The organism is Kitasatospora sp. NPDC089913 (genome assembly GCF_044748625.1).
Classification (GTDB): Bacteria; Actinomycetota; Actinomycetes; order Streptomycetales; family Streptomycetaceae; genus Kitasatospora.
On sequence record NZ_JBIVGI010000017.1, the window covers coordinates 55,290 to 112,960 of the forward strand.

41 protein-coding genes (1 of these 41 only partly in view) are annotated in these 57,671 nt (G+C 74.7%); 15 read left to right on the forward strand and 26 right to left on the reverse strand.

Annotated features, from left to right (window positions below; translation table 11 throughout):
- Window positions 1-230: 230 nt before the first annotated feature.
- From ACIPYS_RS24790 to ACIPYS_RS24800, 3 genes are all read right to left on the reverse strand, one after another.
- Window positions 231-788: a YciI family protein gene (locus ACIPYS_RS24790; protein ID WP_093863570.1), complete on the reverse strand. Its 558-nt coding sequence runs from the start codon at window positions 786-788 to the stop codon at window positions 231-233.
- Between the two features lie 145 nt (window positions 789-933).
- Window positions 934-1,524 carry a 2'-5' RNA ligase family protein gene (locus tag ACIPYS_RS24795; RefSeq protein ID WP_400749635.1) on the reverse strand — a complete coding sequence of 197 codons (591 nt, stop codon included), beginning with the start codon at window positions 1,522-1,524 and terminating at the stop codon, window positions 934-936.
- A complete protein-coding gene (locus tag ACIPYS_RS24800; protein WP_093863572.1) occupies window positions 1,511-2,095 on the reverse strand; it encodes a GNAT family N-acetyltransferase in 585 nt (194 codons plus the stop codon). Before ACIPYS_RS24800 ends, ACIPYS_RS24795 begins: the two co-directional genes overlap by 14 nt.
- Before the next feature lie 336 nt (window positions 2,096-2,431).
- Here ACIPYS_RS24800 and ACIPYS_RS24805 point away from each other — a divergent pair, with 336 nt between their 5' ends.
- Complete coding sequence (locus ACIPYS_RS24805) at window positions 2,432-3,265, forward strand: polysaccharide deacetylase family protein (protein WP_400749639.1); 834 nt, start codon at window positions 2,432-2,434, stop codon at window positions 3,263-3,265.
- Window positions 3,266-3,464: 199 nt separating this feature from the next.
- On the opposite strand, the gene ACIPYS_RS24810 is transcribed toward ACIPYS_RS24805, so the two are convergent.
- On the reverse strand, window positions 3,465-3,902 hold the full coding sequence (locus tag ACIPYS_RS24810; RefSeq protein WP_400749641.1) for a YchJ family protein: 438 nt from the start codon (window positions 3,900-3,902) through the stop codon (window positions 3,465-3,467).
- Window positions 3,903-4,127: 225 nt separating this feature from the next.
- On the opposite strand from ACIPYS_RS24810, the gene ACIPYS_RS24815 reads away from it, so the two are divergent.
- The 3 genes from ACIPYS_RS24815 to ACIPYS_RS24825 all read left to right on the forward strand — a co-directional run bounded on the left by ACIPYS_RS24815 (window position 4,128) and on the right by ACIPYS_RS24825 (window position 16,631).
- The gene (locus tag ACIPYS_RS24815; protein ID WP_400749644.1) at window positions 4,128-4,967 is read left to right on the forward strand and encodes a DUF4328 domain-containing protein; all 840 of its coding nucleotides are present in this window, start codon (window positions 4,128-4,130) and stop codon (window positions 4,965-4,967) included.
- 839 nt (window positions 4,968-5,806) lie between these two features.
- Window positions 5,807-10,873, forward strand: coding sequence for an amino acid adenylation domain-containing protein (locus ACIPYS_RS24820; RefSeq protein ID WP_400749647.1), 5,067 nt, complete (start codon window positions 5,807-5,809; stop codon window positions 10,871-10,873).
- A gap of 103 nt (window positions 10,874-10,976) precedes the next feature.
- Entirely contained in the window at window positions 10,977-16,631 is a 5,655-nt protein-coding gene (locus tag ACIPYS_RS24825; RefSeq protein ID WP_400749650.1) for an amino acid adenylation domain-containing protein, read from the forward strand.
- A gap of 115 nt (window positions 16,632-16,746) precedes the next feature.
- Here ACIPYS_RS24825 and ACIPYS_RS24830 read toward each other — a convergent pair whose 3' ends face one another.
- Window positions 16,747-17,403, reverse strand: a complete 657-nt coding sequence (locus ACIPYS_RS24830; RefSeq protein ID WP_400749653.1) for an NADPH-dependent F420 reductase — start codon at window positions 17,401-17,403, stop codon at window positions 16,747-16,749.
- Between the two features lie 161 nt (window positions 17,404-17,564).
- Between ACIPYS_RS24830 and ACIPYS_RS24835 the strand changes: the two genes are divergently transcribed.
- Window positions 17,565-19,178 (forward strand): PQQ-binding-like beta-propeller repeat protein, encoded by a 1,614-nt coding sequence (locus ACIPYS_RS24835; protein WP_400749655.1) that lies wholly within the window; start codon window positions 17,565-17,567, stop codon window positions 19,176-19,178.
- 107 nt (window positions 19,179-19,285) lie between these two features.
- Here ACIPYS_RS24835 and ACIPYS_RS24840 read toward each other — a convergent pair whose 3' ends face one another.
- The 9 genes from ACIPYS_RS24840 to ACIPYS_RS24880 form a co-directional block, all read right to left on the reverse strand.
- Window positions 19,286-20,650 (reverse strand): aldehyde dehydrogenase family protein, encoded by a 1,365-nt coding sequence (locus ACIPYS_RS24840; protein ID WP_400749658.1) that lies wholly within the window; start codon window positions 20,648-20,650, stop codon window positions 19,286-19,288.
- A 135-nt stretch (window positions 20,651-20,785) separates the two neighbouring features.
- Window positions 20,786-22,522, reverse strand: a complete 1,737-nt coding sequence (locus ACIPYS_RS24845; RefSeq protein WP_093863580.1) for an asparagine synthetase B — start codon at window positions 22,520-22,522, stop codon at window positions 20,786-20,788.
- A gap of 126 nt (window positions 22,523-22,648) precedes the next feature.
- The gene (locus tag ACIPYS_RS24850) at window positions 22,649-23,224 is read right to left on the reverse strand and encodes a hypothetical protein (RefSeq protein WP_093863581.1); all 576 of its coding nucleotides are present in this window, start codon (window positions 23,222-23,224) and stop codon (window positions 22,649-22,651) included.
- A gap of 87 nt (window positions 23,225-23,311) precedes the next feature.
- Complete coding sequence (locus ACIPYS_RS24855; protein WP_400749663.1) at window positions 23,312-24,184, reverse strand: hypothetical protein; 873 nt, start codon at window positions 24,182-24,184, stop codon at window positions 23,312-23,314.
- Window positions 24,185-24,212: 28 nt separating this feature from the next.
- On the reverse strand, window positions 24,213-25,394 hold the full coding sequence (locus ACIPYS_RS24860) for a hypothetical protein (RefSeq protein WP_400749666.1): 1,182 nt from the start codon (window positions 25,392-25,394) through the stop codon (window positions 24,213-24,215).
- Window positions 25,391-26,539: a hypothetical protein gene (locus tag ACIPYS_RS24865; RefSeq protein WP_400749669.1), complete on the reverse strand. Its 1,149-nt coding sequence runs from the start codon at window positions 26,537-26,539 to the stop codon at window positions 25,391-25,393. The genes ACIPYS_RS24860 and ACIPYS_RS24865 overlap by 4 nt, the downstream gene beginning before the upstream one ends.
- Window positions 26,536-27,207: a cupin domain-containing protein gene (locus tag ACIPYS_RS24870; protein WP_400749672.1), complete on the reverse strand. Its 672-nt coding sequence runs from the start codon at window positions 27,205-27,207 to the stop codon at window positions 26,536-26,538. Before ACIPYS_RS24870 ends, ACIPYS_RS24865 begins: the two co-directional genes overlap by 4 nt.
- A 137-nt stretch (window positions 27,208-27,344) precedes the next feature.
- Window positions 27,345-28,439: a polyprenyl synthetase family protein gene (locus ACIPYS_RS24875; RefSeq protein ID WP_400749675.1), complete on the reverse strand. Its 1,095-nt coding sequence runs from the start codon at window positions 28,437-28,439 to the stop codon at window positions 27,345-27,347.
- Window positions 28,436-28,873: a hypothetical protein gene (locus ACIPYS_RS24880; RefSeq protein WP_400749678.1), complete on the reverse strand. Its 438-nt coding sequence runs from the start codon at window positions 28,871-28,873 to the stop codon at window positions 28,436-28,438. Before ACIPYS_RS24880 ends, ACIPYS_RS24875 begins: the two co-directional genes overlap by 4 nt.
- 383 nt (window positions 28,874-29,256) lie before the next feature.
- Between ACIPYS_RS24880 and ACIPYS_RS24885 the strand changes: the two genes are divergently transcribed.
- A complete protein-coding gene (locus tag ACIPYS_RS24885; protein WP_400749681.1) occupies window positions 29,257-29,700 on the forward strand; it encodes a hypothetical protein in 444 nt (147 codons plus the stop codon).
- Window positions 29,701-29,900: 200 nt separating this feature from the next.
- Here ACIPYS_RS24885 and ACIPYS_RS24890 read toward each other — a convergent pair whose 3' ends face one another.
- Window positions 29,901-31,487: a ubiquinol-cytochrome c reductase cytochrome b subunit gene (locus tag ACIPYS_RS24890; protein ID WP_093865371.1), complete on the reverse strand. Its 1,587-nt coding sequence runs from the start codon at window positions 31,485-31,487 to the stop codon at window positions 29,901-29,903.
- A gap of 478 nt (window positions 31,488-31,965) precedes the next feature.
- Here ACIPYS_RS24890 and ACIPYS_RS24895 point away from each other — a divergent pair, with 478 nt between their 5' ends.
- A complete protein-coding gene (locus ACIPYS_RS24895; RefSeq protein ID WP_093863588.1) occupies window positions 31,966-32,322 on the forward strand; it encodes a hypothetical protein in 357 nt (118 codons plus the stop codon).
- A 145-nt stretch (window positions 32,323-32,467) separates the two neighbouring features.
- On the opposite strand, the gene ACIPYS_RS24900 is transcribed toward ACIPYS_RS24895, so the two are convergent.
- Window positions 32,468-36,472: an amino acid adenylation domain-containing protein gene (locus ACIPYS_RS24900; RefSeq protein ID WP_400749686.1), complete on the reverse strand. Its 4,005-nt coding sequence runs from the start codon at window positions 36,470-36,472 to the stop codon at window positions 32,468-32,470.
- A 223-nt stretch (window positions 36,473-36,695) separates the two neighbouring features.
- Entirely contained in the window at window positions 36,696-41,540 is a 4,845-nt protein-coding gene (fxsT, locus tag ACIPYS_RS24905; RefSeq protein WP_400749689.1) for an FxSxx-COOH system tetratricopeptide repeat protein, read from the reverse strand.
- A gap of 186 nt (window positions 41,541-41,726) precedes the next feature.
- Here fxsT and ACIPYS_RS24910 point away from each other — a divergent pair, with 186 nt between their 5' ends.
- Window positions 41,727-41,987, forward strand: a complete 261-nt coding sequence (locus tag ACIPYS_RS24910) for a dTMP kinase (RefSeq protein ID WP_400749692.1) — start codon at window positions 41,727-41,729, stop codon at window positions 41,985-41,987.
- 42 nt (window positions 41,988-42,029) lie between these two features.
- On the opposite strand, the gene ACIPYS_RS24915 is transcribed toward ACIPYS_RS24910, so the two are convergent.
- Window positions 42,030-42,941, reverse strand: coding sequence for a LysR family transcriptional regulator (locus tag ACIPYS_RS24915; protein ID WP_093863591.1), 912 nt, complete (start codon window positions 42,939-42,941; stop codon window positions 42,030-42,032).
- A 64-nt stretch (window positions 42,942-43,005) separates the two neighbouring features.
- Between ACIPYS_RS24915 and ACIPYS_RS24920 the strand changes: the two genes are divergently transcribed.
- Window positions 43,006-43,806: an NAD(P)-dependent oxidoreductase gene (locus ACIPYS_RS24920; protein ID WP_400749696.1), complete on the forward strand. Its 801-nt coding sequence runs from the start codon at window positions 43,006-43,008 to the stop codon at window positions 43,804-43,806.
- A 116-nt stretch (window positions 43,807-43,922) separates the two neighbouring features.
- Here ACIPYS_RS24920 and ACIPYS_RS24925 read toward each other — a convergent pair whose 3' ends face one another.
- Entirely contained in the window at window positions 43,923-44,819 is an 897-nt protein-coding gene (locus ACIPYS_RS24925) for an MBL fold metallo-hydrolase (RefSeq protein WP_093863593.1), read from the reverse strand.
- A gap of 142 nt (window positions 44,820-44,961) precedes the next feature.
- Here ACIPYS_RS24925 and ACIPYS_RS24930 point away from each other — a divergent pair, with 142 nt between their 5' ends.
- The 6 genes from ACIPYS_RS24930 to ACIPYS_RS24955 all read left to right on the forward strand — a co-directional run bounded on the left by ACIPYS_RS24930 (window position 44,962) and on the right by ACIPYS_RS24955 (window position 51,473).
- Window positions 44,962-45,966, forward strand: coding sequence for a cupin domain-containing protein (locus ACIPYS_RS24930; protein WP_400749699.1), 1,005 nt, complete (start codon window positions 44,962-44,964; stop codon window positions 45,964-45,966).
- Window positions 45,967-46,310: 344 nt separating this feature from the next.
- The gene (locus ACIPYS_RS24935) at window positions 46,311-47,405 is read left to right on the forward strand and encodes a sugar ABC transporter substrate-binding protein (protein ID WP_093863595.1); all 1,095 of its coding nucleotides are present in this window, start codon (window positions 46,311-46,313) and stop codon (window positions 47,403-47,405) included.
- Between the two features lie 224 nt (window positions 47,406-47,629).
- Complete coding sequence (locus ACIPYS_RS24940) at window positions 47,630-48,418, forward strand: ATP-binding cassette domain-containing protein (RefSeq protein ID WP_078896788.1); 789 nt, start codon at window positions 47,630-47,632, stop codon at window positions 48,416-48,418.
- Complete coding sequence (locus tag ACIPYS_RS24945) at window positions 48,415-49,680, forward strand: sugar ABC transporter permease (RefSeq protein WP_400749704.1); 1,266 nt, start codon at window positions 48,415-48,417, stop codon at window positions 49,678-49,680. Before ACIPYS_RS24940 ends, ACIPYS_RS24945 begins: the two co-directional genes overlap by 4 nt.
- 234 nt (window positions 49,681-49,914) lie before the next feature.
- A complete protein-coding gene (locus ACIPYS_RS24950) occupies window positions 49,915-50,151 on the forward strand; it encodes a hypothetical protein (protein WP_093863597.1) in 237 nt (78 codons plus the stop codon).
- A 191-nt stretch (window positions 50,152-50,342) separates the two neighbouring features.
- On the forward strand, window positions 50,343-51,473 hold the full coding sequence (locus tag ACIPYS_RS24955) for a hypothetical protein (protein ID WP_400749708.1): 1,131 nt from the start codon (window positions 50,343-50,345) through the stop codon (window positions 51,471-51,473).
- A gap of 170 nt (window positions 51,474-51,643) precedes the next feature.
- Here ACIPYS_RS24955 and murQ read toward each other — a convergent pair whose 3' ends face one another.
- From murQ to ACIPYS_RS24990, 7 genes are all read right to left on the reverse strand, one after another.
- Entirely contained in the window at window positions 51,644-52,558 is a 915-nt protein-coding gene (gene murQ / locus ACIPYS_RS24960) for an N-acetylmuramic acid 6-phosphate etherase (protein ID WP_400749711.1), read from the reverse strand.
- Window positions 52,559-52,811: 253 nt separating this feature from the next.
- Window positions 52,812-53,129 carry a hypothetical protein gene (locus tag ACIPYS_RS24965; RefSeq protein WP_093863601.1) on the reverse strand — a complete coding sequence of 106 codons (318 nt, stop codon included), beginning with the start codon at window positions 53,127-53,129 and terminating at the stop codon, window positions 52,812-52,814.
- Entirely contained in the window at window positions 53,129-53,581 is a 453-nt protein-coding gene (locus ACIPYS_RS24970; protein WP_093863602.1) for a hypothetical protein, read from the reverse strand. Before ACIPYS_RS24970 ends, ACIPYS_RS24965 begins: the two co-directional genes overlap by 1 nt.
- Window positions 53,568-54,467: a hypothetical protein gene (locus ACIPYS_RS24975; protein ID WP_400749715.1), complete on the reverse strand. Its 900-nt coding sequence runs from the start codon at window positions 54,465-54,467 to the stop codon at window positions 53,568-53,570. The genes ACIPYS_RS24970 and ACIPYS_RS24975 overlap by 14 nt, the downstream gene beginning before the upstream one ends.
- Window positions 54,468-54,746: 279 nt before the next feature.
- Entirely contained in the window at window positions 54,747-55,436 is a 690-nt protein-coding gene (locus ACIPYS_RS24980; protein WP_400749718.1) for a DUF6445 family protein, read from the reverse strand.
- A 126-nt stretch (window positions 55,437-55,562) separates the two neighbouring features.
- Complete coding sequence (locus ACIPYS_RS24985) at window positions 55,563-57,155, reverse strand: PHB depolymerase family esterase (RefSeq protein ID WP_400749721.1); 1,593 nt, start codon at window positions 57,153-57,155, stop codon at window positions 55,563-55,565.
- Between the two features lie 148 nt (window positions 57,156-57,303).
- Window positions 57,304-57,671: the final stretch of a YdcF family protein gene (locus ACIPYS_RS24990; protein WP_093863605.1), read on the reverse strand. The gene runs 646 nt beyond the window's last position; the window shows 368 of its 1,014 coding nt (coding positions 647-1,014); its start codon lies off the right edge, out of view; its stop codon occupies window positions 57,304-57,306.

Sequence of the window (57,671 nt, forward strand, 5' to 3'; positions counted from 1 at the left end):
CTCCCAGGTTGTGCCCCTCCGCCGGGGGGTGATCGCGGCGCCGCCCCCCCCGCCGGGGCGGGCCCCGGGCGCCGACCCGGCCCCCGGCCCCGGGGGCCCCTGGGCCGCAGGAGCCGTCGCGGTCGCCGCAGTGGTGCGTTCACCGGGAGGGTTGTTGGCCGCCGAAGGTCACGTTCGCGGTGGTCGTGCGGCATGTCGGTACGGGAGCGATCAACAGCGCTTCTCGGGCTTCAGGACGGCCGCCCGCCGAACTGCCAGTCGTGCACCTCGACGGCGGCGTACCGGTCCGGAGGCAGGACGGCGCGCGCTGTCTGCGGGTCCGGCGCGCGGAGCAACGCCGCGGTGCCCAGCCAGGTCGCGCCGCTGTCGGAGAGCAGCGGCCCGTAGGCGATCAGCTCGTCAGGGTCGGGCGGTGCCACGAGGTCGGTGTCGTGTCCGGTGCCGAGGCCGAGCACCAGATACCGGTTCCCGCCGGTCCGGCCACCGGGGAAGTCCCACATGGTGCGCCCCAGGACGTTGCGCCATCGCCGTACCAGCACGTCCCGGTACATGCCGGCCTGGTAGCCGGGTTCGTCGAAGGCGAACGCGCGGGCGGCGGCAGGATCCGGCAGGTCGACGATATGGACGCTGCCGGTGGCGGTCGCAGTGTCGCCGTCGCCGGAGAGGGTCGGGCCGCGGGCGATCATCTCTGTCGCGTACCGGTCCATGTAGGACCAGTGCTCCTCCCGCAGTTCCTCGCGCAGGCCCTCGGAGCCGGGCCGATCGCGGTGGTGGACGAAGAACTCCATGTCCGCAGGATCTCCTCGACGGGGTGGCCCGGTCGAGCGGTTTACCGATGCCGGGACCGCTGGGCGGACGACGGGCGCTGGGCCGCCCGCGGTCCGGAGGACGGTGCTGGGATCGCGGCGGTCGCGGACGCGGCCGCGGAGCGCGTCAGTCCGGGGTGCCGTCGTGGGCGCGGCCAGGGGTGTTGGCGACCGCGCCGTCAACCGCGCCGTCGACCGCGCCCAGGGGGCGGGTCAGCTGGGTCCCGGAGTCGAAGCTGCGGGCGGCCGTGAAGGTTCCGGTGAGGTCCGGGTGGCGGCCGAGGGCGGCGTGGGCGAGGGAGACGTCCTCCGGGGTGAGGCGGCGGGTGAGGCCGAGGTGCGGGGACCACCGGCCGGGGACGTAGTGGGCGGACGGTTCCTCGGCGCCGTCCAGGACCTCCCAGACACGTCGGTGGAGCTGCACCAGTTCGAGCGTGGGGACGATCGACCAGCTGAGCACCCGGCGCCGGCTGCGGGCCGCGAAGGACAGCAGGCCGGTCAGTCGGACGGTCAACGGCAGTGCCTCGGCGAGGAGTTCGTCGAGCCGATCGGCGGCACCGGCGGGCATCCGGGCGCAGGCGGCCAGGGTGAGATGAGGCCGGTGCCCCTGGTGCTGGTTGTGGGCGAGACTGTCCACCCCCGCGTCCGCGAGCCGCTGCCACACGGTGCGCACGGCGTGGTCGAACGGCGGGTCGCAGAGCAGCTCAACCGTCTGCACGGGCCCCGCCCGGTCGGTGCGCCGGCGCGAGGTCCTTGCCGTACCAGATCTCGGCGTACGGGCTGTTGCCGTAGGCGGGTATCTCGCGGTAGCCGTGCCGGGTGTAGAGCGCGCGGGCCTCCACCAGGTCGAGCCGGGTGTCCAGGACGATCCGGTGGGCTCCGAGGGACCGTGCCGCCTCCTCGACGGCGCCGAGCAGCCGGGCGCCGCCCCCGGTGCCGCGCCGGGACGGTCGGACGTACACCCGGGTCAGCTCGACGGTCGTGGCGTCGAGCACCCGCAGACCGGCGCAGGAATCGGCCTCGCCCGCGTACCGGCCGAGCAGGAAGAGCCCGGTGGGCGGGGCGAGGTGGTCGCTGGGGGTGTCGGCGAGGCCGGTCTCGATCTCCTCGGCCGTGCCGTCCCGGTCGAAGTGGAGCCGGTAGTAGCGGTTGGCGACGTCGACGAAGTACTCGCGCAGCAGCACCAGGGACTCGGCGGATCCGGGATCGGCGGGTGCGACCGCCCAGGAGTCCCCGGTGCCGTGTTCGGTGCTCGTCGTGCTCGTCGTGCTCGTCGTGCTCGTCGTCATGGGCGCATTATCGGGCGCCGTGCGCGCCGGGCGCCAACCCTTTTCGATCACCGACGGGACCGTAGCCGCAGGTCGGGAGCGTGGTCCGGGGTGGGCCGGGTGGGTGACGGGTGGATTGGGTGCCCGGCGTGGCGGGGGAGCAGTGAAATCATGGACAGACCATCAGATAATCGCATTAATCGGGGGTTGACGGAGCCTCGGCGCGGACGGGGGCGGCACGGACTGGTCGCGGCGGTGTGCCTGGTGGCCGCGGTCGCGGGGTGCGGAGGTTCGGCCGGGGGTGGCGCGGTGCCGTCGACCGCACGGGCCGGTGCGAGTGCGGCAACCGACCGGGGCGTGCCCCGGCCCCCGGCCGTACCGGCGGCAGCGGCCGCCCCGGTGGTGCCGGCGGTCCTCCCAGGACCGGCCAGGGCGGAGGAGGAGACCAGCGGCGCGGCGGTGGCCCGTCGGGCCGAGGCCGCCCGGGCGGCGCTGGAGACCGCCCGCCGCTGGGGCCTGGCCCGGCTTCCCCTGCCGGCCCCGCAGCCCCCGGCGGGCCGGCCCGAGCTGCGCGCCGCGCAGGGCGTCAAACTCGCGGACGGGCTGCCGCCGGTGGTCTACCGGGTGCCCACCGACCGGCCGATCGTCTTCCTGACGGTGGACGACGGCGCCGAGAAGGATCCGGAGTTCAGCCGGATGGCGGCCGAGCTCGGCATCCCGCTGTCCACCTTCGTGGCCGACTACCTGGCCCGCTCCGACTACGGCTACTTCCGCCGGCTGTCGGAGCAGGGCGACGCGGTGAACAACCACACCATCAACCACCGCAACCTCAAGGTCCTCGACTACGCGACCCAGCGCGACGAGATCTGCCGCCAGCAGGACCAGCTGGAGGGGCAGATCGGCAGCCGCCCCCGGCTCTTCCGGCCGCCCTACGGCGAGTACAACGAGGACACCCTGCGGGCCGCCGGTTCCTGCGGCATCGAGGCGGTGCCGCTGTGGAACGAGGAGGCGTTCCCGGACCGGATGGAGTACCGCTACGAGGACCAGCGGCTCCACCCGGGCGACATCATCCTGACCCACTTCCGCGGCACCGACCTGTGGCCGGGCACCATGCCCGACCTGCTGCGCAAGGTGGTCGACGAGGTCACCGCACAGGGTTTCGCGCTGGCCCGGCTGGACGACTACCTCTAGCCCGGACGCCGGGCGGGCCGTCCGGGACGAAGACCGGCCGCCCGCCCGCGCCCTTCCGCGCATGCCTGACCGCCCGCCGCCCCCCGACCGGCCCGCCCGCGCCCGACTGCCCGCCCCCCGACCGGCCCGCCCGCGCCCGACTGCCCGCCCCCCGACCGGCCCGCCCGCGCCCGACCGCCCGTGAGAGTCCGGTCGGCGCTCAGTCGAGCGAGAGCGCGTCCAGGTACACCCAGGCACCCTCGTGCCGCACGAACCGGCTGTGCTCGGTGAGGACGCCCTCCTCCCGCCCCTCCGTGTAGTGGGCCCGGAAGGCCACCGTGCCCTCGGCGTGGAACGCCCCGCCCTCGCCCGTGGACAGCACCTCCAGCCGCACCCAGCGCAGCCCGGGGTCGAAGTCCACGCTCTCCGGCCGGGTGTCCGGGTGCCAGGTGCGCAGCAGATAGGCCTCGTCGCGGGCGGCGAAGGCGCTGTAGCGCGAGCGCATCAGCGCCTCGGCGGTGGTGGCGGCGAGCTGCCCCCAGTGCAGTCGGCCGCAGCACTCGGCGTAGCTGCCGGGCAGGCCGCAGGGGCAGGGGGAGGAGGGGAGCAGGCGCGGCGCGGGCGTGCTGGCGCGGGGCGCGGAACGACGTCGGGACATGCGCTCCATTCTGGCCCCTCCGCGTGATGCCTGCGGCCCGGACCCGAAGACTGGGCGCGGAACCGGGCAAAGGCCGCGATATCACCTCTGACCTGCGTCGATGCCGGAATTGAAGTGGCGGAGCGGCCCGCGCGGACCTTAGAGTCGGCCCGCTCGCGGGCGGTCCGCGGCGGTGACGGGGCGGGCGGAGACCGGCCCTGGTGCGTCCTTGGTGCTGTGTGGGGAGTGGTTCCGGTGCTGTGCGTGGTCTGCGGGGCTCGGCCGGTGATGGGGGACGGCGGGCGGTGCTACGCCTGCGCGGAGGCCGCGTCGCACTGGCCGCGGGACTTCCGGTCGCCCAAGGTCGCGGCGGTGGTGGCCGTCGTGCTGCTGGTACTGAGCGGTCTGCTGGCGGCGGGCGTGCTGGTCGCCGATGTCCTCGGCGTGCGGGCGGTCGGCCTGGTACTGGCGGACGCCGACGACGTCGAGGGGTACGACCTGCTGGACTCCCTGGCCGCGTTGGAGACCGCGACGAACGGTGCGTCGCTGTTCCTGCTGCTGGTGACGGCGGTGTCCTTCGTCGTCTGGTTCCGCCGGATCCGGGCGAACGCGGACCTGTTCGTGCCGAACGGGCACCGGCTCGGGTCGGGCTGGGCGATCGGGGCGTGGTTCACGCCCCTGGTCGGGCTCTGGTTCCCGTGGCAGCTGGTGGTGGACTGCTGGCTGGCCAGCGGCCCGGTCGACCCGGAGGGGCGGCGGCGGACCGTGTCGCACTGGCTGGTGTCGGCGTGGTGGACGACCTGGACCGGCTCGCTGCTGGCCCCGCGGATCGCCCGCGCCCTGGTCCGGACGGGGCCGGGGGTCGACGAGGAGGACCTGCGGCTGGAAGCCGTGCGGACGGCGCTGCAGGTCGAGGTCGTCGGGAACGCGCTGCGGGTGGCGGCGGCGGTGCTGGCGGTCCTGGTGGTCTGGCGGCTGACGGAGATGCAGATCGCGCGGGCGGCCGTGGCGCGGCGCCCGGGGGCCCGGCCGGTGCCGCCCCAGGAGCCCTTCGGGACGCGGCCCGTGTCGGCTGCCGTGAGCTGACCGCGCTTCCTCTCCTCGTACGCCGGGCCGGGAGGTGTCCACCGACACCTCCCGGCCCGGCGTTCGTGCGTCCCGGCACGTCCCGCTGCGCCCGGCGCCGCTCCGGCGGCGAGTCCCAAGGCTCGCCGGCGCCGCTCCGGCACCGTTCCAGCGGCGAGTCCGGAGCTGTACCCGGCGTCGGGTCCAGCGGGCCGTGACCGCGACCACGACCGCGACCACGACCGCGACCGCGACCGCGACCACGACCGCGACCGGGACCGGAGCCGGGACCGCGACGTGACCGCCGTCCCGGGCGTCCGGGACGCCGGGCGGCGGAGTGTGGGTGGGAGCCCGGTGTGCGCCGGGCGGCCGAGCCGTCGGCGGAAATCTCCGGAGCCCCCGTGAATGCACACTGTTTGCACACAGATCCGCGACCGGTGCCCCCGCGTCCGCCGCCTCGGCCGGTCGCTGTCCGAACGGGTCGGGCGAGTGCGCGGCCGAAGGGTTCGGGGGCCGTACTCTCGGCCAGATCTTGACTGCCCACGGACAAGAATGAGTCCGGAAATCTGCTTGCGGTGCCAGCGGGGCGCAAGTGTGCCCCAACTGACGAACCGTCGGCGAAACGCTATCGGTACGGACCGGCGCTGCCAAGGGGGCTGTCAATCCGTGTGATATCGCCGACGAACCGTCAGATCCCGGCCCCGCTGACCAGCCCGGGAGAGGTGATCTTTCCGGCATATCGAACGAGTGACGGAAATGTGCTGGTGATTCGTAGATCTTTACCCCACCATCTCCGAGGGCACACCGCCCATTTCTCGCCGACCACAAGTCGATGCAGCAGCACCCTCGGGAGAGAAGCGATGAGTTCGACGGGACTTACCCCACTGGATCCGGCGGCACCACTGGCCGAACTGGTGGCCGCGCAGGTCAGACGAACCCCGGACGCCACGGCCGTGATCGACGGCACACGCCGGCTGACCTACCGTGAACTGGACGCCGCGGCAGCCGCGGTGGCGGGCCGACTGGCCGCCGTCGGTGTCCGGGCCGAGACCCTGGTCGGCGTATGCCTGCCGCGCACGGCCGACCTCGTGGTCGGCCTGCTGGCGGTGCTGCGGGCCGGCGGGGCCTACGTGCCGCTCGACCCGGCCTACCCGCGCGACCGCCTCGAACTGGTCGTCGGTGACGCACAGGCCCCCGTCGTGCTCACCGACCGCGCCCACGAGCACCTGCTGAACGGGGCCGGCGCCACCCTCCTGCACGTCGACGGGGACGGCCCGGCCGCCCCGCTCGACCCGGCCGCCGCGCGCCCCACCACCGGCGACGCGACCACCGACGCACTGGCCTACGTCCTCTACACCTCCGGCTCCACCGGCCGCCCCAAGGGCGTCTCGGTCACCCAGCGCGGCGTCAACGCCATGCTCCGCTGGGCCGCCGACACCTACACCGCCGCCGACCTCGCCGGAGTGCTGTTCGGCACCTCCGTGTGCTTCGACATCTCGGTGTACGAGCTGTTCCTCCCGCTCTCCGTCGGCGGCACGATCGTGGTCGCCGAGAACGTCCTCGCCCTCCCGGAGCTGCCCGCCCGGGACGAGGTCACCCTGGTCAACACCGTGCCCAGCGCGATGGCCGCGCTGCTGCGCGGCGACGGCACCGGCGCCGCCGACGGACTGCCGGCCGGCGTGCGCGTGGTCAACCTGGCCGGCGAGGCCCTGCCCCGCCACCTCGCGGACCGGGTCCACGCCCAGCCCGGCGTCGAGCGCCTCTACAACCTGTACGGGCCGACCGAGGACACCGTCTACTCCACCTGGTCGCTGGTCGCCCGCGGCGGAACCGGCGAACCGGTCATCGGCCGTCCGCTCGCCGGCACCCTCGACCACGTGCTCGACGAGCACCGGATACCCGTGCCGGACGGCGGCATCGGCGAGCTGTACCTCTCCGGTGAGGGCCTGGCCCGCGGCTACCACGGACGCCCCGACCTCACCGAGGAGCGTTTCGTCCACGTCGACGGCCTGCGCTGCTACCGCACCGGGGACCTGGTCCGCCGACTGCCCGACGGCGACCTGGAGTACCACGGGCGGGTCGACCACCAGGTGAAGGTCCGCGGCTTCCGGGTCGAACTCGGCGAGATCGAGGCGGTGCTCGCCACCCACCCCGCGGTCGAGGCCGCCGCCGCCGTCGTCCAGCGCGACGAGGCCGGCGACTACCTGGCCGCCTTCGTCCAGCCCGCCCCCGGCGTCGCCGGACCGACGCCCGCCGAACTGCGCGCCCACTGCGCCGCCGCCCTGCCCGGCTACATGGTGCCGCTGGCCGTCGCCGTACTGGCGGAACTGCCGCTCACCCCCAACGGCAAGACCGACCGCAAGGCGCTGCCCCCGGCCGCCCGCAGCCGGGGCGGGCACGAGCTGTTCGTCGCCCCCCGCACCCCCGCCGAGATCCGGATCGCCGAACTCTGGCAGGGCCTGCTCGGCGTCCCCGAGGTCGGCGTGCACGACGTCTTCCTCGACCTCGGCGGCCACTCCCTGCTCGCGGTCGGCCTGCTGGCCCGGGTCGAGCGCGAGTTCGGCACCCGGGTGCCGCTCGCCGAGTTCTTCGCCGCCCCGACCGTCGCCGCGCTGGCCGTCCGGGCCGCCAACGGCGGCGGCGGACGCGCCTCGGTGGCACCGCCGGAGCGGGAGGCCCACCTGCCCGCCCGCGCCACCGAGTTCCAGCGCGAACTGTGGCTGCACGAGGCCGTCCAGACCGGCAGCCCGCTCTACAACGTGCCGGTGCGGATCCGCGCCGAGGGCAACCTCGACCGCGAGGCCCTCGGCCGCGCGCTCACCGAGGTCGTCCGCCGCCACGAGTCGCTGCGCACCGCCCTGTACGGCGACCCGAACCCGACCGAGAACGACGACGCCGTCGCCGACGTGCGCCCGCCGTACCCGGTCGAGGTGCCGCTGCTCGACCTGGTCGGCCCGCACGGTCAGGTGGCCGACGAGGAGGCGGTCGACGACGCGCTGCGCGCCGAGGCCGCCCGTCCGCTCGACCTCGCCGGCGGCCGGCTGCTGCGCGCCCTCGCCGTACGGACCGGCGCGGACCGCCACGAGCTGCTGATCACCGTGCACCACGCCGCGGCCGACGGCTGGGCCGCCGGGCTGCTGCTCGCCGAGGTCGCCCGCGCCCTGCGGGACGGCGAACTGCCCGAGCCCGCGCTGCAGCTGTCCGACGTCGCCCGCTGGGAGCTGCGCGACGTCGAGGCCGGCCGCGAGGGCGCCGAGCGCTGGGCCGAGCACCTGCGCGGCGTCGAGGGCGACCAGCACCTGCCCGGCGACCGCCCGCGCCCCAACCCGCAGGACATCGCCGGCCGCCGCCTCGCCCGCCGCCTCGACGAGGGATTCGTCGAGGGCCTCGAGAAGTGGGCCGCGGGGGAGGGCGCCAGCCTCTACACCGTGGTGCTCGCCGCGCTCGGCGGAGTGCTGCACCGCTACACCGGCCGCACCGACGTCGCCGTGATCAGCCCCTTCGCCGTCCGCCCGGTGCCCGAGCTGGAGACCGTGATCGGCTCGCTGATCAACACCGTCCCGCTGCGCTTCGACGTGGCCGGCGCCGACACCTTCCGCGAGCTGGTCGCCCGGGTCCGCCCGGTCGTCCTGGAGGCCGCCGAGCACAGCGGTCACCCGTTCGTCGACCACGCCCGGCGCTACGGCGGTTCGCCCGGCCTCACCGCCTCGCCGATCTCCCAGGTGCTGCTGGCCGTCCAGAACCACCCGGTGGCCGGCGTCGAACTGCCCGGACTGAAGCTCACCTTCGTCGCCGAGGTGTGCAACGGCACCGCGAAGACCGACCTCTCGCTGTTCCTGGAGTTCCCGGCCGACGGCCCGCTGCTGTCCGCCGAGTACCGCACCTCCCGCTACGAGGAGCGGTCCGTGCGCGCCGCGCTCGACCACCTGGTCGCGCTGCTCTCCGCCGCCGTCGCCGAACCCGACCGCCCGCTCGGCGAGCTGGCCATGCTCTCCGCCGCCGAACTCGCGGCCGACGAGCCGGTCGACCGCACCGGGGCGCCGTTCCCCGACGCCCCGCTGCACCGGCTGGTCGCCGACCGGGCCGCGCTCGCCCCGGACGCGCCCGCCGTGTCCGCCGCCGACGGCACCCTCGACTACGCCGGACTCCTCGACACCGCCGACCGGCTGGCCCACCTGCTGGCCGCCCGCGGTGCGGGACCCGGCCACCTCGTCGCCGTTGCGGTGCGACGGGGCCGGCTGCTGCCCGCCGCCCTGCTCGGCGTGCTGCGCAGCGGCGCCGCCTACCTGCCGCTCGACATCGACCAGCCGCTCGCCCGCAACCGGGGTGTGCTCGACGACGCCGGTGTCACCCTGGTGGTCGCCGAGACCGCCACCGCCGGCCACGAACTGCTGCACGGCCGGGAGACCGTCCTGGTGGACGGCCCCGCGCACGCCGCCGCCCCGGCCCGGGCGCCGGAGGTCACGGTCGGCCCGGAGGACCCGGCCTACCTGCTGTACACCTCCGGCTCCACCGGCCGCCCCAAGGGCGTCGCCGTGCCGCACCGGGCGATCGTCAACTTCCTCACCTCGATGGGCCGCGAACCCGGCCTCACCGGGCGGGACGTGATGGCCGCCGTCACCACCGTGACCTTCGACATCGCGGGCCTGGAGCTGTGGCTGCCGCTGGTCACCGGTGCCCGGGTGGAGATCGCCGACCGGGCCACCGCCACCGACGGGGCCGCGCTCGGCGCCTGGGTGGAGAAGCAGGGCGTGACCCATCTCCAGGCCACCCCCGCGACCTGGCGGATGCTGCTGGAGGCCGACTGGGCCGGCCGCCCGGGACTGACCGCGCTGTGCGGGGGCGAGGCGCTCACCGCGGACCTCGCCCGCGCCCTGCTCGGCCGGGTCGACTCGCTGTGGAACCTCTACGGCCCGACCGAGACCACCGTCTGGTCCACCGTCCAGCGGGTGACCCCCGAACTCGTCGCCCACGGCGGGGTGGTGGCCCTCGGCGACCCGATCGCCAACACCCGGCTGCACCTGCTCGACCGCTCCGGCCAGCCGGTCCCGGTCAACGGCATCGGCGAACTGTGCATCGCCGGCGCGGGTGTCGCGCTCGGCTACCACGGCCGGCCCGAGCTGACCGCGGAGCGGTTCACGGCCGAACCGGGCCGTACCGACGGCGCGTTGATGTACCGCACCGGCGACCTCGCCAGTCGCCGCGCCGACGGCCGGCTGGAGTACCACGGCCGTGCCGACGCCCAGGTCAAGCTGCGGGGCTTCCGGATCGAGCTGGGCGAGATCGAGGCCGCGCTCACCGCCCTGCCGGGCGTCGTCGCGGGCGCGGCCCGGCTCGTCGGCACCCCGGCCGGACCGGTCCTGGCCGGTTACGCCGTCGCCCCGGGCCTGACCGAGGACGCGTTGCGCGGCGCGCTGACCGAGCGGCTGCCCGACTACATGGTGCCCGCCGGGCTGGTCCTGCTCGACGCGCTGCCGCTGACCCCCAGCGGCAAGGTCGACCGGGCCGCGCTGCCGGTGCCGGAGCTCGGTGGGGCCGGCGCCCCGCCCGAGGGCGACTGCGAGGAGCTGCTCGCGGACCTGTGGACCGAGGTCCTCAAGGTCGAGCGGGTCTCCCGGCACGACGACTTCTTCGCCCTCGGCGGGCACTCGCTGCTCGCCACCCGGCTGCTGGCGCGGATCCGGGACACCTTCGAGACCGAACTGCCCCTGCGCGTCGTCTTCGAGGACCGCACCCTGGCCGCCCTGGCCCGCCGGGTCGAGGAGCGGCTGCTGGAGGAGATCGACGACCTCGACGACCTCGGTGACCTGGACGCCCTCGACGGCCTCGGTGACCTGGACGCCCTCGACGGCCTCGGTGACCTGGACGCCCTCGACGGCCTCGGTGACCTGGACGGCCTCGACGAGACCGCCGGGAGCGCCCTGTGAACCGCCCCACCCATCCCGGAGCCGCCGGCGACACCGGCAGGACCGGGACCTTGGAAGCATGCCCGGCCGCCGGCGACACCGGCGCCCTGACGGGGGAGACCGCATGACCGACCACAGCACCACCGGGCCGACCCCGGCCCGGGAACGAGCCCAGGAACAAGCGCAGGAACGCGCTCAGGAACAAGCCCGGGAACGGGCTCAGGAACAGGGTCGGGTTCAGGCCCAGCAGCCGGACCAGGCCGCCCGCCGGCAGGAGCTGCTGCGCCGCCGCCTCGCCAAGGCCAAGGCCGCCAAGGCGGCGGCCGCGGCCGGCGGCGCCGAGCACCGCACCATCACGCCGCGCCCCGAGGGCACGGCGCCCCCGCTGTCCTCGGCCCAGCGCCGGATGTGGTTCCTCGCCCAGTACGAACCGGACAGCGCCGCCTACCACATCCCGCTCGCCCTGCACCTCGACGGCGAACCCGACGAGGCCGCCCTCGCCGCCGCGCTCACCGACGTCCTCACCCGGCACGAGGTGCTCCGCACCGTCTACCCGACCGTCGACGGCGAGGTGAGCCCCGAGCCGAGATCCGCCGACTCCTTCGTCCTCACCGTCGCCGAGGTCCCCGCCGACCGGGTCGACGACCGGCTGGCGGCCGAGGCCCACCGCCCCTTCGACCTGGCCACCGACCTGCCGCTGCGGGCCGCCCTGCTCCGCACCGACGAGGGCGCCGTCCTCAGCCTGGTGCTGCACCACATCGCGGCCGACGGCTGGTCGATCGGCGTCCTGTTCGGCGACCTCGCCACCGCCTACGGCGCCCGTCGCGCCGGGCGGGCCCCGGCCTTCGAGCCGCTTCCCGTCCAGTACGCGGACGTCGCGCACTGGCAGCGGACCGAGCTCGCCGCCGAACTCGACCGGCAGCAGGCCTGGTGGCAGGAGCGCCTGCGCGGCGCCGCCGCCACCGTCACCCTGCCCGCAGACCGGCCCCGGCCGGCCGTCGCCGGCACCGAGGGCGCGCGCTTCACCGAGGCGCTCGGCGAGGAGCGCACCCGCCGGGTCCGCGTCCTCGCCGAACGGACCGGCAGCACCGTCTACATGGTGCTGCTGGCCGCCCTGCAGACCGTGCTCGGCCGGTACACCGGCAGCGAGGACGTCACCGTAGGCACCCCCATCGCCGGGCGCACCCGGAGCGAGACCGAGCCGCTGGTCGGCTGCTTCGTCAACACCCTGGCGATGCGTACCGACCTCTCCGGCGACCCGACGGTCCGCGGACTCCTGGAACGGGTGAAGGACGCCACCCTCGGCGCCTACGGCCACCAGGACCTGCCGTTCGAGCGGCTGATCGACGCGCTCGGGCTGGAGCGGGAACTCGCCCACACCCCGCTGTTCCAGGTCCTGCTGAACGTCCACAACCAGGCCGAGGCCCGCCCCGAGCTGCCCGGCCACACCGTGCGCTGGCGGCCGATCGGCACCGACACCGCCAAGTTCGACCTCTCGGTGGCCGTCGTCGACACCGGCGGCGAACTCGCCGCCGACCTGATCTGGCGCACCGAGCTGTACGACGAGGCCACCGTCCGCCGCTTCCTCGGCCACCTCACCACGACCCTCGACGCGATGGCCGCCGACCCCGACCGCCCGCTCGCCGACCTGCCCCTGCTCACCCCGTCCGAGCAGCGGCAGCTCGCCGAGTGGCACGACGAGGCCCCGCGCGGCTGGGACCTCGGCGGCACCCTGCACGGCCTGGTCGAGGAGCAGGCCCGCCGCACCCCCGACGCGCCCGCAGTGCGCGGCGCCGACGGTGTCCTCGACTACGCCGAACTCGACCGGCGCGCCAACGCGCTGGCCCACCGGCTGCGCGCCGAGGGCGTCGGCCCGGACCGCCCGGTCGGCCTGCTGGTCGAGCGCTCCGCCGCCCTGATCGTCGGCATGCTCGGCATCCTCAAGGCCGGCGGCGCCTACCTGCCGCTCGACCCCGTCTACCCGGACGGGCGGATCAACGCCCTGCTCGACGCGGCCGGCGTCGCGGCCGTCGTCACCACCGAGGACCAGCGCGGACGCCTCACCGGCGGCCACCCCGTGGTCGTCCCGGACGGCACCGGACGGCCCGACGCGCCCGAGGTGGACGTCCGCCCCGAGAACCTCTGCTACCTGCTCTTCACCTCCGGCTCCACCGGGACGCCGAAGGGCGTCGCGGTCGAGCACCGCAACTACCGCAACTACCTGCACGGCCTGCACGAGCGGATCGGCGGCGACCGGACGGGCTGGAACTGGGCCCTGGTCTCCACCTTCGCCGCCGACCTCGGCACCACCAACGTGTTCGGCGCGCTCACCGGCGGCGGCTGCCTGCACCTGCTGACCCGCGACCAGGCCACCGACCCGGAGGCCTTCGCCGCCTACACGGCCGAGCACCGGATCGACGCCGTCAAGCTCGTCCCCAGCCACCTGGAGGGCCTGGCCGCGCACGGCGCCGGCCTCGACGCGATCCTCCCGGCCCGGCTGCTGATCTGCGCCGGCGAGGCGCTGCGGCCCGACCTGGTGGCCCGGATCCGCGCCGCCCGGCCGGACCTGACGCTGCACAACCACTACGGGCCCACCGAGACCACCGTCTCGATGCTCGGCGCGCCCGTGCCCGCCGACCTCGGCGACGCGGTCACGGCACCGCTCGGCCGCCCCTTCGGCAATGTCACCGCCCACCTGCTGGACGCCCGCCGCCGCCCCGTCCCGGTCGGCGTCCCCGGTGAGCTGTACGTCTCCGGCGGCGGCGTCGCCCGCGGCTACCTCGGCCGCGACGACCTCACCGCCGAACGCTTCCTGGAGGTCGACGGACGCCGCTGCTACCGCACCGGTGACCTGGTCCGCCGCCGCCCGGACGGCGCGATCGAGTTCCTCGGCCGGATCGACCACCAGGTCAAGATCCGCGGCTTCCGGGTCGAGATCGGCGAGGTCGAGGCGGAGCTGACGGCCCGCCCCGAGGTCCGCGAGGCCGTGGTGGTCGCCCGTGGCGAGGGCGCCACCGGCTCCCTGGTCGGCTACCTGGTGCCCGCCGACCCGGCCGCCGCGCCCGACCCGGGCGAGCTGCGCGCCGCACTGCGCACCCGGCTGCCCGACTACATGGTCCCGGCCGCCCTGGTCGTCCTGGACGCCCTGCCGCTGAACGCCAACGGCAAGGTCGACCGGGCCGCCCTGCCCGAGCCGGCCGCCGTCCAGCCCGCCGCCGGCGGCGGCGAGCTCACCACCGCGACCGAGCACGACGTGGCCGCCGCCTACCGGAAGGTCCTGGCGACCGAGGAGATCGGCGCCGCCGACGACTTCTTCGCGCTCGGCGGCGACTCCTTCTCCGCCGTGCACGCCGTCCGGCTGATCGGCAACGGCCTGTCGGTCATCGACCTGTTCCAGCACCCCACCGTCCGCGAACTCGCCGCGCTGATCGACGCCCGGGCCGGCGGCACCGCCGACGAGGGACCGCGCACCCTGCTGCACAAGCTCACCCGGGGCAACGCGCCGGCCCGGATGAACGTCGTCTGCGTGCCCTACGGCGGCGGCAGCCCGATCACCTTCCAGCCGCTCGCCGACGCGCTGCCGGCCGACCACCGGCTCTACGCCGTCGAGCTGCCCGGCCACGATCCGAGCCGCCCCGACGACGAACTCGCCGAACTCGCCACCCTGGCCGACACCCTGACCGCCCAGGTGCTGGAGCGCATCGACGGCCCGGTGCTGCTCTACGGCCACTGCCTCGGCGGGGCGCTCGCCACCGCGCTCGGCTCCCGGCTGGAGGCGGCCGGCGTCGACCTGCGCGGACTCGCCCTCGGCGGCACCTTCCCCGCCGCCCGGCTGCCCGGCCGCTTCGCCGAGTGGATGGCCCGGCGGATGCCCGGCGACCGGGCGCTGTCCAACCGCGGCTACCTCGACTACCTGCGCGCGATGGGCGGCTTCACCGACGTCTACGACCAGGCCGAACAGGACTTCCTGGTCCGGGCGCTGCGCCACGACGTCCGGCAGGCCGAGGAGTTCTACACCCGCGCCTACGGGGACGAGCGGCCGGAGCGGATCGACGCCCCGATCCTCTGCGTGGTCGGCGAGAAGGACCGCGCCACCCTGCTCTACCAGGAGCGGTACACCGAGTGGGAGCACTTCGGCGACACCGTCGACCTCGCGGTCGTCCCGCGCGCCGGGCACTACTTCCTCAAGCACCAGGCCGGTGAACTCGCCCGGGTGCTGGCCGGGTTCGCCGCCACCGGCGAGGTGGCCGACCAGGTCGCCGAGAAGCGCCCGGCCGCCAGGGCCGAACTGGGCACCTTCGCCAAGGTCGCGATCGGCCAGTTCGTGTCGATGATCGGTACCAGCCTCTCCACCTTCGCCCTCGGCGTCTGGGTCTACCAGCAGACCGGCTCCGCCTTCGACTTCGCGATGATCTCGTTCATCGCGGTGCTGCCGGCCGTCCTGCTGCTGCCGATCGCCGGCGCCGTCGCCGACCGGGTCGACCGGCGCAGGATCATGATCGTCACGGACACCGTGGCCGCCGCCGGCATGCTCGGCCTCGGCGTACTGCTCTGGACCGACCTCCTGGAGGTCTGGCACATCTACATCGTGGCCTGCCTGGGTTCCGCCTGCGGCGCCTTCCAACGGCCCGCCTACCTCGCCGCGATCACCCAACTGGTGCCCAAGCGCTACCTCGGCCAGGCCAACGGCCTCGCCCAACTCGGCACTGGCGCAGGCGACATGATGGCCATCCTGGCCGGCGGCGTGCTGGTCTCCCTGGTCGGTCTGCACGGCGTCGTGCTGTTCGACATGGCGACCTTCCTCACCGGGGTCAGCTGCCTGCTGCTGGTCCGCTTCCCGAACGCGATGTTCGACAAGCAGGAGGAGCCGCTCTGGCGGGAGGTCGTCACCGGCTGGCGGTACATCGCTCGCAGGCACAGCCTGGTCGCCATGGTGGTCTTCTTCGTGGTGTTCAACTACCTGTTCGCCGTCGCCACCGTGCTGGTCACCCCGATGGTGCTGGCCAACGGCACGCCCTTCCAGCTCAGCGTCGTCACCGCCCTCGGCGGACTCGGCGCGATGGTCGGCGCCCTGGTGATGGGCCTCTGGGGCGGCACCCGCCGCCGCTCCGTCGGCATGATCGGCTTCACCTCGGTGGTCGGCCTCGCCGCCGTCGTCACCGGCAGCCGCCCCGAGACCGCCCTCACCGCCTGCGGACTCTTCCTGCTCTGGGGATCGATGATGATCCTCAACTCGCACTGGATGTCGCTGATCCAGACCAAGGTCGGGATGGAGCTCCAGGGCCGGGTCCTGGCCACCAACCAGATGCTCGCCATGTCGATGATGCCGCTCGGCTTCCTCACCGCGGGCCCGCTCTCCGACCACGTCTTCGAGCCGCTGATGCGCCCCGGCGGCGCACTCGCCGACTCCGTCGGCCTGGTCATCGGCACCGGACCGGGCCGCGGCGCCGGACTGCTGCTCGTCGTGGTCGGCCTGCTGCTCACGGTCTGGGGCCTGCTCGGCCTCGCCTACCGGCCGCTGCGCCTGCTGGAGGACCTCCTCCCGGACGCGCTGCCGGACGCCGAGATCGGCGACAAGGACGCCATCCAGGCCGAGGCCGACCGGCAGCTCGCCCTCGCCGAGGCCGCCGGCGCCGCCGCCCGGCGCCGCGGAGCCCGGGTCCGGGGCGCCGGGCGGCCGCCGTCCGGCACCGTCCGGGTGTCCGGCCCGGCCGGTACCCCGGAGCCGGTCGAGGACGACCCGGCCGACCGGGTGCACGCCGCCACCGGCCGCCGGTAGCCGTCAGCCGCCCGCCGGTGGCCGTCCGCCACCGGCAGCCGCGCACGACGACGCGCCCCCGTCCCCCTCGGCAGGGGGGCGGGGGCGCGTCCGTGCCGGCCGCTCGGGCCGGGGGCTACTTCGCGCGCTTGAAGGAGTAGTTGAACTCCGCCGTGCCGAAGGCCCGCATCAGCCGGATCCAGAACGGCATCATCATCTCCATCGCCCGGGCGCCCGTGATGTCGCCCAGGTCGATCACCGACCCCGCCGGCCAGCCGAAGCTGCCCAGCAGCGCCACCGTGCGCGCCTTGGCCCCCTCGTCGTCACCCGCGACGAAGACGTTGTGCTCGCCCTCGAGCCGCGACGGCTCCACCATCACCGGTGCGGTCACCGTGTTGAGCGTCTTCACCACCAGGGCCTGCGGGAACTCCCGCTGGATCCGCTCACCGACACTGTCGGTGTTCACCGGGTCCAGCGTCAGCTCGCCCTCGGCCGAGAAGACCAGCGGGTTGGAGAGGTCGATCAGGAGCTTGCCCGCCAGCCGCTCCGCGCCCGCCGCCCGCAGCGCGTCGAGGGCCACCGTCCCCGGGGTGGCGTTCAGGACGACCTCGCCGAACTCTGCCGCCTCCGCGAAGGTGCCGTGGTGCCCGGTCGGCCCCGCCTGCTCGGCCCAGGCCACCGCCGCCTCGTTGTCCTTGCTGCGCGACCCCAGGGTCACGTCGTGTCCGAGCGCCACCAGCTTGTCCGCGATCGTCCGCGCGACGTCACCCGTGCCGATGATTCCGTACCGCACCGCTGTTCTCCCCGTTCGTCGTCCGACGCGCCGGGACTTCGACGCGCCGGGACGACGATAGATCAACTGCGGTCCGGTGTCCGGCGAACGCCGCGAACGGGCGCCCGCCGACTGGACCACTTCGGCTGGTGGGCCCGTCCGGTCCGCCGAACCATGGCGCCATGAACCGCACCGCCCCCGGCCCCCGCCCGGCCCGCCGGCTGCCGCGCGCCGCCGCCCTCCTCACCGGCCTCGCCCTGCTCGCCCCGCTCGCCGTCGGCACCGCCCGCGCCGACGTCACCACCATCTCCTTCGGCAACGACCGCACCGCCTGGGACCGCGCCGAACCGCTGCTCGACCCCACCGAGGTCGACCGGTCCGACTTCGGCGTCCGCTTCTCCACCCAGCTCGACGGCCAGGTCTTCGCCCAGCCCCTGGTGATCGGCGACACCGTCGTCGTCGCCACCGAGACCAACCACGTCTACGGCGTCGACGCCAGGAGCGGGAAGATCGTCTGGCACCGGGAGACCGGCCCGGCCTGGGCCTCCGCAGCCATCGGCTGCTCCGACCCCGGCCCCAACGTCGGCACCACCTCCACCCCGGTCCACGACCCCGCCACCGGCACCGTCTACCTCACCAGCAAGGTCGACGACGGCCCCGACGACCACCACCCGCACCACTACGTGCACGCGCTCGACGCCCGCACCGGCGCCGAGCGCAGCGGCTGGCCCGTCACCGTCCAGGGCGAACCGGTGAACGCGCCCGGCAAGCCGTTCAACGCCTACCGCTCGCTCCAGCGCCCAGGACTGCTGCTGCTCGACGGCCGGCTCTACTTCGGCTTCGGATCGCTCTGCGGTATCGGCGACTACATCGGCACGGTGGCCGGCCTCGACACCCGCACCCGCCGGCTCACCCTCTTCTCCACCGTCGCCGGCTCCGACACCCAGCGCGCCTCGGTCTGGATGTCCGGCAGCGGCCTCGTCTCCGACGGCCCCGGCCGGTTCTTCCTCACCACCGCCAACGGCCAGGGCGCCGGTGCGTCGCCCGCCCCCGGCCCCGGCAACCGCCCGCCCGGCGGCCTCGGCGAGTCCGTGGTCCGCTTCGCCGTCGACGCGGACGGCGGCTTCGCCCCCGCGGACTTCTTCAGCCCGACCAACAACGCCACCCTCGACAAGAAGGACACCGACCTCGGCTCCGGCGGCCCGGTCGCCCTGCCGTCCGGCTTCGGCACCGCCGCCCACCCCCACCTCCTGGTCCAGGTCGGCAAGGACGGCCGGATCTTCCTGCTCGACCGCGACGACCTCGGCGGCACCGGCCAGGGCCCGAACGGCACCGACAAGGTCGTCGGCCTCACCGGACCCTTCGGCGGCGTGTGGGGCCACCCCGCGGTCTGGGGCGGCGACGGCGGCTACGTCTACACCGTGGAGAACTACGGCAAGCTGCGCGCCCTCAAGTACGGGGTGAGCGCCGCCGGGACCCCGCAGCTGAGCAGCGCCGGCACCAGCGCCGAGGACTTCCTCAAGATGTCCGGCTCACCCGTCGTCACCTCCGACGGCACCCGCACCGGTTCCGCCCTGGTCTGGGTCATCTGGTCCGGCACCGGGAAGTACGGCGAGGGCGGCGAACTGCGGGCGTACGACCCGGTGCCGGTCGGCGGCACGCTCAAGCTGCGCCGCTCCGTCCCGATCGGCACGGTGAGCAAGTTCTCGGTGCCCGCCACCGACAAGGGGCGCATCTACATCGGCACCAAGGACCACCGCCTGGTCGCCCTCGGGCGCCCCGGCGCCTTCGCCTGAGCCCGCTCGGCCGCCGGTTCCGGCGGGCCGCCCGTCCGCGGGCGGCCCGCCGCACCCCACCGACGGCCCAGGCACCATGCCGAGGGCTCAGGAACTCTGCCGGGGGCTCAGGCACCCTCGCGGAGACGGGCGGTCACCGTCTTGGGGCGCTGGTACTCGTGCAGGGCGAGGGTGGACAGGTCGACGCCCTGGCCGGAGGTGCCGCGGCCGCTGTGCGGGAGCTCGGCGCTCTGGGCGAGGTGGCAGTTGATCCAGGTCTCGCCCGCGTCCAGCCGGGCGGTCAGGTCGAGGGCGGTCGACAGATCGGCGGTCCAGACACTGGCGGCGAGGGCCTGCGGCACCCCGTTGGCGAGCGCGAGCGCGGCCTCGACGGTGGGCGCGTGCTGGACGGTCAGCAGCGGCCCGAACACCTCCTCCAGCACCGCCGGGTCGTCGTCCGGCAGGTCGGCGAGCAGCCGGGCGGGACGCCACAGGCCGTCACCGCGGCCGGGCGCGGGCAGCGAGCGCCCGGCCGCGGAGGCGGCGAGCAGCTTGTCGTACCGGGCGGCCTGGTCGGGGTTGTTGAGCGGGCCGAAGTCCCGGCCCGCCTCACGGGTGCCGAGGGCGGCGGCGAGGGCGGCGACGGTCCGCTCGTAGTTCTCGGTGAGGGTGATCACCCGGGCGGGCGCGGCGCAGCTCTGGCCGGCGTTGTAGGTGCACGCGGCGGCGAGCGCGGACCAGGTGTGGGCGGGCGCGTCGGGCAGGACGAGGACCGGGCTGTTGCCGCCGAGCTCCAGGCTGACCCGGCGGTGGCCGGCCCGGGCGGCGATGTCGGCGCCGGCGGCCGCGCTGCCGGTGAAGGCGATCAGGTCCACGGCGGCGGCGACCAGCAGCCGGCCGCTCTCGCGGTCGCCGGCCAGGGCGGTCAGCACGTCCTCGCCGAGCGCCTCGGCGGCGTGGGCGGCGAGCAGCGCCGCCGAGTCGGGGGTGGTCTCGGCGGGCTTGAGCACCACGGTGTTCCCGGCGGCGAGGGCCGGGGCGCAGCGCCAGGCGGCCATCAGCAGCGGGTAGTTCCACGGGACGACGGCCGCGACCACGCCGACCGGCTCCCAGCGCACCCAGCTCTCGTGCCCCGGCAGGTAGCGGCCGGCGGCGGGGGCGGTGCCGGTGCGGGCGGCCCCCGCGTAGAAGCGGAACAGGTCGGCGACCTCGCGGACCTCGGCGGCGGCCTCGGCCTCGGGCTTGCCGGTGCCGGCCTGCTCCAGCACCGTGTACTCGGTGAGGTGCCGCTCGATCAGGTCGGCCAGCGCGTCGAGGCGGCGTTCGCGCTCGCGCGGGGTGAGCGCGCGCCAGCGCGGTCCGGCGGCGCGGGCCCGGGCCACGGTCTCGGTGACCTGCGCGGAGCGTGCCGGGACGAGGGTGCCCCGGGTGTGGCCGGTGCGCGGGTCGATCAGGTGGAGTTCGGGGACGGCGGGAACGGTGGACGGTGCCATGACGGGGCCTCCGGGCCGGGTCGGCGGGAACGGTGGAGCGGGAACGGTGGAGCGGGAAGGGCGGAGCGGGAACGGTGGGGTCGGAAGGGTCGGGCGGGAACGGTGGACGGCTCGGCCAGGGAGGACGACCGGGGGTCAGAGGTCGTAGGCGCGCAGCCAGAGTTCGAGGGTGAGCACCAGCCAGAGCTTCCCGCCCTGGCGCGGCAGCAGGGTGCCCTCCCGGCGCATCCAGGTGCGCACGGTGTCCGGTCGCACCAGGCCGCGTTCGCGCGCGGTGCGCCCGAGCAGCAGCTCGGCGGACAGGTCGCGCAGCGGCCCGTGCAGCCACTGCTGGACCGGGACCCGCATGCCGCTCTTCGGCCGGTCCACGACCGCGCCCGGCAGCAGGTCGCGGACGGCCTCCTTGAGGATCCACTTCTCCACCGTGCCGCGCAGCTTGAGGGTCGGCGGGGTGGCGAAGGCGTGGTCGACGACGTGCCGGTCGAACAGCGGTGAACGGCCCTGCACCCCGCGCGAGGCGGTGAGCCGCTCGACCTTGGTGAGGATGTGGTGGGCGCCCTTGGTCCGCAGGTTGCAGTGCAGCAGCTGGTTGAGCAGCGAGTGCATCGGTCCGGGGGAGAGGTACGGGGCGACGAAGCGGCGCGGCTGCGGTTCGTCGGCCAGCGCGCGCAGGGTCTCGCCGGTGAGCAGCAGCGGCAGGTCCTCGTAGCACTTGCGGTAGGAGCGCAGGTAGGCCTCGGCCCGCACCTCGGGCGCGGGGTCGTCGCGGTGCATCTCGTGGACCAGCATCGGCAGGTTCTTCGGGCCGCCGTAGACCGGGTCGCCGCCCTCGCCGTTGAGCGAGACGGTGATCCCGTCGGCGGCGACGGCCTCGGCGAGCATCAGGTTGGGCACGGTCAGCGGGTCGCCGACCGGGCTGTCGAGCAGGGCGACGGTGTCGGCGAGCCGGGCGGCGACCTCCTCGCCGGAGACGGTGAGGATCCGGTGCCGGGTGCCGCAGTGGTCGGCGACGAGTCCGGAGTACCCCAGCTCGTTGGGCAGCCGGTCGCCGAAGCTGATCGAGTAGGTGTGCACCGGGTGGTCGTGCAGCCGGGCGGCGAGCGCGGTGACCAGCGAGCTGTCGACGCCGCCGGACAGCAGCACGCCGACCGGGCCGCCGGTCGGCAGCCGTCGCGCGGTGGCCCCTTCGAGCAGGGCGCGCAGCTCCCGGGCGTACTCCTCGGCGGGCGGGGCCTCGCCCTCGGGCAGGCGCTCGGCGGGTTCCCAGAACGGCTCCTGGTGGGTTCCGCCGTCGGCGGTGAGCCGCAGCACCCGGCCGGGCAGGGCCTCGCGCACGCCGCGCAGCAGGGTCTCCTCGCCGGGCAGGTAGGCGAACGTGAGGAAGGAGCGGACGGCGGCCAGATCGAGACCGGTGCCGAGCGCGGGCCAGTGGCGCAGGGCGCGGAGCGAGGTGGACGCGGCCCAGCACCCGTCGGCGCGGGCGTGGAACAGGGTGCGGGTGCCCGCGTGGTCGCGGATCAGGACCAGGTCGGCGCCGTCGACGACGGCGAGCGCGAACATCCCGTCGGCCTGCCGCAGGCCGTCGGTGCCGAGCCGGAGCCACAGCCGGAGCAGCAGTTCGCCGTCGGGCAGGTCCGCGGGGACGGGGGAGCCGGCCGCAGCGAGGGCGGCGAGCAGGACGGGCCGGTTGTGCAGGGTCACCTCGCCGACGGCGGTGCGGCCGTCGACGGTGAACGGGCCGGTGGCGAAGCCGGGTTCGGCGGGGAGGAGGGCGGCCTGGGCGCCGTTCGGCGCGGTGCCGCCGGTGAGTGCGGCGAGGTGGGCGCGGGCCCGGTCGGCGTCGGGGCCGGCGAGGGCGCAGCAGCGGGGCATGGTGGAGCGGTGCCTTTCGTCGGACGGCGGCCCGCGGGTGGTGCGCGGGCGGTCGGCGGGGTGGCCGGGCGGCCGGCGGCTTCCGGCCGTCGAGGGGTCGGGCGACCGGCGGCCGGGGGTGGCGGTTCAGCCGAAGTCGTCGCCGTCCCAGCCGTCGTCGGAGTCGCCCCAGTCGCCGAAGTCCTCGGGGGAGCCGTGGTCCCCGTCGTGGCCCCCGGATCCGTCGCCGCCCGCTGATATGTCGACACTCCCGCCGCTGCCGCCGTCACCGCCGGGTGAGGAGGCGGCCTGCTGGCGGGCCTGCTGGCGCAGTTCCTCCTCCTCGGCCTCGGACAGCGCCATGGGCGGCAGCTGGGCGGCGGTGATCGCGGCGACGCCCGCCACCCCGAGGGCGCCGACCACCACCCCGAGCCGTCCGCCGAAGGAGCTGCGGTTGAGGGTGACCAGCCGTCCGTTGCCCCACACGGTGCGGCCGTAGCCGAGGTCGCGACCGTACTCGGCGGTGCCGTCGGCGTAGCGCCGTTTGACCAGGTCTCGGCCGAGCGGCTCGTCGGTGCCGGAGCGGCCGATGCTGTCGTGCCAGTGGATCTGCCGGTCGGTGCCGCGCCGGCGCCACTCGCTGCGGCCGTCCTCGTACCGGCGGTGGACCTGGCCGTCCGCCAGCAGTTCGTCGCGGTAGCCCAGATGGCGTGCGTTGCTCATGGGTGCGGGGTCCTCACAGACTCGGGCAGGTCGGACGGTGGGTACGGGTGGGGCGGTGCCCGCGGGGCGGGCCGGGGTGGCGCGGGTTCAGGCCGGCCAGCTGAGGAATCCGCTGCCGCGCACGGCGCGGACCCGCCGGTGCAGCGGGGCGCGGCGCGGTCCGGCCGTTCCGCCGCCGCGCAGCCGGCGGATCACGGTGTGCAGCAGCCGGGCCGGCGCGACGGCGGCCAGTTCGATGGTCCGGCCGCTGCCGAGCCAGGCCCGTTCCTCGGGGCGCAGCCCGGCGGGCAGGGCACCCCGGTGGCCGTGCGGGCCGCGCCCGGAGGTCAGGTGCAGGGTGCCGGCGTGCCGGGGCACCAGGCCCATCGAGCGCACCCGCACGCCCGTCGGCCCGGCCTCCGTCGCCTCGGCCGCCGACGGTCCGGCCGCCGATCCGTACGCGGCCTTCACCTGCTCGAAGCAGGCGAGCCCGGACGGGCTGGCGTCGTGCAGCACGTGCACCACCGCACCACCGGCCCGCTCCAGCGCGCCCACCAGCCGGTCGTCCAGCGGCAGTTCGTCGGCCGGGAGGATCGGGCAGGCGGTCTCCAGGTGCAGGTCGTTGGCGATCAGCATCGCGGTGATCTCCCGGCTCTGGCAGACCAGCAGCCGGGGCAGCCCGTAGTCGTAGAGGTCCGGCTCCTCGGCGGCGGCCGCGCGGGGGCCGGCCGGCCGGGGCGCGGCGGGCGGCAGCAGGCCGGGCAGCTCGTCCCGGCGCGCGGCCAGCGCGGCGGCGAACCGGGCGTACCGCACGGGCGGCGCCAGGGTGTACGGGATCCGGCGCGGCCCGGCGTGCAGCGGCTGCAGTACCCGGCACAGCTCGTAGTAGAGCTGCCGCTCGGTGTACCGCAGCCCGCCGGGCGCCCCGGCCCGGCCGGCGGCGACGGTCAGCGCGCCGTCCAGGAGCGGACGCAGCGTCATGGGTTCCTGCCTTTCGTCGTCCCCGCGCTCACGCGGGGCCCTTGCCGAGGTCCGGGCGGCCGTCCGGTCCGGGGCCGCCGGCGCTCCCGGGCGGGCCGTCCGGCTCGGGTTCGGGCCAGCTCATGAAGCCGACCGCGAGCGCCCGGCGACGGGTCTCCAGCGGGTTCTCCGGCCGTCCCGCCGCCGGGGAGCGAACCGGTCCCGTCCGCGGGGCGGCCGGGTCCCTGGGCGCGGGCGGCGCGGTGATCCGTTCGGCGGCCCGGTCGGCGACGGCCAGCAGCCGCTTCGGGGCCAGTGCGGCGAGCGGGGTCCACCAGCCCTCGGCGAACCACGCCCGCTGGCTGCCGGTCAGCTCCGGCACCGCCCGCTCCAGCCGGACGTACAGCTCCTCCGAGCGGTAGAGGTCGCGCAGCAGCATGTACTTGGTCTGGTCGACCAGCACGGTGCGCACCGACAGTCCGGCGTCCAGCACCCGTGTCCCCGGGCGGGCGGCGCGGGCGTCGGCGGCCAGCAGGTGGCCCTGGGGCGAGGCGTCGTGCAGCACCACCAGCGGGAGTCCGGCCGGGACCTCGCGCAGGTCCCGCACGACCAGCGCGCGGTGCCGTTCGGGGTAGCGGTTGGCGTGCAGGAAGGCGGTGACCGTGCGGTCCGGGCAGAGCAGGACGAAGGCCGGCCGGGCGGGCGGCGGCCCGGGCGGGACCAGCCCGTCGTCCACCAGCCCGGGCGGCAGGGCGCCGTAGACGGTCCGCCACCGGTCCAGCACGGTGGTGCGGAACTCGTCCACGGTCCAGCGGGAGTGGACCGATTCGTCCGGTGCGGGCACGTCCGACAGCATCCACTGGCGGATGCCGGAGCCGATCAGCAGGAGGGCCGGGACCAGGATCCACGGGCCGAACGGGGTGAGGATCGTGGTGAGGGCGATCAGGGTCAGGATCACCCCGGGGACGACCAGCCCGGTCCCGACGGCCTTGTCGCCCCGGAACTTCTGCGGCGGGCGCCCCCGGTGCTGGAGGGAGTGGTTCAGCTGCCCGGCGGTGACGGTCAGCCGGCCCCCGTCGGAGAGTTTCGCGACGGCCTTGCGGATCCGCACGTCGTGCAGCCCGGTGCCGTCCGTCTTGGGGTCGAGTGCGAACTCCTTGCGGCAGTAAGTGCAGCGGCGACCGGTCCGCTGGCGCTGGAGCAGGTCCTTCGAGCAGTGCGGGCAGATCATCGCGGTACCTCCGGCACCGGCCAGCTGAGGAATCCGACACTTCCGTGCAGCGCCCGCTCGGCGGCCCGTTCGGCCATCGTCAGCAGCCGCTTGGGCGGCACCGCCACCAGGGGGCTCCACAACCCGGCGGCGAGCCAGAGGCGTTCCCCCTCGGACAGTCCGGGCAGCCGGGCGAGCAGCTCCGCCAGGGCCGCGCGCTCCCGGTGCCGGTACAGCTGGACGGCCCGGTCCCCGGCCGCCACCGCGGTGCGGGCCGACAGCCCGGCGTCCACCACCGGGACGCCCGGCCTGGCGGTCCTGGCCTCCCGCACCAGCAGCAGGCCCTCCGGGGAGGCGTCGTGCAGCACCACCACGGGCAGGTCCTCCGGAAGCTCCGCCGTCGTGGCGACGAGGACCGCCCGGTAGCGCACGGCGAAGGTGTTGGCGTACAGGAAGGCGGTGACCGTCCGGTCCGGGCAGAGGACCGCGAGCGTCGGCGTCCCGGCCGAGACCGAGGGCCGGACGGCCGCGTCCGCGACCACCCCGTCCGGGAGGCCGCCGTAGACCTCGGCCCAGGGGCTCAGGACCTTGCTCCGGAACTCCGCCTCGGTCCAGTCGGGGCGGTCGGTCAGCGGCGCCGTCCAGGCGTCCTCCTGCCGCCGCAGCAGCTCGCGCCGCAACTGCCACTGTCGCTCGGCCAGTTCCCAGTCGGCCCGGATCCGCTTGCGGCGCAGCAGCCGGACCCCGTCCTTCGCCATCGCCCCGAGCAGGGCCAGCCCGAAGAAGCCGGCCACGGCGGCCAGGATGATCGCGGCCGGCAGCCGGGTGACCAGTAACCAGGCGACGGTGAGCAGCCCGGTGCCCATGCCGAGACAGAAGGCCAGCACGCCGGCGCCCTCGAACCGGGGCTCGGCCGGCCGCCCCGGCGGGTCCTTGCGGGGCAGGGGCGACGGCCGCCCGCGCTCGTGGTGCGCCCAGCGGAGCTGCTCGACCGTCAGGACGACCCGGCCGTCGTCGCCCAGCCGCTCGACGGTGCGCCGCAGCCGCAGGTCGTGCAGCCCCCGGGTGTACTTCGGCTCCAGCGCGAACCGCCGCTGACAGCGCCAGCAGGTGCGGCCGGCGCGGATCCTGCCGGGCAGATCGGTCTCGCAGCGCGGGCACTTCATCGGGAGGACTCCTCCAGCGAGGCCGCCAGCCGCCGCAGCCCGGCGGCCAGCCGCTCCCGCCGGCCGACCGTGCCGATCCGCTGCCCGCGCTCCACCGCCCGCAGCGCCTCGGCGAGTTCGGTCTCCGACCGGCGCTCGGCCTCGGCCGCGGTGATCGCGTAGTCCTCGTGGTCGATGCCGTACCCGGTGTTGGCGGCCAGGATGTTGAGCGGTTCGCGGCCCCGGTTGGCGAAGGAGTGCGGCATCAGCTCGGGTATCCGGATCAGCAGCCCCGGTGTCAGCGGCACCTCCACCACCCGGCGCCGCTCGGCGTCGTACAGGCCGCAGGCGGCGTGGCCGAGGCTGAGCACCAGGTGCTCGCCGCCGTGCGCGTGCGGGGTGAACGCGCTGCGCGGGGCGACGATGCCGAGTTTGTAGGTGGCGTTCGAGGGCCGTTCCGGCGAGGTCTTGGCGTCACCCACCAGGTAGTGGGCGAACTGGCCCTCGTCGATGAACCGCAGCAGTTCCTCGCCGGCCGGCCCGTGCGCGGCCTCCGGTCCCAACTCCCGTGCGCCGTCCCGGTCCGCGAGCAGCACCCGGCCGTCCGGCCGCAGCCGGTAGAGCTCCGCCCCGGCCGGCAGCCGCCCGGCGAGCTTCTCGAGTTCCCGCAGCCCCGATCGTACGGACATCGGCCACCCACCCCCACCTCGACCCTTGCCACGTCACCCCCGGTGACGCGGGGCGTCGCGCGGTCGGTTCCCGCCGTCCGGGACCGACGTTCCGGATCTTACGCACCCGGGGTGACAACGCCCAGGGGCGAGCGGGATCAGCGGCCGCGGGCCACCACGAACGCGGGCAGCGCCAGCAGGAACCCGCGGGCCTCGGCGGCCTCCTCGCCGTCCCCGTCGGCGGCCTGCGCCGCGGGGGCCGCGCCGAGCACGGACTCGATCTCCCGGGCGGCCGCCGCGACCAGTCCGGCCGCCGCCTCCTGGGCGTGCGCCACGCAGTCGTAGGCCGTCATCCGGTCCAGCAGCCAGGCCACGTCCTCGGCCGCCCCGGGACCGCGCTGCGACCGGGTGAGGCTCAGATGCCGTACCACGCGGGCGCGTTCGGCCGGGGTCGCGCGCTCCAGCAGCTGGATCAGCATCAGGGTCCGCTTGCCCTCCCAGAGGTCGCCGGCGATCTCCTTGCCGTACTCCTCGGCCGCGCCGACCAGGTTGAGCACGTCGTCCTGGATCTGGAAGGCGGCGCCCAGGTACCAGCCGAAGCGGTCCAGCCGGTCGGCGTCCGTACCGGCCCCCTCGGCGACCAGCAGGCCGGAGCGGCACGGGTAGAGGAAGGTGTACCAGGAGGTCTTCTTCAGGCACATCCGGTAGTAGTCGGCGCTGGTCAGCCCGCAGGCGTTGTCCCGGATCCAGGCGATCTCCACGGCCTGCCCCTCCAGGGACTGGCGGCACATCAGCTCGGTCTCCTCGAACAGCCGCCAGGCCAGTTCCCCGCCGAGCGCCCTGCGGTTGGCCATCACCCGCCGCAGGCCGAGCAGGTTGGTCGCGTTGCCGACGTTCAGCGCGACCTCCACGCCGTACCGGGCGGGGAGTGTGGGCTTCCCCCGGCGCAGCTCGCTGCCGTCCTGGATGTCGTCGTGGACGAGGAAGGCGTTGTGGAACAGCTCCACGGTGACGGCCGGGTTGAGGGCCCGCTCGGGGCGGCCGCCGAACGCGGCGCAGGTGGCCAGGCAGAGCGCGGCCCGCAGGCCCTTGCAGGGGCGGGTCGGGTAGTCGGCGGCCAGGTCGTAGAGGTAGGGCGGGCTCTGCTCGGGGATGTGGCGCAGGAGTTCGGCGAGGGTGCGCTCGCGGTACCGGGCCAGGACGCGCTCGACCAGCGGCGCGCCGACGGCGGGGCGTCCGGCCGCGGTGGTCACCCGCCGGGCCGCTCGTCCGGTTCCGCGCCGCCGGTTCCGCCGTCGGCGGCCCGCGGCCCGTCCTGCGGCCCGAAGGCGTTCCGCAGGCCCTGATCGGCGAGGCCGGGGGCGAGCGAGCTGAGGCGGAGCAGCAGGTCGAGCACGTCGTGGGCGTTGGCGGCGAGCCGCTGGGCCTGCTCGGACACCTCGCCGGTGGTGCCGGCGAGGACGCGCTCGCTGACCGCGTCGATCAGCTGGTGGGTGTTCTCCGAGACCCGGCCCACCAGGCGGTCGAACTCCTCCTGGTCGACGCGGTGCTCGTCGGTCAGCCGGTCGGTCGCCGCCTTGGCGTCGGCGATCCCGGCGGACAGCTCCCGTTCCAGGACGGCCGCGGCCTCCATCACCGCGCGCGAGCCCTGCTCGCCCAAATCGCTGAACCGACCGGCATCGGGCATCGCTGACCTCCTGGTTCGCCCCCCGGCCGGGGCCGGGGCGGTCCGGGTCGGCGCGCGGCGGGGCGCCGTACCGATCGCCGATGGTACACGGTTGTGTGCGGAGCGTGTCCACGGCGGCACGATGGCGGAACCGGGCGCACGCACGGGCCGTGGTGCGCCGGAGTCGCCCCGGCGTGCGGCGGTGTGCGCGCGCCGGGTGCGGCCGGGGCGGCCCGGCGAGTCGGGGCTTCCCGCCCGTCCGGTCACTGATAGTGATTGCCTGGTCGCGGAGTGATCCACCGGGGGGTGCACGGAGTGATCCACCGTGGGGTGCGGAGAGATCCGCCGGGGGCGGAGGACGGCAGCACCTGACAGTACGGGACGGCACAGGAGAAGGAGCGGTCATGGGTGGCAGACAGCGTCCGCCGAAGGCGCGGGGCGCCCGGCCGGAGGCGAAGCGGCGGACCGGGCGCCCGGCCGCCCCGGGCGAGGGTCGGCCGGGCGCGGGCCGGCCGGCGGTGGACCCCGGACTGGAGATCGCCCGGCTGGAGGGCTACCTCGCCTGGGAGGCGGAGGTCGCGGCGGCCCGGCGCGACGCCCGGGCCTTCGCCGACCGCTTCCCCTGGCTCGGGCCGGACGACCGGGAGGCCCTGGAGCAGGCGTACACCGACGACCGCCTCCGGTACGCGGAGGAGGTGGTCGACCGGGCGGTGGGCCGCTGCCGCGCGCTGGCCGCCCGCTACCGCGCCGAGTGCCGGCGGATCTGCGCCCGCTGGGCGGCAGTCTGCCTCTCGGTGGCGTTCGCCGCGGCCCTGCTCGCCGTCGTCCCGGTCGCCCTGCACGGCTGACCGGCCGCCGGGAGGGGATCGTCGGGCCGGGATCGCCGGCCCGTCTCGCGGAGCGCCGGTGTCGGAGCGCCGGTGCTCGGAGCGCCGGTGCCGGACCGTGGCAGGGGCTCACCCGCCGCCGGCGCGACCGGGCCCGCCGAACACCGGGGGGTGTGCGGCGGGCCCGGTCGTGCGGTCCGCGGACGGCGGTGCGGACGGGATCAGTGGTGGCCGTGGCCGCTGCTGATCTCCTGGTGCTCCTCGGCGGTCGGCTTGGCGATCTGGCTGCCCTCGCCGTAGAAGCCGCGGGCCAGCTTGGCCCGGGTGCGGGCCAGCAGCCCGGCCTTGCGGGCCACGCCGTTCTCGTCCACCTCGGCCGGCAGCTCGAACGGCTGCGGCTGGTCGTGCGCGGTGAGCGTGTGCAGCCGCTCCGGCGGGAGCGCCGCGTGCACCTCGATGAACTCGCCGTGCTGCAGCCGCTTGATGACGCCGGTCTCCCGCCCGTGCAGCACCTTCTCCTTGTCCCGGCGCTGGAGGCCCAGGCACCAGCGCTTGGTGATCACGAAGACGATGACCGGGGCGACGAAGAAGCCGATCCGGGTCGCGTTGGTGATCGAGTTGATGGAGAGGTGGAAGTGGGTGGCGATCAGGTCGTTGCCGCCGGCGGCCAGCAGGACCAGGTAGAGGCTGATCCAGGCGGCGCCGAACGCGGTGCGCACCGGCGCGTTGCGGGGCCGGTCGGCGATGTGGTGCTCGCCCCGGTCCCCGGTGATCCAGGCCTCCAGGAACGGGTAGGACCAGATCGCCACCAGCACCAGCGGGAAGATCATCAGCGGGACGAACACCCCCATGTTGAGGGTGTGGCCCCACAGGCCGATCTCCCAGCCCGGCATGATCCGGATCAGGCCCTCGGAGAAGCCCATGTACCAGTCCGGCTGGGCGTCCGTGGACACCTGGTCCGGGCGGTACGGGCCGTACATCCAGATCGGGTTCACGGTGGCGATCGCGGCCATCGCGGACACCACGCCGAACACCAGGAAGAAGAAGCCGCCCGCCTTGGCCATGTAGACCGGCATCAGCGGCATGCCGACCACGTTGTCGTTGGTCCGGCCGGGCCCGGCGAACTGGGTGTGCTTGTGGTAGAAGACCAGGATCAGGTGGGCCACCAGCAGCCCGAGCATGATGCCCGGGATCAGCAGCACGTGCACCGTGAACAGCCGCGGCACGATCTCGTGGCCGGGGAACTGGCCCCCGAAGATGAAGAACATCAGGTACGTGCCGACGATCGGCACCGCGAGGATCGCGCCCTCCATGAACCGGATGCCGGTGCCCGAGAGCAGGTCGTCGGGCAGCGAGTAGCCCATGAAGCCGTCGAACATGCCGAGGATCAGCAGGCCCGCGCCGAACATCCAGTTGATCTCGCGCGGCTTGCGGAACGCTCCGGTGAAGAAGACCCGCATCATGTGCACGAACATCGCGGCCACGAAGACGATCGCGGCCCAGTGGTGGATCTGGCGGATCAGCAGGCCGCCCCGGATGTCGAAGCTGATCCGCATCGTCGAGGCGAAGGCCTCCGACATCGGGACACCCTGGAGCGGCACGTAGTTGCCCGCGTAGGTCACCTCGCCCATGGACGGGATGAAGAAGAGCGTCAGCCAGACCCCGGTCAGGATGATGATGACGAAGGTGTAGAGGCAGATCTCGCCCAGCATGAAGGACCAGTGGTCCGGGAAGATCTTGCGCAGATTGGACTTGGACAGGCCGTAGATTCCGAGCCGTCCGTCGGCCCAGTCGACGAGCGCCTCCACCTTGTTGGCGGGCGCCGCGCGGGTGCTGGTGACCGGCCCCGGGGTCGACTGCTGGTCGGCTCTCACGACGGGCTCCCCGGTGTCCGCCGCGGCATGTCCTGGACGCCCGGCCGCGTCACGGCCGGCCGGTGGAGTGATGTGATCATCGGACCTCTCGATACGGGGGTGCCGGACAGTCCGGCGCGCGGATCCGGCGACCCGCCGCCCCCGTTGCTCAAAGTGATGGAGCGCTTACTCTGTCATGCTGTCGGGAGCGCGCCGACTGTGCACGTCCATCGGCCCGTCCGGCCGCTCGTGTCGGCCCGTCCGGGGGGTTCCCGGGGTGCTGGGCGGGCGGTGGCGGGGCCGTGACGGGACGTCCGGAGTCCGCCTCCGCTCCGGCTCGGATGCTGCGCTCGGGTGCTGTTGACGACGCGCCGGGACGTTCTGGCGCGCGCCGTGCCCGGGGAGGGTGCGGGAGCGGGCCTACGCTGCGCCAATGGTGGATCACCGGGAACTCTTCGAGGACGTGACAGCCGACCTGGCCCGGGCCGGCTTCGACATCGACCGCGGGCCCTCCGGGCTGCGGATCGGCCATGGCCCGCAGGGGGTGCTGATCGACTGGCCGCCCGCCGAGCAGGCGGCGGCCGACCAGCCGCCGCCCGCCGAGGGCATCCGGGCCGCGGTGACCGGCGCGGTCGCCGCCGTACTGCGCGAGTCCGGCTACCGGGTCGCGCCGGCCGGGCCGGACGGACTGCTCGTCACCGCCCCGCGTCCGGTCCGGGTCGCCGCGACCGACGCCCCGGGCGAGGGCGGCCGAGAGCCGGCCGGGGTCCCCGAGCAGTGGTGGGGGTGACGGCGGACCGCCCGGGGTCCGCCCGGCGCGCGGCCGGCGGGTCGCGCCCGCCGGTGAGGGGGAGGGCGGGGCGCACCCGCCGGTGACGGCGCGCAGGCGCCCGGGGACCGGTTCCGACGGTCCCCGGGCGCCTGCGGCCGCGGGGTCAGGACGTGCTCCCGTCCCCGCCCCCGCTCGTGGCGGCGGCGATCGCGGCCGCCAGCTCGTCGACGCCCTCCTCCCGCAGCACGCCGTAGTGGTCCCCGGTCAGCCGGACCGTGGTCGGGCCGGTGGCCGACCAGCCGGAGCTGCCCTCGATGAACGAGTAGTCGTCGCCGGTGGCCTTGAGGACGGTCACCGGGGCCGACAGCCGCCGCTCGGCCAGCTCGCCGAAGGTGTACTCGAACTCGTAGGTCTCCCCGACGATCCGGGCCACCCGACGGATCAGCTCCTCGTCGAGCTCCGGCAGCGTCCGGTGGACGAAGGCGGCGAAGCCGTCCTCGTCCCGCACCTCGGCGAGGCACTCGGCCAGCCGGGGACCGCCGACGGAACCCGTGAACACCGAGTGGAGGATGGTCAGGTACGCCGGGTTGCGGTAGGAGGACTCGCGTCCGTACCGCTCCCCGTCCGCCCGGCGCAGCTCGGGGTTGCCGGGGCAGATCAGCACGAGCGCGGCCACCCGCTCCCCGGCCCGCTCCAGCTGCCAGGCCGCCTCGAAGGCCACCCGGGCGCCGAAGGAGTACCCCCACAGGGTGTACGGCCCCTCCGGACGGACCGCCCGGATCTGCGCCAGGTCGGCCGCCGCCGTGTCCCGGACGGTCGGGTACGGCGTCTCCCCGGGGTTGATGCCGTACGCCTGGACGCCGTAGAACGGCCGGCCCGAACGCCCGGCGAGCGGACGCAGGTTCATCGGGTAGCCGCCCAGTCCGGGCCAGCAGAACACCGGGTCGCCGGTACCGCCCCGGTGCAGCGGCACCAGCCGGGAGGCGGCGTCCCCGCGCTCCGGGGCGCGGTCCGTCGCGGCGTGCTCGCCTCCCGCGCCGCCCGCCACGGCCGTGCCGGTCCCGGCCTTGTCGATCCCGGCGGTGTCGATCCTGGCCGCCAGATCGGCGAGCCGGGGGCACTCGAACAGCACCTGGAGCGGAAGCCGGACGCCGAACTCCCGGTTCACCCGGTTGACCAGCGCCACCGCGATCAGCGAGTTGCCGCCCGCCGCGAAGAACTCGTCCGCCGCGGAGACGGTCCCGTACTTCAGCGCGGCGGCCCAGATCCTGGTCAGCCGGCGCTCGGTCGGCGTCGCCGGCGCCACGAACGGCGCGCCGGTGGCGGCGTCCCTGACCTGCTCGGCGGCGGCCAGTGCCTTGGCGTCCACCTTGCCGTTGGCGGTCAGCGGCAGCTCGTCCAGCACCAGCACCCGGTTGGGGACCATGTAGTCCGGCAGCAGGGCGACAAGCTCGTCCCTGATCAGCTCCGCCGGGCCGCGCATGTGCACGGCGTCCTCCCGCATGCCCTCGCTGCGGATCTGCTCCTCGCTCACCCGGCCGCCGAGGAAGAAGTACGACGGGCCGCCGGCGATGCCGCACCCGGCCAGCACCGCGTCGATCCGGCGGGCGGCGGGCAGCGGGTGACCGCTCTTCGAGCTGTAGCCCGAGGACATGAACCCGAAGCCGAGAGCGTTGCGCTGCAGCCGGTGCAGCCGGATGCCCAGACCGATGTACTCCAGCCACGGTTCGGCGGCCCGGCTCACCGCGGTGATGCCGAAGCCCGCCCGCCGGTGGACCTGCTGGTTGATCGCGATGACGTGCCGGGACTCCACCACCTCGTCGGAGATCCTGGTGAGTTCGCCGCCCTCGTACCGGTACAGACCGGCCGGCAGGCCGTCGACCCCGCCCGGATGGGCCTGGACGAACAGCTCGGTGTCCTCCGGGCGCGGCCGCCCGTCCTCCGGGACGATCGCGAAGCTGCCCAGGTAGTGGTCCTCCTCGGCGACGTCCAGCCGCCGCTGGACGGCGGGCTCGTGGCCCAGCGGACGCACCGCCAGCCCGTACTCCGGCAGCACCTCCTCCAGCACGCCCAGCATGTGGCCGGTCTCGAACTCCAGCACCTCCTGGATGTTGTCGCGGTACACCGGCTCGATGGCGCCGCGCCGGCCGAGGAAGTGCAGCGCGAGCGGCGCACCCCCGGCCGCCCGGTCGCCGACCCGGACCAGGGTGTGGTCGACCGGGTGGTAGTAGTGCACGCCCGCCGCGAGGCCGTGCGAGCCGTCCGTCTCCAGGTACAGCTGGGTGGCGTACAGCGCGCCGGGGGAGGCGTAGGCGTACTTCGGCAGCAGCCGCTCGGGGCTGTGGAACTGGCCGAACCACCGCAGTACCGGGCCGAGTTCGGCGATGGTGACGGCGGTCGGGGCCCGGTCCGGCGGGGTGGTCCGGCGCGGCGGGGCGAGCAGCGCCAGCAGGTCGTCCCGGGTGACCGGGCCGCCCTCGAAGAAGCGGTAGGTCTTGCGGGCGAAGGTCTCCCGCCGCTGCCGGTCGCTCTCCCGGCGCCCCGGGAGGGCGACCACCGGCCGGCCGGCCAGCTCGGCCGGGCCGCGCAGCCCCGGATTGGACAGCTGGGCCCGGACCTGGAGCTTGCTCGCCTTGGACCGGTGGTGGCCGCCGTGCTTGCCCTGGTCCATCAGGGCGGCCTCCTTGGGGTTCAGCTCCACGCAGGCCACCAGGTTGCGGTGGCCCGTCCGCGGGTCGTCGGTGACCACCGCGGCGGCCCGGCGCACCCAGGGGTGCTCCTCGACGGCGAGCGCGATCTCGTCCAGCTCGACCCGGTAGCCGCGCAGTTTGACCTGGTTGTCCACCCGGCCGGCGCACTGCAGGGTGCCGTCCGGGTTCCACTCGGCGAGGTCGCCGGTGCGGTAGAGGCGCTCGCCCGGCAGGTACGGGGAGGCGACGAAGCGCTCCGCCGTGAGGTCCGGCCGGTTGAGGTAGCCCCGGGCCAGCTGGACGCCGCCGATGTACAGCTCACCGGTCGCGCCGACCTCCACCGGCGCCAGCCCCTCGTCCAGGACGAAGCAGCGGGTGCGGTCCACCGGTACGCCGATCGGCACCGAACCGGCGCCGTCGCCGAGGGTCTCCGGGTCGATCCGGTGGGCGGTGGCGTTGATGGTGCACTCGGTCGGGCCGTACAGATTGACCAGCTCCGCGCCCGGCAGCGCCGCCGTCAGCGCCCGGGCCAGCCGGACCGAGAGCGCCTCGCCGCCGGAGTACAGCCCGCGCAGCCCGGTGCAGCCGGCCAGCCGCTCGGTGTCGAGCAGGGCCTGGAGCAGGGTCGGCACGCACTGGAGGGTGGTCACGCCGTGCGCGAGGACGGTGTCGATCAGGGCCTCCGGGTCCCGGTAGACGCCGGGCGCGCCCATCACCACCCGCGCGCCGGCGGCGGGCGCGAGGATCTCCCACTGCGCCGCGTCGAAGCTCATCGGCGTCTTCTGCAGCACGGTGGTGTCCGGGCCCAGATGACCGGCGTCGGCCAGCCAGCGCAGCTGCGACACGATGCTGTGGTGCTCGATCATCACGCCCTTGGGGCGGCCGGTGCTGCCGGAGGTGTGGATGACGTAGGCCAGCGATTCGGGGGCTGGACCGGCCGGGGCGTGGGCCTGGTGCGGGATGGGGTGGGCGCCCGCGGTCGCCGACGGCGGCGCGTCCGGGGCCGGCAGGTCGGCGGCGGTGACGATCCGGGTGCCGGCCGGGACCAGCTCGGCCAGCCGGGACCGCAGGTGCTCCTGGGCGACGACCACCCTGGTCCCGCTGGACTCGATCATCCAACGGAGCCGCTCCTCCGGGTACTCGGGGGAGAGCGGCAGGTACGCGGCGCCGGCGTGCAGAATGCCCCAGGCGCCGGTCATCAGCGCCAGGGAGGGTTCGGTGTACAGGCCGACGCAGTCGTCGGTGGCCACGCCCAGCCGGTGCAGGTGCGCGGCGAGCGCGTCGGCGGCGTCGGCGAGCTCGCGGAAGCTCAGCCGGGCGCCGGTGGTGCCGGGGCCGGTGCCGGGGCCGCTCTCGGCCGGGGCGGTGACCGCCGTGGCGTCGGGGCGGGCGGCGGCCTGGGCGCGGAGCAGGTCCGGCAGGCAGACGGAGCGGCGGGCGTCGAGGAGGGTGGCGAACAGGACGGACTGTGCGGTCATGACGGGGTTCCCTGGGCTCGGGCCGATGGGGCCGCCCGGTGCGCGGACCGGGCGTGACTCCCAAGGTCCGCCGCCCGCTGTCCCGGACACCCGGGGCGGTGGCCGTCTCCCGGCCCCGCTTCGGGCCCGGGGCGGTCCCCCTTCCGGGCCGGTGCGGTCCCGCCCGCGTCCCGCCCGCGTCCCGGGCGCGGTCCCGGACGCCCGGGGCGCGGTCCCGGTCCGGTCAGAACGGCTGGGGTTCGAGGTCCCGGTCGATCTGCAGCCATTCGAGAACGGACCGCAGGTGCGGGTGCTCCTCTCCCAGGAGGCGGGTGATCGCGGCCAGTGCCTCCGACCGCAGCTCGACGGCCTCCTGCCGGCGGCCCTGGCGGCGCAGGGTGACGGCCAGGTTCGCCCGGCAGACCGCGGTGTCGGGATGCTCCTGGCCGTACCGCTCGGACAGTCCCCGGAGAGCGGCTCGGCCCAGCTCCTCGGCCTGCTCCTGGTCCCCGGCCGCGGAAAGGGAATTGGCCAGGGTGAGCATGGCGTTCAGCGTGGACGGGTGATCCGGCCCGACCGTGGAGGTCAGTCCGCGGACCGCCTCCTGCCCGAGCGGGACGGCCGCTCCGAGGTCGCCGCAGCGGCGCCGGTACAGCCCGAGGTTGGCGGCACAGGCGAGGGTGAAGGGGTGCAGCGGGCCGAACCGCCCTCGGTGGCCTTCGTAGGCGCCGCTCGCGAGGTCCCGAGCCGCCTCGTGGTCGCCGCAGGCGCCGAGGATCGCGGCCAGGTCGAGCGCGGAGGCCAGTGCGGCGGGTGTGTCCGGGCCGTGCGGTTGCAGGTGGCGGTGGTAGGTGTCCTCGGCGAGCTGCCGGGCCTCCTCGGTCCGGCCGAGCAGGCGCAGGCCGACGGCGAGCGAGTCGGCGGTGCTCAGGCATTCCGGCGCGTCCTGACCGAGGACCTCGTGGAGCTGGGTGAGAGCCTCCCGGAGGACCTCCGACGAGGAACGGTAGTCGCCGAGTTCACGCAGCCCCCGGGCCCAGTTGGCCTTGCTGACGAGGGTGGCCGGGTGCAGCGGGCCGAGGACGGTCGTCCGTCGCTCGAAGGTCTCCCGGTCGAGGTCGCGGGCGGTCGTCAGGTCGCCGGTCAAGCGGTGGTCGAGTGCCAGGTCGTTGGCCGTGGACAGGGTGAGCGGGTTGTCGTCCCCGAACAGCTCGCGGAACTGTTCGAGGGTGCCGAGGTCGAGGGCCAGCGCGGCGTCGAAACGACCGGTGGCCCGCCGGTCGGCGGCGAGCGAGCCGGCGGTCATCAGGGTGTAGGCGTGGTGTTCGCCGAAGGCGGCCCGTTGGCGTTCCAGCACGCCTTCGTCCAGGGCGAGGGCCTCGGTGTAGTCGCCCCGGGAGCGCAGCACGGCGGCCAGGTGGTAGCGGAGCACCAGCGTCTGCCGGTCGTCCTCGCCCAGTTTGGTGCTCCAGTGCGCGTCCAGTGTCCGGCCGAGCTGGAGCGCCGCGTCCAGGTCCCCGCGGGTCCGGAGGTAGCGGACCCGGTCGATGAGGAGCAGCCGGGTGTCGGGGTCGTCGCAGTCCTGGGCCTCCGAGGGCATCAGGTGGGGCCAGATCCGGTCGTAGGCGGGCCAGTTGGCCGGGTCGTCGGTCTCGCCGACCACCGGTCGCGCCCCCGCGAGGACCAGGTGCACCGCGTGGCGGGCGGTCCGTCGTTCGTCCTCGGCCAAGGTGGCCAGCAGCGTCGACTGGACCAACCGGTGGACCTGAAGGGTCTGTCGGCCCGGATCCGCCTTGGCCAGGGCGAACCGGCTGATGGCCTGGATCACCGAGCCGAGCATGAACCGGTCGCCGAGGTCGGCGTCGTACGGGACGAGGGCGCGGACCATCTCGTCGCTGTAGAGAAGGGGCATCGCGATCGGCTCGGCGGACAGGAACGCGCAGAGCTGGAGCAGCCGGACGGCGGCCGGGGACTGTTCGCGCAGTCGGGCGATGGAGATGTTCCAGGCGGCGTCGGCCGGGGTCGGGTAGTCGGTGGGCGCGGCGGCCATGGACAGCACCCGGACGGACTCGGTGCGCAACTGCGCGAGATAGGCGGCGACGGTGGTGTCGGTCTCCGCCAGCCAGGCGGACGCGATCTCGACCGCCAGCGGCAGGTCACCGACCGCCTCGGCGACCTGCCCGGCCTCCTCGGGTGAGATGTCGGGCAGGCGACGGGCCAGGTGCTCGACGCTCTCGGCCCGCTCGAAGACGTCGACCTCCAGTGCCTCGGCCCGCCTCGACCAGCCGGAGTGGCGAGAGGTGAGCAGGATGTGACCGGAGCCGCCGGGCAGGTAGCGCACGACCTCGTCGACCTCGTCGGCGTTGTCGAAGACCAGCAGCCAGCGCGAGTGCGGTTCACCGCGCCCCAGCGCGTCGCGGGCGGCTTCCATGGCCGCGCTGACCGAGTCGCCGACCTGGAGGCCGAGCCGCTCCGCCAGTTCGGCGAGGGCGACGGTGATCAGCTCGGACTGTTCGGCACTGATCCACCACACCAGGTCGTACTCGGCCGCGAAGCGGTGCGCGTACTCCAGGGCGATCTGGGTCTTGCCGATGCCGCCGAGACCCAGCAGCACCTGGACACCGGCCGGCGTCGACCCGGCTCCGCCGCTGAACCGGTCGCGCAAAAGGTCCAGGACGGCCGTACGTCCGGTGAAGTACGGGTTGCGGGGAGGCATTTCCCAGACCGTGGGCCGTCGGCCGGGGAAGCGAGGGGCGTCGCCGCCCGGTTCCGCTGCCGGGGTACCGGGCAGTCCCAGGGCGGCGAGCAGGACCTGCACGGCCTCCGCCTCGTCGAGGCCGACCAGATCGACCGGGTTCCGGTGGCTGACCGGCAGGCTGAACCGGGTGTCGTCGACCCGGACCGGGACCAGCGGACCTCGGTCGCCGGCGGGGTCGTACTCCGCCGTCCGCTCCCACAACTCCTGGAGTCGGCGCGAGTTCTGGGACGCGCCGGAGAGGACGGCCACGGTCCTGGCCCCGGTCTCGGCCCCGGCCCCGGCGTCGGTCGTCACCCGGCAGCCCGCCCGGGTGAGGACCGCTCCGATCCAGTCCGCCCAGGTCCGGTCCGCGTCGAGGCAGAAGAGCAGGAGGTCCTCGGGAACGGCCGGGCGGCGCCGGGTGAAGGCGTCCAGGTGGCGCAGCCGCACCTCCTCGTCCAGCGGCGGCAGGGTGGTGACCCGGCCGTCGGTCAGGACGGAGACGAGCCGCTCGAAGGCGGTCAGGACGGTGCCCGGACGGTCTGGACGGTCTGGACGGTCTGGGCGTTCGGGGCGTTCGTCGGGGGGCGCGAGGATCGACTCGAAGGCGTAGTAGGGCCGGTAGGGCACCTCCACCGCGCACCAGTAGTCGGTCAGCTCCTCGTCGGTCAGGCCGGCCGGAAGACCGGCGAAGCGCTGCCGGGCGTGGGACCGGCCGGCGTCGGCCTTCTCCTTCTCGCCGTCGTCGACGCGAGTGGGCACGGGCAGGACCCGGACGCCCTCGTCCCGGTCGCTCCGACGGACCTGCTGAGCCACCCGCGAGGCCCCGTCGATGGACTGGACGCTCATGGTGAAGCAGACCACCAGGTCGTCCGGCAGCCGGACGGCGCAGAGGTCGGTGGCGTGGGACCGGCCGGTGGGGGCGTCGATCAGGACGTAGTCGTAGTGGTGGCGGAGGTCCTGGCCCAGGGCTTCGACGAGGTCGTCCGTCGCGGCCCTGCTGAGGAGGTCGTCCGCACCGTCGGCGAAGGCGTCCCCTGCGGTGAGCAGGTCGAGCCGCCCGTTGCCGGGGAGCCCGGTCCGTCGGAGGGGGCGGACGTGGTCGAGGACGCAGGCGGGGCGTGCCACCGGGTCCTCGGGCGCGTCCAGGGAACGGAGCAGGCCGACGAGGTGCCGGCCAGCGGCGGCGGTGTTCTCGGCTTCCGTGCGCTCGGCTTCGGGGTCCTCGGCTTCGAGGAAGGGGTGGAAGGTGTGGTGCAGACCCGGTGCGGCGAGGTTCCAGTCGACGGCGAGCACCCGCAGGCCGTTGGCGGCCAGGATCCAGGCACAGCTCGCCGTGATCGTCGTGCGCCCGGTGCCGCCCTTGTAGGAGTAGAAGGTGACGACCCGGCCGTTGGCGCTGGGAGTGGTGTGGGCGGGGTCCGGTTCCCGCTCGGTTCGGCCGGGAGCCGGTCCGAGGGGTGCGGCCGCCCGGGCGTCCCACGCGTCGGCGAGACGCCTGACCGTGCGGTCACCCTCCTCGTTGATCGCGCCCAGCCGCTCCAGCGCCCGGTCGATGTCCTCGCCGAGCGGATCCTCGGTGCTCCCGGCGGGCGCGAGTGGAAGGTCCGTCCGGTGGTCGCCGGGCCGCCCGCCGTCGGAGTCCTGGAGCAGGGCGACCCGTTCGGTCAGCCGGCCCATCTGGTCGAGCACCTGGGAGAGCAGCCCCTCGACCTCGGTGCGCCGGGTCTCGGCCCGGACCAGTTCGTCCATCGCCCGCCGTTCGCGGTCGTGGGCGTCGACCAGCTGCCGCTGGGTGGAGACGAGGCGGGCGAGTTCCCGTCGGTGCCCCAGCAGCCGGTTGCGTTCCTCGGTCAGCTCGCCGACCCGGTGCTGCAGTGTGGCCAGCATGATCAGGAGGACGGTGACGATCTTCTCGGTGTTCTCCAGGGCCAGCCGGAGTTCGTCGCGCTGCTCCTTGGCCTGGCCGAGTTGGTGGTAGAGGGCCTCCAGATAACCGTGCTGCTCCTCGATGCTCCCACCGGGCAGGCCGCCGCCGGGCAGGCCGCCGGGGCGGGTGCGGGGCGGAGCGGGGTGGCGGGCGGCCTCCAGGAGGTTGAGGGCCCGGCGGAGGTCGCGCGGGTCGCGGGTGGTGGCCGCCACGAGCGCGCGGACGAACTGTTCGGTGGGCACGCGGCCGGAGAGGTTGCCGCTCACGGTGCCGGGTGCCCGCCCGACCGTCCGGGCGACGTCCGCCACCGTCCGCCCGGCGGCGACCACCAGGTGGCGGAGGAAGTCGGCGAGTTCCTCCGCCTCGGGGCTCTCCGCCCGGACCGGGCCGAACGGGCGGCCGCCCTGGTTCGCCTGCGCCACTCGTCCCCCCGGACCCCGCCCGACCGACAGCTCGTTGTTCGGCATTATCACCGAACAACCACCGGTTGTTCGGCCCGTTGCCAGGGGTGTCCCGGTGAACAACGGCGATGAACTCGTCCGCCTGTCAGCGTCGTTCCCGAAGACCTGAGCCGGGAGGGCCGTCCCGGCGGGAACGGAGAATCCGACATGACCGTGCTGACCCTCACTCCGCGTACGCTCGGCCCGCTGCAGCGGGTGCTGCTGGTGGCCCTGCTCGCCCCCGTCCTGGCGGTGGCCGTGCTGGCGACCGTGCCCGCCCTGCTGGTGCTGCCCTTCCTCCGGGACGGGGACCGGCGGGTGGCCAGCCTGCTGCGCACCCACACGGCGGCCCTGTCCGCCCTGCTGGCGGGGAGCCGTCCGGACCCCGCCGGACCTCCGGCGGGGCCGCGCCGACGGGGTCGGTCGTGAGCCCGGGCCGGGGCGGGCCCGGGGCCGGAATCAGGGCCGGAGTCAGGGCCGGGGCCGGGGCGGTCGTGCGGCCGCCGCGCGGGCGAGGTGCGGGAGGAAGGCGGTGACGGCGGGAGGCGCGGAGCGGGTCCGGAGCGTCGCGGTGCGGACCAGGCGGACCGGGGTGTCCTCGGGGTGGAGCGGGACGAGCGCGATGTCCGGTCGGGTGGCGCGGGCGGCCAGGGCGGGGATCAGGGTGGCGCCGAACCCGGCGGCGACCAGGCCGAGTTTCGCCGTCCAGGCGCCGACCTCGTAGGCGATCCGGGGCTGGAAGCCGCTGCGGACACAGGCGGCGAGCAGGGTGGACTCGGCCCGGCTGCTGGCGGCGATCCAGGGCTCGTCGGCGAGTTCGACGAGCCGCAGCCGCTCCCGGCCGGCGAGCGGGTGGTCCGGGGGGAGGGCCACCAGCACCGGGTCCTCGGCCAGGGGGCGGAGGTCGAACAGCTCGGTGTCGTAGGGGTGTCCGGGGTAGCCGGCGACCACCGCGAGATCGATCGCGCCGTCCCGCAGCCGGTCGAGCAGTTGTGCCGAGAGGCCCTCGGCGAGGGAGATGCCGATCCCCGGATGCGCCGTCCGGAAGGCTGCCAGCGCGGCCGGGACGAGGGCGGCGTTGGCACTGTCGAAGGCGCCGATCCGCAGGCGGCCGAGGCCGAGGCCGGTGAGCGCGGCGAGGTCGCGGCGGGTGCCGTCCAGCCGGTCCAGCAGTGCCTCGGCGTGCGGCAGCAGCGTCCGGCCGTGTTCGGTGAGGCGGACGCCGCGGGCCAGCCGGTCGAACAGCTGGACACCGAACTCCGCCTCCAGGGTCGCGATCTGACGTGATATCGCGGACTGGGTGAACCCCAGCTGCTCGCCGGCGGCGGTGAACGAGCCCAGTCGGGCGGTGGTGCGGAAGACGTCGAGCCAGGCCATGTCCATTCCGCATGGCTACCATGCGGGACAATCGCTTGTCGCCTGGCTCGGCGGTTCCTAGCGTGGAGCCATGGAGAAGATCGCATTTCTGGGCCTCGGCCGGATGGGGCTCCCGATGGCCTGCCGACTCGCTTCCGGCGGCTATCCGTTGACGGTGTGGAACCGGACGCCCGGCCGGGTGCCGGAGCCGGTGGAGGGGCTGGTGGAGGCCGCGGACCCGGCGGCGGCGGTGCGTGGCGCGGGCGTCGTGGTCACCATGCTGGCCGATCCGGCGGCGCTGGCGGCCGTCGCGCGGCAGATCGTGGCCGAACTGGAGCCCGGCACCGTGTGGGTCGACATGTCCTCGGTGGGCCCCGGGGCGGTGGCCGAGGTGAGGGACCGACTGCCGCACGGCGTGGGCCTGGTGGACGCACCGGTGCTGGGCAGCGTCGGACCGGCCGGGACCGGCGGGCTGACCGTCCTGGTGGGCGGCGGGCCGGTGGACGTGGAGCGGGTCCGCCCCGTGCTGGAGCGGCTCGGCCGGGTGGTCGACTGCGGTGGCCCCGGGGCCGGTGCGGCGCTCAAGCTGGTGGCGATCGGGGCGATCGTCGGGGGAGTGGCGGTGGTCGCCGAGGCGCTGGCCCTGGCCGGATCGCTCGGCCTGCCCGAGGAGTTGGCGGCCGGGGTGCTCGCCGCCGGGCCGCTCGGGGGGCTGGTGGCACGGGCCCGGGCCGTCGACGCCGACTTCCCGGTGCGGCTGGCGGCCAAGGACCTGGCGCTGGCGGGCGGCGGGCCGGTGCTCGGCGCGGTGCGCGAACGGCTGCTCGCCCACCCGGAGTTGGCCGAGCTGGATCTCGCGCGCTGGGTGGACGCGGTCCGCGCCGGGGGCTGAGGGCGGTTCGGGGGCCGGCCGGGCCGGGTGCTGAGCCCGGCTCGCACGGGCAGGCCGTGCCGCGGGCCGGGGTGTCCGTCCGCCTCGGGGGAGGACGGGCACCCCGGCCGCGGCCGTCAGCCGGCCCAGCGGGTGACGGCGAAGCCGGAGCCCTCGCGCCGCACCTCGGCGGCGCCCGTCCCGGCGAAGTGCGCCGGGACGACCAACTCGTGCTGGTCGGCGGCCCGTTCGAGGACGCTGCGCCGGGTGGCCGCGGCCATGGCCGGGTCCTCGCAGAAGCAGCTGTTGCACTCGGGGCGGGCCAGCTGGAGCGGGCTGTGCAGCAGGTCGCCGACGAACACCGCCCGCTCGCCGCGCGAGTCGAGCCGCAGGACCGAGGAGCCGGGGCTGTGGCCGGGGGCGGGCTCCAGGGTGAGGGCCTCGTCGAGCCGGACGCCCTCCGTCCACAGCACCGCCCGGCCCGAGCGGACCACCGGCTCGATGCTGTCGGCGTAGAGCAGCCGTCGCTCCTCCTGACGGGTCGCCGGACCGGCGCGCCCGGGCCCGTCCGGGGCGAAGGAGGCGTGGTCGGCGGCCGGCAGGTAGTAGACGGCATTGGGGAAGGCGGGCACCCATTCACCGTCCCGCTCCACGGTGTTCCAGCCGACGTGGTCGGCGTGCAGATGGGTGTTGACCACCACGTCGACGTCCTCGGGCCGCACGCCGGCGGCCGCGAGCAGGTCGAGGAAGTCGCTGTCCCGCTCGTGGAAGAGCCGGTTGTGCGGGCGTTGCCTGCGGTGCCCGACGCCGGTGTCGACCAGGACGGTGCGGCCTCCGTGGCGGACCACCCAGCTCTGCAGGGCGCCGAGATGGGTGTCGTCGGCGCGGTTCCAGTGGTCGGGTGCGAGCAGCTCCGCGTTCCGCTCCCAGTCCTCGGGCGTCGCGCCGGGCACGATGTCGGCGGAGGGCATGAACGCCCCCTCCCACTCCCTGACCCGCAGTACCTCGGCCTCGCCGAGCACGATCCGTTCCATGGTCCCTCCCGTGGTGCCGTGCGCTGTCGTTCCGTCGACGATTCCGATCCTAGGAGGGGTCTACTGAGCGGTTCAATGCGCGAATGACTCGATCCGATATGTGATCGGCTCACCGATGTGCCGCTGCGGCTATTCTGCGGGCATGGACGTGGTGAGCGACGCGATCGCGGCGGTCCGGATCGGACGGCCCTCCTCCAACCGGCTGCGGGTCGGCGGGGCGTGGTCGGCCCGGATCCCCGCCTACGAGGGCGCCGGCTTCCACGTGGTGCTGGAGGGCGGCTGCTGGCTGCTGCCGGACGGTGGTGGGCCCGTCCGGCTCGGGGCGGGGGACGCCGTCCTGCTGCCGCACGGGACGGGCCACGTGCTCGCGTCCGCGGCGCTGGACCGGGACGCGGCGGCCCTGGCGGTGCCGATCGAGCGGCTGCTCGCGGCGGCCCGGCCGACGCCGCCGGTGCCGGAGGGCCCGCACGGCGGCGCTCCAGGGGCGTTGCCGGTGCTCGGTGCCGTGAGCGGGTCGATCGCCGAACTGCTCTGCGGGAAGTACCGCTTGGAGCACAGCCGGACGCACCCGCTGATGCTGGAGCTGCCGGACGTGGTGCATCTGCCGAACCGGGTCGGGGCCCACCCCCAACTCCGGGCGGCGGTGGATCTGTTGGGTGGTGAACTGGCCGCCGACGGGGCCGGTGGGGCGTTGGCGGTGCCGAGCCTGATCGATCTGCTGCTGGTGTACATGCTGCGGGCCTGGCTCGCGTCGCCCCCGGACGCGGGGGCGGAGCCCGTCGCGGGCGGCCGCTGGCCCGCCGTGCTCGGGGACCGGGTGGTGGCGGGTGCCCTGCGGGCCCTGCACGAGGATCCGGCACGGGGGTGGAGCGTCGAGGAGCTGGCCGCGAGCACGGGTGTCTCCCGGGCGACGCTGACCCGTCGGTTCACCGCCCTGGTCGGCCGGGCGCCGATGGCCTACCTGGCCTGGTGGCGGATGACCCGGGCGGCCGCGCTGCTGCAGCAGACCGCCGATCCGCTGGACGTCATCGCCCGGCGGGTCGGTTACGCGACGCCGTACGCGCTCTCGCACGCCTTCAGCCGGCAGTTCGGGACGACCCCGGGCCGCTACCGGGACCGGATGGCCGCCCAATTCGCTGACGGATGATCAAACTCTTGAACGTTTGAGTGTGACCGCCCTGTCCCTGTCAAGAGGGCCTCGTGCTGCCGTCGGGGTGGCGGTATGTGCAGCGAACGATCGTTTGCCCACCAGGTACGTACCAGGTCACGGCTATTGATCGTGGGCGATTCGTCCTTTTCTGTCATGTCCTGTCAGGTCTTGACTCGGAGGATCCTCCAAGTTTCAACCCCTGGTTGGTGTTCATGAAGATAACGAATGGGCAGGGATTCCTCGGAGCTTGAATTTACTTATTGACGACACAGGACGGCGCCGGGTTAACTCCTGCCACCTCGCCGCAGAGTTGCGGCCCCTGTCACGGAGGCATCCACCCCATGAACGCAACGATGCGTCGCGTCCTCGTCGGCACCGCCGCGGTCTCGATGGCCCTCTCGCTGGCCGCCTGCGGCAAGGCCGGCGGCGACAAGAAGGACAGCGCGAGCTCCGGGGACTCCAAGTCCATCGGCCTGCTGCTGCCGGAGAACGCCTCCTCCACCCGTTACGAGTCCTTCGACCGTCCGTTCATCGAGGCCAAGGTCACCGCCCTCTGCCCGGACTGCAAGGTCCGCTACAGCAACGCCGAGGGCAGCGCGGCCAAGCAGAAGCAGCAGTTCGACACCCTGATCGCCGAGGGCGTCAAGGTGATCGTCCTCGACGCCTTCGACGCCAAGTCCACCCAGGCCTGGGTCAAGGAGGCGGCCGGCAAGGGCGTCAAGGTCGTCGCCTACGACCGCCTCGCCACCGGCCCGGTCTCCGCCTACGTCTCTTTCGACAACGAGAAGGTCGGCGAGCTCCAGGGCCAGGCCCTGCTGGACGCCCTCGGCGCCAAGGCCGCGGACGCCAACATCGTGATGATCAACGGTGACGAGGCCGACCCGAACGCCGCGCTGTTCAAGTCCGGTGCCCACAAGGTGCTGGACGGCAAGATCAAGAAGGTGGTGTACGAGCAGTCCGGCGAGTGGAAGCCCACCGTCGCGGGCCAGAAGACCGGCGCCGCCATCACCCAGCTGGGCAAGGACGGCTTCCAGGCCGTCTACTCCGCCAACGACGGCATGGCCGGCGCGATCATCACCCAGCTCAAGGCGGCCGGTGTCAACGTCCCGGTCGGCGGCCAGGACGCCGGCCTCGACGCGATCCAGCGGATCGTCGCCGGGGACCAGGCCTACACCATCTACAAGGCGTACAAGCCGCTCGCCGACAGCGCCGCCGAACTCGCCGTCAGCCTGCTCCAGGGCAAGGACGTCAAGGCCGTCGCCTCCGCCACCGTGGACAGCGACACCGACAAGGGCATTCCGGCCAAGCTGCTGGACCCCAAGGTCGTCACCAAGGCCAACATCACCGACACCGTCGTCGCGGACGGGCTCTACAAGGCGGCCGACATCTGCACCGCCGACTACGCCGCCGCCTGCGCCGCCGCCGGCCTGAAGTGACCCCGGGCCGCTGACGTCCGGCCGCCGACGGTCGGTGGCCGATGTCCGGCGACCGACCCCCGGCCGGCGTGGTCCGGCAACCGACCCCCGGCCGGCGTGGTCCGGCCGCCGACGGCCGGCCGACGTCCGTCCGGCGCCCTCGCGCGGCGCCGGACGGCGGCCCGCCCCGCCGTCGCCCCCCGTTCCCACCCCTCCCCTCCCCGCCACGCACACCCCCGCAGGAGATGGTTCACGTGACAGGCGCACCCGTACTGGCGCTGCGCGCGGTCTCCAAGCGCTTCGGCGCTGTCCAGGCACTCACCGACGTCGACCTCGACGTCCACGCCGGTGAGGTCGTCGCGCTGGTCGGCGACAACGGTGCCGGAAAGTCCACGCTGGTCAAGACGATCGCCGGGGTCCACCCCATCGACGAGGGCACCATCACCTGGGAGGGCCGCCCGGTGCGGATCGGCCGCCCCCAGGACGCCCAGGCCCTCGGCATCGCGACCGTCTACCAGGACCTCGCGCTCTGCGACAACCTCGACGTCGTCGCCAACCTCTTCCTCGGCCGTGAGCTGCGTCGCCGCGGCACCCTGGACGAGGTCGCCATGGAACGGCGCGCCAAGGAGCTCCTGGACACCCTGTCGATCCGCATCCCGAGCGTGCGGATCCCGATCGCCGCGCTCTCGGGCGGCCAGCGCCAGGTGGTCGCCATCGCCCGCGCCCTGGTCGGCGACCCCCGGATCGTCATCCTCGACGAACCGACCGCCGCCCTCGGTGTCGAGCAGACCGCGCAGGTCCTGGACCTCGTCGAACGGCTGCGCCAGCGCGGCCTCGGCGTCATCCTGATCAGCCACAACATGGCGGACGTCCGCGCGGTCGCCGACACCGTCGCCGTGCTGCGGCTCGGCCGCAACAACGGCGCCTTCCCGGTCGCCGGGACCACGCCCGAGGAGATCATCTCCGCCATCACCGGCGCCACCGACAACGCCGTCACCCGGCGCCAGGCACGCATCGCGGAGGAAGCGAAGTGAGCACCAGCCAGACCACCCCCGTCGCCGACACCCCGGCCCCCGCCGTCGACCCCCGGCTGCTGGTCCGCCAGGGCGGCGTCGCCGGCTACGCCGACGAGTTCCGCCGCAAGATCCGCAGCGGTGAACTCGGCGCCCTGCCCGTCGTCCTGGGCCTGATCCTGATCGCGATCATCTTCCAGAGCGTCACCGGCCACTTCCTCCAGGCCGACAACCTGACCAACATCACCAAGTGGATCGCCGGCTACGGCCTGATCTCGGTCGGTGTCGTCTTCGTCCTCCTGCTCGGCGAGATCGACCTCTCGCTCGGCTCGGTGGCCGGCGCCTGCGCCGCCGTCACCTCCGTGCTCGCGGTGCGCCAGGGCCTGAACGAGTGGCTGGCGATCCTCCTCGCCCTGCTCACCGCCGGTGCGATGGGCGCTCTGCACGGCTTCTTCTTCGCCCGCATCGGCGTCCCCGCGTTCGTCGTCACCCTGGCCGGCATGCTCGCCTGGAGCGGCCTCCAGGACTACGTGCTCGGCAAGCTCGGCACCGTCAACAACATCAACGACGGCGTCGTCGCCCACCTGGACAACTACTTCCTCGGTGACGGCGACATCCTCTTCGCCTGGCTGCTCGCCGTCGTCGCCGTCGCCGGGTACGGCGCCGCCCAGGTGCTCACCGCCCGCCGCCGCACCGCCGCCGGCCTGCCCGCCAGGCCGGTGGGCGAGATCGCGCTGCGCACCGGCGCCCTGGCCGTGGTCGCCCTGGTCTCCGCCTGGACGCTGAACCAGGACAGCGGTCTGCCGCTGCCGCTGGTGGTGCTGGTCGGCGTGGTCGCGCTCACCGACTTCGTGCTCCGCCGCACCTCCTACGGCCGGCAGATCTTCGCCGTCGGCGGTGGCATCGAGGCGGCCCGTCGGGCCGGCATCAACGTGGCCCGGGTGCGGATCTCGGTCTTCATGATCTCCGCGATGCTGGCCGGCCTCGGCGGCCTGTTCATCGCCTCCCAGCAGGGTTCGGCGGACAAGCTGCTCGGCAGCGGCAATGTGCTGATGAGCGCGATCGCGGCGGCCGTCATCGGCGGGACCAGCCTCTTCGGCGGCCGGGGCAGCACCTGGTCGGCGCTGCTCGGCATGCTGGTGATCCAGTCGATCACCACCGGACTGGACATGGTGCACGCGGCCCAGGCCATCCAGTACATGATCACCGGTGCGGTGCTGCTGGCCGCGGTGGTGCTCGACTCGGTCTCCCGGCGCACCCAGAAGTCCGCCGGCCGGGGCTGAGCCCGGCGACACGCCCTGAACGGCCCGGTCCCCACCCCCACGGGGACCGGGCCTCCGGCGTGCCCCGGCCCGTCCGCCCGGGTGCCCCGGCGCCGTCCCGGTCGTCCCGCTCGGGACGTTCGTCCCTGTCGCCGGGCCCGTCCGGCCCCGCACCCTGGACTGCGGGCCGCCGACCCACGAAGTCCGGCCGCCCCGACGAACCCGGGCCCCGAGTGTGAGGACGTACCGCCGCCCATGCCCGCCGAGACGATCGTGCACCGTCTGGTCGACGCCTTCTTCACCCACTGCCAGGAGTGCGGCGAACCGCGTGACAGCAACTGCCACCCCCGCGCCCACTGGCGCCTCTACCTCGACCTCGACGCGGAGACCCTGACCCGGATCCGCCACTGGGCGCTCGACCCGGACAGCCCCGTCGGTACCGAGACCGAACGTGCCGTGCTGCTGCACTGGCTGGACGCCCAGGAGGCCTGAGCCCCGGCGCCGGCGCCCGTCGTTCCCCCGTTCCGGCCGCCGCGCCGGTGCTGCGGACCCGCCGGCGGCACCTCCGCTCGGCAGGCCATGACCTCCGAGGTAATCGACCCTCCGCACCCCCCGGGGCAGGGTGATCAACACCGGCCGGGAAGATCCCCGGACCGGTGCTGACACCATCGGAGGGGTTCGACATGACCGCAGTTCGCAGGCCCGCCCGCCGTCCGGCACGCCGCGGTCGGACCACCCTGTTCGCGGCCGCGACGGCCGGCGCGGTCGCGTTCGGTACGGTCGCCGCCACCGGCGCCACCGGCGCCACCGCCGGCACGGGCGACCCGGCGGCGCCCGGCGCGATCGCCGAGTGCGCGGGTCTTGAGCGCGAGGTGGAGCGGCTGGAGGGCCGGTTCACCCCCAACGCCTGTGCTTTCGTCCGCCGCCAGATCGCCTTCGGTGCGACACCGACCGGCACCGCGCCGAAGGACGGCGAGTTCGAGCACCCCCGGGTCCTGGCCTACCGCTCGGTCTTCGACGACTCGGCCACCCTCTGGGAGGCCGGCGGCATCCCGCAGCGCGGACCGGAGGCGATCAGTGCCGCGATCATCGGCTCGCTGCAACTCGTCCCGGACTTCCGCTACCGCGGCACCGAGGTGGTCGCCGACGGCGCGGTCGTGATGTTCGGCCAGTGGAACGAGGCGACCGTCAACGGCCACCCCGTCGCCTTCCCGCAGATCGCCCGGAACGTCCTCTCCGACGACGGCCGGACGATGCAGGCCCGCCGCTACTACGACCGGTACGAGCTGGTCCGGCCGGTCGCGCCCGAGCTGCGTCCGCTCTTCGCCGGCGTCGCGGACCCGGCCGGCCCGGCCGGTCGCCCGGGCCGGCACGGTCCGGAGCCCTTCCGGGCCGGGGAGATCACAGCCCGGCTCGCCGCCTGGAACGGCGAGGACGTCGCCGCGCTGGTCGGCCGGACGGCCGGCGCACGGCTCGAAGGCCCCGGCCTGACCGCTCCGCTCGGCACCACCCAGGGTGCGAGCGAGTACCTCCGGCGGCTCTTCGCGCAGGCCGACGTCCGGTTCGAGGCGGGCCAGGTCGCCTTCGGCCGGACGACGACCTTCGTCGAGTGGCACGGGAAGGCCGTCCCCGAGTGGAGCAAGGACCCGGTGACGGGGAAGGGGACGGAGGTGCCGTTCGGCATCGTCGAGCGGTTCGGGCCCAAGGGCGAGTGGGAGCTGTCCTTCGACACCCTGCCGCTGATCGCCGACCGGGCCACGATCGGGGCGCTCTACAAGCGGATCCTCCCGCCCACCCCCGCTCGCCCGTTCTGACGCGACCGGGCCCGTCCTGAGGCGACCGGCCGGTCCCGGCCGTGCGGCCCGTCAGCGCCGCCCGGCCGGGGCCGCGCGCCCGGCGTCGGCCGGCCCGGCCTGCGGGTGCTGGTCGAGGGAGTCCGCGCGGAAGTCGCCCGCGAGAACGGCACCGTCGGGGATCCGAGGCCCTAACCCCCGCCACGCCGGGCGAGCTCCAGGGCCTCGCGCAGGTGGCCGTCCGCCGCGGTGAGCAGCCGGGCGGCGGTCGGGGCGCCGACCCCGGCGAGGACGACCAGGACGGCGGCCTTCGCGTCCCCGCCGGTGGCCGCCAGGGCCCGCCGCGCCGTCTCCTCGTCCGCACCGGTGATGTCGGCCACGATCCGCCGTGCGCGCTCGCGGAGCTTGGCGTTCCCGGCCCGGACGTCGACCATCAGATTTCCGTACGTCCGACCGAGCCGGACCATGACCGCCGTCGAGATCAGGTTCAGCACCAGCTTCTGCGCCGTGCCCGCCTTGAGCCGGGTGGACCCGGCCAGCACCTCGGGCCCGGTCTCCACCTCGATCCCCAGCTCGGCGGCCGCGACCAGCGGCGACCCGGCCGTCCCCGCCAGCCCCACGCCCAGCGCCCCGGCCCGGCGCGCGTCGCGGACCGCCGCCACCGTGTACGGGGTGCGCCCGGAGGCGGAGACGCCGACCACCGTGTCCTCGGGCGTCAGCGCGAGCGCGGCCAGGTCGGCCACCGCCAGCTCCGGGCGGTCCTCCGCGCCCTCCACCGCGCGCACCAGCGCCGCCGGGCCGCCCGCGATCAGCCCGACCACCAGACCGGGGTCGGTGCCGAAGGTCGGCGGGCACTCGCTCGCGTCCAGCACCCCCAGTCGCCCGGCCGTCCCGGCGCCCGCGTAGACCAGCCGCCCGCCCCGCCGCATCCGGGCGGCGACGGCGTCCACCACGACGGCGATCCTGGGCAGCTCCCGGGCCACCGCCCCGGCCACCGTGCGGTCCTCGGCGTTCAGCAGCCGCAGCAGTTCCGGCGTGTCCATCCGGTCGATCCCGGCCCACTCCGGTCGGGCCGCCTCGGTGACCGGCCGGTCGGTGTTCTCCATACGCTGCCCCTCCCCGCCCGCGCCCGCCGCCAACCGGACGGGGCGGGACGGAGACCGCGACGGGCCAGGGGGTTGGCCGCCACGCCGGTGGAGCGCTCTTGGTCGTGCGCGCGCCGCCGGGCCGATCCTCGCCGCCGGGCCGTTCCTCGCCGCCGGGCCGTTCCTCGAGAGCCGGGGTCGTCCCGCCGCCGCCGACCTGGGTCTCCCGGTCGCGCAGGCCGTTCCTCGAGAGCCCGCCCCGTCGGAAGGGACGTCAGCCGAAGAGCTTCAGGGCCAGCGCGGCGATCCCGGTGCCGGCCAGTACGAGACCGCCGGCCGTCAGCAGGGCGCCGCGCTTGACGTTGGCGTCCTTGAACCCTCCGTAGGTGCTGAAGTAGAGCACCAGGCCGTCCGCGCAGATCAGCGCGCCGGTGATGAGGAGGACGAACCCGACGCTGATGTAGTCCCAGTCGTCGTGGAAGACCCGCTGGAAGTGCCCCGGGTTGCGGGAGGCGAGCAGACTGCCGGCGACGGTGAGCAGGGCGGCTCCGGCGGTCGCCAGCCCGAACTGCTTGGCGATGCGTTCCAACATCAGTACTGCCCTGCCTCTACTGGGAATCGGGAAAGCCGCTGCCGGACGTGCCTGAGGTGGTGCGGGGACCACTGCTCCCGGACGGACACCCGCACGAGGGTCTCCCGGAGCCGGTCGACCTCGCGGAGCACCGCCCGTTCCTCGACCTGGATCCGGGACCGGAGCGGAGCGACGGACACGCGGCCGAGCACGGTGGCGGTCGTCAGGAGCGCGACGGCCGCCGCCGTGCCGAGGACCGGCCAGAGCGGTCCCGACCCGGCCGCGGCCGTGCCGAGGACGAGGGCCACCGCGCCGCCGCCGACGACGACGGCCCGCAGGACCAGCAGGTACCGCAGTCTGGCCCGCTCCGGTTCGAGCGCCGTGTACCGCCCCTCCGCCTTCACCAGGTCCTCTTCGAACCCGCCGCGCCGCTCGCGGCGGTCCCCGTGGTCCCCGCGCTCACCGGCGACCACGGCCGGCCCCGTTCCGCTCCGGGAGGAGCAGTTCCTGGACGGTGCGTCCGAGGTTGCGGCGGAGCGGGCCCAACTGAGGGTCGTCCAGCAGCGACCGCTGCGCGCCGAGCCCCGGAAGCGGCTTGTACCGGATCAGCCGGGAACTCATCGGGACCACGGCGATGCGCAGCCGGGTCTCCTTCTCCAGGTCGCGCATCAGTCTGCAGAACCTCGACTCCGCGCCGGGCCCGCCCGGTCCGCCGGGGATGTAGTAGTCGCGGGCCTCGTCCAGCCGGTCCCAGTAGAGGTCCGCTTTCGAGACGACGACGGCGAGCCACTCCAGCCGCTTCGCGACCTCCTTGTCGATGATCCGGTAGACGAGTTCCCGGAAGTCGGCGCGCTCCTTCTCCAGGTGCCACTCGCGCAGGTCCTCGGCGGTGACGGTGCCGTGCTCGTACTCCAGGGTCTCCTGGACCTCCTGCTGGACACCGCGGTGCCAGATCCGGTTGTGGCCCCAGCAGGTCACGTAGATGATGCCGCGCGGCGAGGCGTCGCCCAGCATCGTCTCCCGCATGGCCTGCTCGCGCTCGTGCGATGCCTGACCCGGGATCACCACCACGGAGAGGCGCAGTTGCTTGGCGCCGTCGATCCGCAGCAGGCTCTGGTGCTTCTCCGGACGGGGACTGATGGTGCTGTCGCTCGCGCCGCCCCGGTAGGCGAGGGAGAGCGACTTGTAGAGCACCGTCTTGCCGGCGCCGGGCTCGCCGAGGACCGCGATCGGGTTCACCGAGGCCCCGAGGCCGGTGGGTGTCAGCCGGACGCCCTCGTCGTCCTCGTCGTCGCCGTTCTCCACCGCCTCGTAGGCGTCCTGCCAGCGACGGCGAAGGTCGTCCCACACATCGGTCATCTCCCCCACCCGGGCGTGAGTGTGTACTGCCCCCTCAGGGTAGCGGCCGGACGTTCGCCGGGCGTCTCGATTCCGTCCCCGCCCGGACACGGAAGCATTCCATGTCGCGGTCTCTGCTGAACGGTCAATTGTTCTGTTGATCAATGCAGTTGATCGTTCATCGGCTCGACTCCGCCGGCGTCGAACTGGCTCTCGCGGGGCACGGAACGCCGCCCCTCGCCCTTCGGGGAGGCAGGGACGGCGTTCCGCGGTGTGGGGGGTGGGGGTCGGGTGGGGCCGTCAGGCCATCCAGAAGAAGACGGCGGTCATCCGCCGCTCCTCCAAGGTCAGGCCGTGGTACGAGGTGGCGCTGTGGATCAGGTTGGCGTGGTAGACGAGCAGGCGGTTGTAGCGGTTGGGGACGCGCACGTCCTCGGTGAAGGCGTCGGCCGGGACGCGGCGGGTGCCGAGCGCCTCGACCAGGTTGTTGTGGGGGGCGGTGACCAGGTTGCCGCCGAGCCGGCCGCCGGGGAACTGCTGGCGGTAGAAGCCGGTGCCGGCGTCCTTCGGCGCGCCGGGGCTGAGGTAGAGCACGGCCGCGAAGCGGCACAGCGCCCGGGAGTCGGTGTGCGGACGAGACTCCGACTCGGCGGTGCCCACCAGTTGGATGCAGTTGTGGTTGAGGGTGCCACCGCCAGGAGCGCTCTGCACCCAGAGCCGTGACGCTCCGGTGGCCTTGCGGACGAGCGCCTCCACCCGGGCCAGTTCGTCGGGCTCGAGACCGGGCATGGTGCGCAGTCCGGGCCAGGACTCCGGTCGGTAGGGGTAACCCTCGGTCCAGTCGTTGCGGTCGAGGCAGCGGCGGCGGACGCCGTCCGGGTCCGGCAGGACGTCGTCGAACACCCAGTAGTCGCGGCCGGGTGTGGGCTTGCGGTAGGGCAGCACCGGGAGCGCGGCTGTCCGTCCTGGGCCTGGGGGCAGTGGAGGCATGGGCCGACCATAGGAGCGAGGGTCCCCAACGTTCTGCCGTGAGCAGGTCAACCTTTCGTCAAGGTGTCCGCGGACGGAGGGTGGTGGCGCGGGAGGTGAGGAAAGGAGAGGGGACGGGAGGGGCGGTCAGCAGGAGCCGTCGGCGAGCACGTAGTAGCCGGGGCCGGTCCGGCGCAGGGTGTGGACGGTGAAGGTGTTCCAGAGCCCCATCGCCTGTCCGGAACCGAGCGCGTACACCAGGCCGCCGCTCAGGGTGGCCCGCCCGGCCGCCACCTGGTGGTAGTTGTCGGTGGTGTAGCACGGTGCCGGGCCGCCCGGTGCGGTGACGGTGACGGCGGCCGACCGGGTGCCCGCGGTGCCGTCGGCGGAGACCGCGGCCACCGCGTAGCCGTAGGCCGTGCCGGCGCTCAGACCGCTGTCGGTCCAGGTGGTGCCGGTCGGGTCCGCGACCGGGGCGCCGTCCCGGAAGACCCGGTAGGAGGCGGCGCCGGTGACGGGCTGCCAGCCGAGCGCCACGGTGTCGCCCCCGGTCGCGGTGGCCGTCAGCCCGCTCGGCGCGGGCAGCCCCGGGACCGTCGGCCCGCCGCCGTCCAGGCCCCAGAAGAGAGCGGTGTGGTAGCCGGAGCAGATCGCGTCCAGGAAGTACGCGCCGGTGGCCCCGCACCTGTCCGCTCCCGAGCCCGGGGCTACGGCCAGTCCGTGCCCCATGCCCGCGATCGAGTACAGCGCGACGGCGGGCCGCCCACCGGCGTCGTCGTAGCGGGTCTCGGTGGTGCCGCCGGGCAGGCTCCGGGTGCCGGAGGGGCTCTGGCCGATGCCCCACACCTCCGTCCACTGGTCGCGCAGTTCGGTGGCGTTGACCGGCCGGACGGTGGTGTCGGCCGTGCCCTGCCAGATCGCCACCCGGGGCCAGGGCCCGGGGTGGCCGGGGTCGGCGCGGCGGACCTTCTCCGCCCACTGGGCGGGCGTGAGCCGCTGGTCGTTGTTCTGGCAGGACGAGGCCGCGGACAGGGTGGCGGCGCAGTGCGCGGGCGGACCGGCGTCGACGGCCCCGCCGGCGAACACGTCCGGGTAGTCGGCCAGCAGGTCGGCGGCCATCCCGCCCCCGGCGGACAGGCCGGTGACGAACACCCGGCCGCGGTCCGTGCCGAAGAGGTCCCCGGCCCTGGTGACCATCTGGAGCACGGAGGCGGCCTCGCCGACACCGCGGGCGTTCTGCGCGGCGTCGAACCAGCGGAAGCAGGAGAGCGGGTTGTTGGTGGTGCCGGTCTGCGGGAAGACCACGGCGAAGCGGTAGCGGTCGGCGAGTTCGGGCCAGCCGGAGTGCCGGTAGTAGTCGTCGGCGGTCTGGGTGCAGCCGTGCAGGGCGACCACCAGGGGCGCGCCGCCGGGCAGCGCGGCCGGGGTGTAGGTGTACATCGCGAGGTTGCCGGGGTTGCTGCCGAACCCGGTGACCTGCTGGAAGGTGCCGTTGGTGGTGGATCGTGCGGAGGCGGAGGCGGAGGCGGAGGTGGCGGCGGGGGCTGGGGCGTGGGCGGGCGTCGGCGCGGTCGCGGCCGTCGAGGCGGTGGTGGGGAGCAGCAGCGTCGCCGCGGTGAGCAGCGCGACGAGGGCTGCGCGGGCTGCGCCGCCCGCCCGGTGGACGCGGCGGTCGGTCGGCGGGGCGGTCGATGGAGCGGTCGGCGGGGCGGTCGGCGGGGCGGTGGGGGACACGGCCATGGGGGACTCCGGGTGGGGGAGGAGTGCAGGACCTTGCCGTGCAGCGTGCCCGGGCCCCTCCCCGGTCGCCATGGCGCCAACGGCCGTCCCCCGGTGCCCGGTCGTGGGTGGTGCCGCCATGGCGGTACCACCCACGACCGGGGTGGGGTCAGGCGCCGGGGCTCAGCGCCGCGGCGACGAGTCCGCAGACGGCGACGAAGCCGCAGATCCCGAAGTTGACCAACTTGTGCGACAGGAAGACGGCGGCGAACTCGCGGATCGTCGCGCTCGGCCAGTAGTACCGGGCGGTGGGGGAGCCGCAGACCTGGCCGTTGACCCCGGTGGTGCGGGCCGTCAGGGCGGCCCGGAAGGCATGGAAGTTGTTGGTGACGACCACGCAGCGGTAGTCGGGCTTCGACCGCTCCATGATCTCCTTGCTGAACAGCAGGTTCTCCTCGGTGGTCCGGGAACGGTCCTCGCGCTCCAGGTGCTCGGCCGGGAAGCCGCGTTCGAGCAGGTAGTCCGCCATCGCGTGCG

What these genes read in the sequence shown, in the direction of transcription:
- ACIPYS_RS24790 (WP_093863570.1), bottom strand. Translation starts at nt 788, where the DNA reads ATGGAGTTCTTCGTCCACCACCGCGATCGGCCCGGCTCCGAGGGCCTG.
- ACIPYS_RS24800 (WP_093863572.1), bottom strand. Translation starts at nt 2,095, where the DNA reads ATGACGACGAGCACGACGAGCACGACGAGCACGACGAGCACCGAACAC.
- ACIPYS_RS24810 (WP_400749641.1), bottom strand. Translation starts at nt 3,902, where the DNA reads ATGTCCCGACGTCGTTCCGCGCCCCGCGCCAGCACGCCCGCGCCGCGC.
- ACIPYS_RS24820 (WP_400749647.1), top strand. Translation starts at nt 5,807, where the DNA reads ATGAGTTCGACGGGACTTACCCCACTGGATCCGGCGGCACCACTGGCC.
- ACIPYS_RS24825 (WP_400749650.1), top strand. Translation starts at nt 10,977, where the DNA reads ATGACCGACCACAGCACCACCGGGCCGACCCCGGCCCGGGAACGAGCC.
- ACIPYS_RS24835 (WP_400749655.1), top strand. Translation starts at nt 17,565, where the DNA reads ATGAACCGCACCGCCCCCGGCCCCCGCCCGGCCCGCCGGCTGCCGCGC.
- ACIPYS_RS24840 (WP_400749658.1), bottom strand. Translation starts at nt 20,650, where the DNA reads ATGGCACCGTCCACCGTTCCCGCCGTCCCCGAACTCCACCTGATCGAC.
- ACIPYS_RS24845 (WP_093863580.1), bottom strand. Translation starts at nt 22,522, where the DNA reads ATGCCCCGCTGCTGCGCCCTCGCCGGCCCCGACGCCGACCGGGCCCGC.
- ACIPYS_RS24850 (WP_093863581.1), bottom strand. Translation starts at nt 23,224, where the DNA reads ATGAGCAACGCACGCCATCTGGGCTACCGCGACGAACTGCTGGCGGAC.
- ACIPYS_RS24855 (WP_400749663.1), bottom strand. Translation starts at nt 24,184, where the DNA reads ATGACGCTGCGTCCGCTCCTGGACGGCGCGCTGACCGTCGCCGCCGGC.
- ACIPYS_RS24860 (WP_400749666.1), bottom strand. Translation starts at nt 25,394, where the DNA reads ATGATCTGCCCGCACTGCTCGAAGGACCTGCTCCAGCGCCAGCGGACC.
- ACIPYS_RS24865 (WP_400749669.1), bottom strand. Translation starts at nt 26,539, where the DNA reads ATGAAGTGCCCGCGCTGCGAGACCGATCTGCCCGGCAGGATCCGCGCC.
- ACIPYS_RS24870 (WP_400749672.1), bottom strand. Translation starts at nt 27,207, where the DNA reads ATGTCCGTACGATCGGGGCTGCGGGAACTCGAGAAGCTCGCCGGGCGG.
- ACIPYS_RS24880 (WP_400749678.1), bottom strand. Translation starts at nt 28,873, where the DNA reads ATGCCCGATGCCGGTCGGTTCAGCGATTTGGGCGAGCAGGGCTCGCGC.
- ACIPYS_RS24885 (WP_400749681.1), top strand. Translation starts at nt 29,257, where the DNA reads ATGGGTGGCAGACAGCGTCCGCCGAAGGCGCGGGGCGCCCGGCCGGAG.
- ACIPYS_RS24895 (WP_093863588.1), top strand. Translation starts at nt 31,966, where the DNA reads ATGGTGGATCACCGGGAACTCTTCGAGGACGTGACAGCCGACCTGGCC.
- ACIPYS_RS24900 (WP_400749686.1), bottom strand. Translation starts at nt 36,472, where the DNA reads ATGACCGCACAGTCCGTCCTGTTCGCCACCCTCCTCGACGCCCGCCGC.
- ACIPYS_RS24910 (WP_400749692.1), top strand. Translation starts at nt 41,727, where the DNA reads ATGACCGTGCTGACCCTCACTCCGCGTACGCTCGGCCCGCTGCAGCGG.
- ACIPYS_RS24915 (WP_093863591.1), bottom strand. Translation starts at nt 42,941, where the DNA reads ATGGACATGGCCTGGCTCGACGTCTTCCGCACCACCGCCCGACTGGGC.
- ACIPYS_RS24920 (WP_400749696.1), top strand. Translation starts at nt 43,006, where the DNA reads ATGGAGAAGATCGCATTTCTGGGCCTCGGCCGGATGGGGCTCCCGATG.
- ACIPYS_RS24925 (WP_093863593.1), bottom strand. Translation starts at nt 44,819, where the DNA reads ATGGAACGGATCGTGCTCGGCGAGGCCGAGGTACTGCGGGTCAGGGAG.
- ACIPYS_RS24930 (WP_400749699.1), top strand. Translation starts at nt 44,962, where the DNA reads ATGGACGTGGTGAGCGACGCGATCGCGGCGGTCCGGATCGGACGGCCC.
- ACIPYS_RS24935 (WP_093863595.1), top strand. Translation starts at nt 46,311, where the DNA reads ATGAACGCAACGATGCGTCGCGTCCTCGTCGGCACCGCCGCGGTCTCG.
- ACIPYS_RS24940 (WP_078896788.1), top strand. Translation starts at nt 47,630, where the DNA reads ATGGTTCACGTGACAGGCGCACCCGTACTGGCGCTGCGCGCGGTCTCC.
- ACIPYS_RS24950 (WP_093863597.1), top strand. Translation starts at nt 49,915, where the DNA reads ATGCCCGCCGAGACGATCGTGCACCGTCTGGTCGACGCCTTCTTCACC.
- ACIPYS_RS24955 (WP_400749708.1), top strand. Translation starts at nt 50,343, where the DNA reads ATGACCGCAGTTCGCAGGCCCGCCCGCCGTCCGGCACGCCGCGGTCGG.
- murQ (WP_400749711.1), bottom strand. Translation starts at nt 52,558, where the DNA reads ATGGAGAACACCGACCGGCCGGTCACCGAGGCGGCCCGACCGGAGTGG.
- ACIPYS_RS24965 (WP_093863601.1), bottom strand. Translation starts at nt 53,129, where the DNA reads ATGTTGGAACGCATCGCCAAGCAGTTCGGGCTGGCGACCGCCGGAGCC.
- ACIPYS_RS24975 (WP_400749715.1), bottom strand. Translation starts at nt 54,467, where the DNA reads ATGACCGATGTGTGGGACGACCTTCGCCGTCGCTGGCAGGACGCCTAC.
- ACIPYS_RS24980 (WP_400749718.1), bottom strand. Translation starts at nt 55,436, where the DNA reads ATGCCTCCACTGCCCCCAGGCCCAGGACGGACAGCCGCGCTCCCGGTG.
- ACIPYS_RS24985 (WP_400749721.1), bottom strand. Translation starts at nt 57,155, where the DNA reads ATGGCCGTGTCCCCCACCGCCCCGCCGACCGCCCCGCCGACCGCTCCA.